The sequence below is a fragment of the Micromonospora sp. NPDC005220 genome (assembly GCF_040607895.1).
GTDB lineage: Bacteria > Actinomycetota > Actinomycetes > Mycobacteriales > Micromonosporaceae > Micromonospora.
In genome coordinates this window covers 1-53,219 of sequence record NZ_JBEXHP010000035.1, presented here as the reverse complement: position 1 = coordinate 53,219, position 53,219 = coordinate 1, and the positions used below count along the sequence as shown (strand labels likewise).

The 53,219-nt window shown below is 71.0% G+C and carries 49 protein-coding genes, 1 pseudogene and 2 riboswitches; of the genes and pseudogenes, 29 read left to right on the top strand and 21 right to left on the bottom strand.

Going from position 1 to position 53,219, the window contains the following annotated elements; translation table 11 throughout:
- Window positions 1-1,213 (bottom strand): type VII secretion protein EccB (gene eccB, locus ABZU52_RS15970; protein ID WP_354971795.1); only part of this gene is annotated, 1,213 nt, incomplete at its 3' end.
- Between the two features lie 129 nt (window positions 1,214-1,342).
- Between eccB and ABZU52_RS15965 the strand changes: the two genes are divergently transcribed.
- Both ABZU52_RS15965 and ABZU52_RS15960 read left to right on the top strand, forming a co-directional pair.
- The gene (locus ABZU52_RS15965) at window positions 1,343-2,062 is read left to right on the top strand and encodes a spermidine synthase (protein WP_354971794.1); all 720 of its coding nucleotides are present in this window, start codon (window positions 1,343-1,345) and stop codon (window positions 2,060-2,062) included.
- Window positions 2,063-2,159: 97 nt separating this feature from the next.
- Complete coding sequence (locus ABZU52_RS15960) at window positions 2,160-2,336, top strand: hypothetical protein (RefSeq protein WP_354971793.1); 177 nt, start codon at window positions 2,160-2,162, stop codon at window positions 2,334-2,336.
- 16 nt (window positions 2,337-2,352) lie between these two features.
- On the opposite strand, the gene ABZU52_RS15955 is transcribed toward ABZU52_RS15960, so the two are convergent.
- On the bottom strand, window positions 2,353-4,155 hold the full coding sequence (locus ABZU52_RS15955) for an acyl-CoA dehydrogenase (RefSeq protein WP_354971792.1): 1,803 nt from the start codon (window positions 4,153-4,155) through the stop codon (window positions 2,353-2,355).
- 150 nt (window positions 4,156-4,305) lie between these two features.
- Here ABZU52_RS15955 and ABZU52_RS15950 point away from each other — a divergent pair, with 150 nt between their 5' ends.
- From ABZU52_RS15950 to ABZU52_RS15935, 4 genes are all read left to right on the top strand, one after another.
- On the top strand, window positions 4,306-4,728 hold the full coding sequence (locus ABZU52_RS15950) for an MmcQ/YjbR family DNA-binding protein (RefSeq protein ID WP_354971791.1): 423 nt from the start codon (window positions 4,306-4,308) through the stop codon (window positions 4,726-4,728).
- A 37-nt stretch (window positions 4,729-4,765) separates the two neighbouring features.
- Window positions 4,766-5,161 carry an L-dopachrome tautomerase-related protein gene (locus ABZU52_RS15945; RefSeq protein WP_354971790.1) on the top strand — a complete coding sequence of 132 codons (396 nt, stop codon included), beginning with the start codon at window positions 4,766-4,768 and terminating at the stop codon, window positions 5,159-5,161.
- Window positions 5,162-5,732: 571 nt separating this feature from the next.
- On the top strand, window positions 5,733-6,473 hold the full coding sequence (locus ABZU52_RS15940; RefSeq protein WP_354971789.1) for an MIP family channel protein: 741 nt from the start codon (window positions 5,733-5,735) through the stop codon (window positions 6,471-6,473).
- 104 nt (window positions 6,474-6,577) lie between these two features.
- Window positions 6,578-7,273: an alpha/beta hydrolase gene (locus tag ABZU52_RS15935; protein ID WP_354971788.1), complete on the top strand. Its 696-nt coding sequence runs from the start codon at window positions 6,578-6,580 to the stop codon at window positions 7,271-7,273.
- 76 nt (window positions 7,274-7,349) lie between these two features.
- Here the strand turns inward: ABZU52_RS15935 and ABZU52_RS15930 are convergent, their stop codons facing one another.
- From ABZU52_RS15930 to ABZU52_RS15920, 3 genes are all read right to left on the bottom strand, one after another.
- Window positions 7,350-8,606, bottom strand: a complete 1,257-nt coding sequence (locus ABZU52_RS15930; protein WP_354971787.1) for an MFS transporter — start codon at window positions 8,604-8,606, stop codon at window positions 7,350-7,352.
- A complete protein-coding gene (locus ABZU52_RS15925) occupies window positions 8,603-9,199 on the bottom strand; it encodes a helix-turn-helix domain-containing protein (RefSeq protein ID WP_354971786.1) in 597 nt (198 codons plus the stop codon). The genes ABZU52_RS15930 and ABZU52_RS15925 overlap by 4 nt, the downstream gene beginning before the upstream one ends.
- A gap of 63 nt (window positions 9,200-9,262) precedes the next feature.
- A complete protein-coding gene (locus tag ABZU52_RS15920) occupies window positions 9,263-10,855 on the bottom strand; it encodes an LLM class flavin-dependent oxidoreductase (protein WP_354971785.1) in 1,593 nt (530 codons plus the stop codon).
- Window positions 10,856-10,969: 114 nt separating this feature from the next.
- On the opposite strand from ABZU52_RS15920, the gene ABZU52_RS15915 reads away from it, so the two are divergent.
- On the top strand, window positions 10,970-11,572 hold the full coding sequence (locus tag ABZU52_RS15915; protein ID WP_354971784.1) for a MarR family winged helix-turn-helix transcriptional regulator: 603 nt from the start codon (window positions 10,970-10,972) through the stop codon (window positions 11,570-11,572).
- Between the two features lie 94 nt (window positions 11,573-11,666).
- Here ABZU52_RS15915 and ABZU52_RS15910 read toward each other — a convergent pair whose 3' ends face one another.
- Entirely contained in the window at window positions 11,667-13,178 is a 1,512-nt protein-coding gene (locus ABZU52_RS15910) for a phosphoesterase (RefSeq protein WP_354971783.1), read from the bottom strand.
- Between the two features lie 213 nt (window positions 13,179-13,391).
- Between ABZU52_RS15910 and ABZU52_RS15905 the strand changes: the two genes are divergently transcribed.
- Entirely contained in the window at window positions 13,392-13,682 is a 291-nt protein-coding gene (locus ABZU52_RS15905; RefSeq protein ID WP_354971782.1) for a helix-turn-helix transcriptional regulator, read from the top strand.
- A 42-nt stretch (window positions 13,683-13,724) separates the two neighbouring features.
- Here the strand turns inward: ABZU52_RS15905 and ABZU52_RS15900 are convergent, their stop codons facing one another.
- Window positions 13,725-14,129, bottom strand: coding sequence for a helix-turn-helix domain-containing protein (locus ABZU52_RS15900; RefSeq protein ID WP_354971781.1), 405 nt, complete (start codon window positions 14,127-14,129; stop codon window positions 13,725-13,727).
- An 86-nt stretch (window positions 14,130-14,215) separates the two neighbouring features.
- On the opposite strand from ABZU52_RS15900, the gene ABZU52_RS15895 reads away from it, so the two are divergent.
- Window positions 14,216-15,073 (top strand): SDR family oxidoreductase, encoded by an 858-nt coding sequence (locus ABZU52_RS15895; RefSeq protein ID WP_354971780.1) that lies wholly within the window; start codon window positions 14,216-14,218, stop codon window positions 15,071-15,073.
- A 278-nt stretch (window positions 15,074-15,351) separates the two neighbouring features.
- Here ABZU52_RS15895 and ABZU52_RS15890 read toward each other — a convergent pair whose 3' ends face one another.
- Both ABZU52_RS15890 and ABZU52_RS15885 read right to left on the bottom strand, forming a co-directional pair.
- On the bottom strand, window positions 15,352-15,711 hold the full coding sequence (locus ABZU52_RS15890) for a hypothetical protein (RefSeq protein WP_354971779.1): 360 nt from the start codon (window positions 15,709-15,711) through the stop codon (window positions 15,352-15,354).
- Window positions 15,712-15,843: 132 nt separating this feature from the next.
- Window positions 15,844-16,224, bottom strand: coding sequence for a hypothetical protein (locus ABZU52_RS15885; RefSeq protein WP_354971778.1), 381 nt, complete (start codon window positions 16,222-16,224; stop codon window positions 15,844-15,846).
- A 26-nt stretch (window positions 16,225-16,250) separates the two neighbouring features.
- Between ABZU52_RS15885 and ABZU52_RS15880 the strand changes: the two genes are divergently transcribed.
- The 6 genes from ABZU52_RS15880 to ABZU52_RS15855 all read left to right on the top strand — a co-directional run bounded on the left by ABZU52_RS15880 (window position 16,251) and on the right by ABZU52_RS15855 (window position 21,255).
- Window positions 16,251-16,457, top strand: coding sequence for a hypothetical protein (locus ABZU52_RS15880; RefSeq protein ID WP_354971777.1), 207 nt, complete (start codon window positions 16,251-16,253; stop codon window positions 16,455-16,457).
- Window positions 16,458-16,597: 140 nt separating this feature from the next.
- Window positions 16,598-17,545 carry an ion transporter gene (locus tag ABZU52_RS15875; RefSeq protein ID WP_354971776.1) on the top strand — a complete coding sequence of 316 codons (948 nt, stop codon included), beginning with the start codon at window positions 16,598-16,600 and terminating at the stop codon, window positions 17,543-17,545.
- 76 nt (window positions 17,546-17,621) lie between these two features.
- Window positions 17,622-18,791, top strand: coding sequence for an acyl-CoA dehydrogenase family protein (locus ABZU52_RS15870; protein WP_354971775.1), 1,170 nt, complete (start codon window positions 17,622-17,624; stop codon window positions 18,789-18,791).
- A complete protein-coding gene (locus ABZU52_RS15865; RefSeq protein WP_354971774.1) occupies window positions 18,791-19,636 on the top strand; it encodes a PhnD/SsuA/transferrin family substrate-binding protein in 846 nt (281 codons plus the stop codon). The genes ABZU52_RS15870 and ABZU52_RS15865 overlap by 1 nt, the downstream gene beginning before the upstream one ends.
- Window positions 19,633-20,844 carry a ferritin-like domain-containing protein gene (locus ABZU52_RS15860; protein WP_354971773.1) on the top strand — a complete coding sequence of 404 codons (1,212 nt, stop codon included), beginning with the start codon at window positions 19,633-19,635 and terminating at the stop codon, window positions 20,842-20,844. Before ABZU52_RS15865 ends, ABZU52_RS15860 begins: the two co-directional genes overlap by 4 nt.
- 57 nt (window positions 20,845-20,901) lie before the next feature.
- Window positions 20,902-21,255, top strand: coding sequence for a TraR/DksA C4-type zinc finger protein (locus tag ABZU52_RS15855; RefSeq protein ID WP_354971772.1), 354 nt, complete (start codon window positions 20,902-20,904; stop codon window positions 21,253-21,255).
- Here the strand turns inward: ABZU52_RS15855 and ABZU52_RS15850 are convergent.
- Together ABZU52_RS15850 and ABZU52_RS15845 are read right to left on the bottom strand one after the other, a co-directional pair.
- Window positions 21,217-22,563: an FAD-dependent oxidoreductase gene (locus ABZU52_RS15850; protein ID WP_354971771.1), complete on the bottom strand. Its 1,347-nt coding sequence runs from the start codon at window positions 22,561-22,563 to the stop codon at window positions 21,217-21,219. The two genes, ABZU52_RS15855 and ABZU52_RS15850, sit on opposite strands and share 39 nt — an antisense overlap.
- Before the next feature lie 46 nt (window positions 22,564-22,609).
- Window positions 22,610-23,107, bottom strand: a complete 498-nt coding sequence (locus ABZU52_RS15845) for an N-acetyltransferase family protein (protein WP_354971770.1) — start codon at window positions 23,105-23,107, stop codon at window positions 22,610-22,612.
- A 94-nt stretch (window positions 23,108-23,201) separates the two neighbouring features.
- Here ABZU52_RS15845 and ABZU52_RS15840 point away from each other — a divergent pair, with 94 nt between their 5' ends.
- From ABZU52_RS15840 to ABZU52_RS15830, 3 genes are read left to right on the top strand one after another with little or no spacing between them, the layout of a single operon-like run.
- Complete coding sequence (locus ABZU52_RS15840) at window positions 23,202-23,549, top strand: metalloregulator ArsR/SmtB family transcription factor (RefSeq protein WP_354971769.1); 348 nt, start codon at window positions 23,202-23,204, stop codon at window positions 23,547-23,549.
- Window positions 23,546-24,637, top strand: a complete 1,092-nt coding sequence (gene arsB / locus ABZU52_RS15835; RefSeq protein ID WP_354971768.1) for an ACR3 family arsenite efflux transporter — start codon at window positions 23,546-23,548, stop codon at window positions 24,635-24,637. The genes ABZU52_RS15840 and arsB overlap by 4 nt, the downstream gene beginning before the upstream one ends.
- 17 nt (window positions 24,638-24,654) lie before the next feature.
- On the top strand, window positions 24,655-25,059 hold the full coding sequence (locus ABZU52_RS15830) for an arsenate reductase ArsC (protein ID WP_354971767.1): 405 nt from the start codon (window positions 24,655-24,657) through the stop codon (window positions 25,057-25,059).
- Between the two features lie 95 nt (window positions 25,060-25,154).
- Here ABZU52_RS15830 and ABZU52_RS15825 read toward each other — a convergent pair whose 3' ends face one another.
- Entirely contained in the window at window positions 25,155-25,355 is a 201-nt protein-coding gene (locus ABZU52_RS15825) for a hypothetical protein (protein WP_354971766.1), read from the bottom strand.
- A gap of 242 nt (window positions 25,356-25,597) precedes the next feature.
- On the opposite strand from ABZU52_RS15825, the gene ABZU52_RS15820 reads away from it, so the two are divergent.
- A complete protein-coding gene (locus ABZU52_RS15820) occupies window positions 25,598-25,825 on the top strand; it encodes a winged helix-turn-helix domain-containing protein (RefSeq protein ID WP_354971765.1) in 228 nt (75 codons plus the stop codon).
- 100 nt (window positions 25,826-25,925) lie between these two features.
- On the opposite strand, the gene ABZU52_RS15815 is transcribed toward ABZU52_RS15820, so the two are convergent.
- The gene (locus ABZU52_RS15815; RefSeq protein WP_354971797.1) at window positions 25,926-26,921 is read right to left on the bottom strand and encodes a ribonucleotide-diphosphate reductase subunit beta; all 996 of its coding nucleotides are present in this window, start codon (window positions 26,919-26,921) and stop codon (window positions 25,926-25,928) included.
- Between the two features lie 56 nt (window positions 26,922-26,977).
- Complete coding sequence (locus tag ABZU52_RS15810) at window positions 26,978-29,296, bottom strand: ribonucleoside-diphosphate reductase subunit alpha (protein ID WP_354971796.1); 2,319 nt, start codon at window positions 29,294-29,296, stop codon at window positions 26,978-26,980.
- 191 nt (window positions 29,297-29,487) lie between these two features.
- Window positions 29,488-29,705, bottom strand: a riboswitch (cobalamin riboswitch).
- Between the two features lie 290 nt (window positions 29,706-29,995).
- Between ABZU52_RS15810 and ABZU52_RS15805 the strand changes: the two genes are divergently transcribed.
- The gene (locus ABZU52_RS15805) at window positions 29,996-31,390 is read left to right on the top strand and encodes an enolase C-terminal domain-like protein (protein WP_354971764.1); all 1,395 of its coding nucleotides are present in this window, start codon (window positions 29,996-29,998) and stop codon (window positions 31,388-31,390) included.
- Between the two features lie 7 nt (window positions 31,391-31,397).
- On the top strand, window positions 31,398-32,120 hold the full coding sequence (locus ABZU52_RS15800; RefSeq protein ID WP_354971763.1) for a FadR/GntR family transcriptional regulator: 723 nt from the start codon (window positions 31,398-31,400) through the stop codon (window positions 32,118-32,120).
- A gap of 10 nt (window positions 32,121-32,130) precedes the next feature.
- Here the strand turns inward: ABZU52_RS15800 and ABZU52_RS15795 are convergent, their stop codons facing one another.
- The 5 genes from ABZU52_RS15795 to ABZU52_RS15775 form a co-directional block, all read right to left on the bottom strand.
- Window positions 32,131-33,111, bottom strand: coding sequence for an aldo/keto reductase (locus tag ABZU52_RS15795; protein WP_354971762.1), 981 nt, complete (start codon window positions 33,109-33,111; stop codon window positions 32,131-32,133).
- A 5-nt stretch (window positions 33,112-33,116) separates the two neighbouring features.
- Complete coding sequence (locus tag ABZU52_RS15790) at window positions 33,117-33,935, bottom strand: ATP-binding cassette domain-containing protein (protein ID WP_354971761.1); 819 nt, start codon at window positions 33,933-33,935, stop codon at window positions 33,117-33,119.
- A complete protein-coding gene (locus ABZU52_RS15785; protein ID WP_354971760.1) occupies window positions 33,935-34,987 on the bottom strand; it encodes an ABC transporter substrate-binding protein in 1,053 nt (350 codons plus the stop codon). Before ABZU52_RS15785 ends, ABZU52_RS15790 begins: the two co-directional genes overlap by 1 nt.
- Before the next feature lie 40 nt (window positions 34,988-35,027).
- Complete coding sequence (locus ABZU52_RS15780) at window positions 35,028-36,035, bottom strand: ABC transporter permease (protein ID WP_354971759.1); 1,008 nt, start codon at window positions 36,033-36,035, stop codon at window positions 35,028-35,030.
- A gap of 323 nt (window positions 36,036-36,358) precedes the next feature.
- Window positions 36,359-37,237 (bottom strand): amidohydrolase family protein, encoded by an 879-nt coding sequence (locus ABZU52_RS15775; protein WP_354971758.1) that lies wholly within the window; start codon window positions 37,235-37,237, stop codon window positions 36,359-36,361.
- Between the two features lie 318 nt (window positions 37,238-37,555).
- Window positions 37,556-37,635, top strand: a riboswitch (cobalamin riboswitch).
- A gap of 58 nt (window positions 37,636-37,693) precedes the next feature.
- On the opposite strand from ABZU52_RS15775, the gene ABZU52_RS15770 reads away from it, so the two are divergent.
- The 3 genes from ABZU52_RS15770 to ABZU52_RS15760 are packed head-to-tail and all read left to right on the top strand — an operon-like array spanning window position 37,694 to window position 39,251.
- Window positions 37,694-37,897 (top strand): CbtB domain-containing protein, encoded by a 204-nt coding sequence (locus ABZU52_RS15770; RefSeq protein ID WP_354971757.1) that lies wholly within the window; start codon window positions 37,694-37,696, stop codon window positions 37,895-37,897.
- On the top strand, window positions 37,888-38,658 hold the full coding sequence (locus tag ABZU52_RS15765) for a CbtA family protein (RefSeq protein ID WP_354971756.1): 771 nt from the start codon (window positions 37,888-37,890) through the stop codon (window positions 38,656-38,658). Before ABZU52_RS15770 ends, ABZU52_RS15765 begins: the two co-directional genes overlap by 10 nt.
- The gene (locus ABZU52_RS15760) at window positions 38,655-39,251 is read left to right on the top strand and encodes a histidine phosphatase family protein (protein ID WP_354971755.1); all 597 of its coding nucleotides are present in this window, start codon (window positions 38,655-38,657) and stop codon (window positions 39,249-39,251) included. Before ABZU52_RS15765 ends, ABZU52_RS15760 begins: the two co-directional genes overlap by 4 nt.
- A 117-nt stretch (window positions 39,252-39,368) precedes the next feature.
- Here ABZU52_RS15760 and ABZU52_RS15755 read toward each other — a convergent pair whose 3' ends face one another.
- Both ABZU52_RS15755 and ABZU52_RS15750 read right to left on the bottom strand, forming a co-directional pair.
- Window positions 39,369-44,984 carry a GH92 family glycosyl hydrolase gene (locus tag ABZU52_RS15755; RefSeq protein WP_354971754.1) on the bottom strand — a complete coding sequence of 1,872 codons (5,616 nt, stop codon included), beginning with the start codon at window positions 44,982-44,984 and terminating at the stop codon, window positions 39,369-39,371.
- 266 nt (window positions 44,985-45,250) lie between these two features.
- Window positions 45,251-46,330 (bottom strand): glycoside hydrolase family 19 protein, encoded by a 1,080-nt coding sequence (locus ABZU52_RS15750; RefSeq protein WP_354971753.1) that lies wholly within the window; start codon window positions 46,328-46,330, stop codon window positions 45,251-45,253.
- Window positions 46,331-46,753: 423 nt separating this feature from the next.
- Between ABZU52_RS15750 and ABZU52_RS15745 the strand changes: the two genes are divergently transcribed.
- From ABZU52_RS15745 to ABZU52_RS15725, 5 genes and pseudogenes are all read left to right on the top strand, one after another.
- Window positions 46,754-47,776, top strand: a complete 1,023-nt coding sequence (locus ABZU52_RS15745) for a polysaccharide deacetylase family protein (protein ID WP_354971752.1) — start codon at window positions 46,754-46,756, stop codon at window positions 47,774-47,776.
- 197 nt (window positions 47,777-47,973) lie between these two features.
- On the top strand, window positions 47,974-49,392 hold the full coding sequence (locus tag ABZU52_RS15740; protein WP_354971751.1) for a PQQ-binding-like beta-propeller repeat protein: 1,419 nt from the start codon (window positions 47,974-47,976) through the stop codon (window positions 49,390-49,392).
- A gap of 66 nt (window positions 49,393-49,458) precedes the next feature.
- A complete protein-coding gene (locus ABZU52_RS15735; RefSeq protein WP_354971750.1) occupies window positions 49,459-50,562 on the top strand; it encodes a DUF559 domain-containing protein in 1,104 nt (367 codons plus the stop codon).
- Window positions 50,559-51,296, top strand: coding sequence for a hypothetical protein (locus ABZU52_RS15730; RefSeq protein ID WP_354971749.1), 738 nt, complete (start codon window positions 50,559-50,561; stop codon window positions 51,294-51,296). Before ABZU52_RS15735 ends, ABZU52_RS15730 begins: the two co-directional genes overlap by 4 nt.
- Window positions 51,293-53,219, top strand: a pseudogene (locus tag ABZU52_RS15725) (AAA family ATPase); the annotation flags it as partial. The gene ABZU52_RS15730 and the pseudogene ABZU52_RS15725, both read left to right, overlap by 4 nt.

Below are 53,219 nucleotides of genomic sequence, written 5' to 3'. Positions count from 1 at the left end.
CCCGCCCCGGGCCCCGGACCGGAGCCGCTGCGGCGCCCCCCCCCCCCGCGCCGCGCCCCGGCACCCCCCCCCCGTGGTCGGCCAGCACCGCGCCGCCGGTCGGCGCGGTGCGGGGCACGGCCGCCAGGTCCCGCAGCGGTACGCCCCACCGCACCTCGCCCACCCCACCGTCGTCGGCGACGCGGGTGCAGAGCGCGCCGCCGGCGACGGCCGCGAGCCTCGGTGGGGTCGGTGGCGGGGCGTCCGGGCCGGTCGGGGCGAGGTCGGGCACCGTGGGCAGCGCGGCGAACCGGCCCAACGTCATCGGCATCGGCGCGACCTGCCCGGTGCGGGCCAGCAACAGCCCCGCCTGCAACTCGGTGATGCCGGCCAGGCCGGCGTCGAGCGCCACCGCGTACTGTCGGCCGCCGCCGGAGTTGCTCACCAGGTAGACAGTGCCGATCGCGGCACCCGGCACCCGGGTCGCGGGCCGACCCAGTGCGGGCAGGTTGAGCGGGGCGAGATCGGTGCCGGCGGACAGCGAGTTGAGGAGCGCCGGCGCCACCGGAACAGCCTGGGCCCGGGTGGTGGCGAGCGCCGCCAGCACCCGGCTGGGATCACGGACGAGGTAGCGCCGCTGGTGCCAGACCAGGTGCAGCCCACCGTCGGGGTGACGCAGCAACAGCGCGTCATCGCCCAGCGGCCGGCCGCCGTCGGGTTCGGTGCCGATCAACAGCGCGGAGCGGGGCGCCTCGACGCCCGCGCCGGCCGGGACCGTCGAGCAGACCGTCCACGCCGTGGTGGCCAGCCGGCCGGGGGCGGGCAGCGAGTCGGGGGCGTCGGCGATGCCCAACGGCAGCCCACGCGGCACTCCGTCGATCGTGCGACGGGACACCAGCACGGTCTTCGACCGGTCCGCGCCGACGATGAGCAACGCCGAGGCGTAGTTGAGCACCGGGTGCAACTTCTGCTCGCGATAGACGAACCGGGCGCCGGACTCCTTCTCCACGATCACCGCGCCCGGGTCGCGCCACCCCTTGCCGCCGCCGGCGAACAGGCCGTACAGGGCGAAACCACCGAGCCCGATCGCCGCGACCAGGACGCTGGCCAGGCCGGCGCCGGCCAGCCGCCGAAACGGCGACTGCGCGGGATCGGTCTCCCGCATGACCAGGGCGGCGACTGCCCGCTGGACGCTGAACTGGTAGGAGTGCAGCTGGTCCTGCCGCGACGGCATGAGTCCCCTCCGGTGGATCGGCCGGGCACAGGATATGCGCTGCGTCGATGTCCCGTGGACCCTGCGTGGCCGACCGTCGCGGGGCAACCGGTACCATCCATGGACGAATCCGGCGGCGAGAGGGCACCCGTGGGCGCGCGTTTCGAAGAGCTGGCCTGGCGGGAGACCCCGATCGGCGCGATCAGTCTGCGCCGACGCCGGGACCCGGCACTCCAGGTCGAGGTGTACGAGGTCAAGCTCGACGACGAGTACCTGATGTCCAGCCTCTTTCCGGTCGCGGAGATCGAGCTGGCCCGGCTCGGTCTCGCCGAGGTGACCGGTGACTCGCTCGACGTGGTGGTCGGCGGTCTCGGGTTGGGCTACACCGCCTGCGCGGCGCTGGGCGACCCCAGGGTGCGCTCGCTGCTCGTGGTGGAGGCGATCGAGGACGTGATCGACTGGCACCGGCGGGGGCTGCTGCCGTTCGTGGCGGGGCTCGCCGAGGACCCCCGGACCCGCTTCGTGCAGGCCGACTTCTTCGCGGCGGTGGCCGGTGACACCGGTTTCGACACCGAGGTGCCCGGCCGGCGGTTCGACGCGGTGCTGCTCGACGTCGACCACTCCCCGCGCAACGTCCTGCACCCGAGCCACGCGGCGTTCTATCCGCCGGCCGGGTTGCGCCGCCTGGCCGCCCTACTGCGCCCCGAGGGCGTCTTCGCGCTCTGGTCGGACGACCCGCCGGACGCCGAGTTCACCGACGCGCTCACCGAGGTGTTCGCGAGCGTACGCGCGCACGTCGTGCCGTTCGCCAACCCGCTGACCGGCGGGCAGTCGGCCAACACCGTCTACGTGGCGCGTACCGGCGCCTGATCGACTCCGGTATCCCGCTCGCGCATGGTGTCGGCCGGACGGGGAACGAGAAGCCGGGGCCGGCCGCACCAGGCGCGGCCGGTTACGGGAGGTCGACATGCGCGCACTGCTCTGGGTTGTCGGCGTCGTCGCCGGCGTGCTGATCCTGCTCGGGTTGATCCTCGAAGCCGTTCGCTGGCTGATCATCATCGGTCTGATCGCGCTGGTGATCGTGATCATCCTGGGCGTCGTCAAGGGACGGCAGGCCATGAGCCACCACTCCCGCCGACGGTGACCGACGGCGGGGCCGGTCAGAACCAGTCCGGGCGCATGTCGAGGGTCGTCCGATCGCGGCTGTCCAGCAGGTCGAACTGCGGGCCGGTGCGGGGCAACTCGACGGTGAAGAAGTAGCGGGCGGCCTGCCGCTTGCCGGCGTGGAACGCGTCGCCGGCCCCCTCCGGCGGCAGCGCCAGCACCTGCTCCAACCACATCCACGCGATCACCACGTGCCCGACGGCCTCCAGGTAGGTGCTGGCGTTGGCCAGCGCCAGCACCGGGTCGCCGTCGGCCCACAGTCGGCGGGTGACAGCGGTGACCCGGTCCACCGCTGCGGCCAGCCGGCCCGCCAGCTCGGCCGCCTCGTCGCCGGCCTTGCGGGCCCGCTCGACCGTGTCGCCGATCGTCGAGGTCAGCAGGGCAAGACCAGCGCCGCCCCGCATGGTCACCTTGCGCCCCAGCAGATCCAGCGCCTGGATGCCGTGGGTGCCCTCGTGGATCGGGTTGAGCCGGTTGTCCCGGTAGTGCTGCTCCACGTCGTGGTCGCGGGTGTAGCCGGCGCCGCCGAGCACCTGGATCGCCAGGTCGTTGGCGGTGAGGCACCATTGCGACGGCCAACTCTTGGTGATCGGGGTCAGCACGTCCAGCAGCAGGTGCGCGCGCTCGCGGTCGGCCTCGGCCGGGGCGGTCTTCTGCTCGTCGAGCAGCCGCGCGCAGTAGAGCACCAGCGCCAGCGCCCCCTCCACGTAGCTCTTCTGGGCCAGCAGCATCCGTCGTACGTCGGGGTGGTCGATGATCGGGACCTGCGCGGTGGCCGGGTCCTTGGCGCCGACCGGGCGGCCCTGCGGCCTCTCCCTCGCGTACGCCAGGCTCTTGAGGTAGCCGGTGTACCCCAGCGCGGTGGCGCCGGCCCCGACCCCGATCCGGGCCTCGTTCATCATGTGGAACATCTGTGCCAGACCCTGATGCGGCGCGCCGACCAGGTGGCCCACGGCACCGGCGCGACCTCCCGGGGTGTGCCCGCCGTCGCCGAAGCTGAGCAGGGTGTTGGTGGTGCCCCGGAACCCCATCTTGTGGTTGAGCCCGACCAGCACCACGTCGTTGCGCTCACCGAGCGACCCGTCCGGGCCGACCAGCACCTTGGGCACGATGAACAGCGAGATGCCCTTGACCCCGGGCGGCGCGTTGGGGATCCGCGCCAGCACCAGGTGGACGATGTTCTCGGCCAGCTCGTGGTCGCCACCGGAGATCCACATCTTGGTGCCGAACAGCCGGTACGTGCCGTCCGGCAGCGGCTCGGCGCGGGTGGTGATGTCGGCCAGTGAACTGCCGGCGTGCGGCTCGGACAGGCACATGGTGCCGAAGAACCGGCCGTCCAGCATGGGTCGGACGTAGGTGTCCACCTGCTCGGGGCTGCCGTGCGCCAGCAGCAGGTTGGCGTTGCCCAGGGTGAGGAACGGGTACGCCGAGGTGGCCACGTTGGCGGCCTGGAACCAGGTGAAGCAGGCCGCCGCGACCGCGTGTGGCAGTTGCAGGCCACCGACCGTGGCGTCCAGCCCGGCGGTGAGCAGACCTGTCTCGGCGAAGCTGTCCAACGCCGCGCGGACCTGCGGGATCAGCCGCACCCGCTGCCCGTCGACTGTGGGTTCGGCCAGGTCGGCGGCGCGGTTGTGCGGGGCGAACTGCTCGGTGGCCACCCGCTCGGCGAGGTCCAGGGCGTCGTCGAAGATCTCCCGGGAGTGCTCGGCGTAGCGGGGACGCTCGACGAGGTCGGACACCCGCAGCCACTCGTGCAGCAGGAAATCGAGGTCACGGCGGGAGAGCAGGGTGGACGGCACGGCGCTCCTCAGCGGGCACGGGGGCGGGGCGGGGCGACGGCCCACGGTCGCCCCCGGCCCATCCTGGCCGATGGACCGGGCGCGCACCACCGGCCAGGATGGGGTTCGACGGGCGGAACGTGTCACACCGCCCGGCTAGCCTCGTTTGCCGTGACCGCACCCGGAGATGTCCCGCCCGAGGTCCTCGACCGGCTCCGCCCGATCTGTCGCGGGCTGCCGGAGAGCTACGAGGAGCCCGCCTGGGTGGGCATCCGCTGGCGGATCCGCAAGCGGACCTTCGCCCACGTGCTCACCGTCGACCCCGATCGCCAGCCGGTGCACGCCCGGGCCGCCGCACTCGACCAGCCCGCCTGCCTGCTGATCTTCCGGTCGCCACTCGACGAGATCGCCGGGTTCCTCGGCATGGGCCACCCGTTCTACAAACCGGACTGGGCTCCGAACGTGCTGGGCATGGTCGTGGACGGGGATACCGACTGGGAGGAGGTGGGCGAGTTGCTCACCGAGAGCTACCGGGTGATGGCCCCGAAGCGGCTCGCCGCCCGGGTCGGCCCGCCGGCACCGCCGACGGGCTGACCGCCGACGGCACCCTGCGACCGGCTGACCGCCGGCGGTGCCCTGCGACAGGCGGTTTCGGCCAGCAGACCCGTACCCGGATGCCGGGTGGAACCGCGCCGACCAGCCGCCGGACGAGGCGTTCGTGCACGTCAACGGGTTACGTGCCGGCCCGGACGGCCGGTTGTGGATCGTCGACTCGGGCACGCCGCAGGTTGGCGGCGAACAGGTGCCGGGCGGCGCTCGGCTGATCGCGGTCAACCTGGACGGCGACCACGTGGAACGGGTCCACCACCTCGACGAGGCGGTTCGCCCGGACAGCTACGTCGACGACGTCCGGTTCAACGGTCGGATGGCGTACCTCAGCGATGCCGGAGCGGCCGGCCTCATCGTGCACGACCTCGACTCGGGTCGGTCCCGACGCGTAGTCAGCGTTGGTAGAAGCCAACCGTGACCCAGCGGTTCGATGCCGACGCCTGGCACCGGCTACTCAGCCTTGCCGACCCGCACGGTCGCGCGCACGCCCCAGCGTCCATACCCCGGCCGGAGACCCTGACGATCGCTCACACCTAACGAAGGGGCGCCTCGAGTCGCGGTGGTTTCGCCGCCTGAACAGCCCGGCGTACGGGTCGCAGCAGGGTGAGAGCGCGGAGGGCGTCGGCTCGGGAGATGGCTGGTCGTCGTCGGAACCACAAGGTCGAGGACCGGGTGGTGGGGTCGGCAGGTCCGTGAGTTTTGCCGGCTTAGCGTTCGATTGCCTGGGACAATGTCTGTACGCAGGGTTTCGAGCGTGCGGACCGCAATCAGCGAGCAAGCCCACCGTGGCGGATGAGCTGCGCGGCCCCAGGGCACGATCTCGGCCGCCGATGACGGTCATGACCACCGGGAGAGACGATCACCTATCTGCTGGCGAAGATCAGCGACGCGACCATCGGCTTGTGGATCAGTGAATGTGAGCAGCAAACCAGCATCGCCACTTTGGTCCGATCCAGCTTCGGCCAAGGGACGGCCTGAGGAGGAAGAGCATGCCACCACGAGGAGGGGTCACCCCCACACGCCCCCAGGCAGTGGCGGGAGCCGCCGTCGCCGAGGTGGTGGGGACATTCATGCTCACCTTCTCCGGTACCGCCACCCTGCTTGCCACCCACAAGCTCCACCCCCTCGCGGGTATGAACGAGGTGGCCATCAGCCTGGCCTTCGCCCTGGGCACTGTGGCGGCCATCTACGTGTTCGCCACGGTCTCGGGCGCCCACATCAACCCGGCCGTCACCGTGGCCCTCGCCACGGTGAGGGAGTTCCCCTGGCGGATGGCACCGGTCTATATCGTCGCTCAGTTGATCGGCGCGACCTTGGCCGGGCTGATGAACTGGTTCATGTTCGGGAGCCAGCTCCGGACGGCCCTGGCCCTTGGAGCCACCAAGCCCGGCCCGGGCGTCGGGTGGGGCACGGCACTGTTCACCGAGATCGTGATCACTGCCGTGCTGTTGGTGGTCGTCATGGCCACCGCGGTTTATCAGCGCTCTCCCGGAGGGGCGCTGCCCGCCGGGCTGGCCATCGCGTTCTGGATCGGGGCAGCGATCTTCCTGGCCCTTCCGGTCTCGGGAGGTTCGTTGAACCCGGCCCGGACCCTGGGCCCCGACATCGCCGCGGCCTCCTTCCCCTACTGGTGGGTGTACCTGGTCGGCCCGGTAGTGGGCGCGGTGGCCGGAGCAGCCTTGTGGAAGTTCGTCCTATCCAAGGGGCAGCTCGAACAGGTCACTCGCTGAGCCACGGTCCGATCCGGCGGAGCCGCACTTCGTCGGTCTGCATGAGGCCCCGCGCCTGGTCGTGACCCGCCGAGTTGTCGTAGGTCGGCGTTAGCCTCCCGGCCATGGCTGATTTCGTGTTGGTGGCGGGGGCGTGGCTGGGGTCGTGGGCGTGGGACGAGGTGGTGCCACCTTTGCGGGCGGCCGGTCACGGCACGCACCCGCTGACCCTCTCCGGTCTCGCCGACAAGCGGGGCCTGCCCGCTGGGCAGCAGACCCACGTGCGGGACATCGTCGACGAGATCGAGCGCCGCGACCTGCGCGACGTGGTGCTGGTCGGGCACAGCTACGCGGGTATTCCGGTGGGTCAGGCCGCCGAGCGGATCGGCGACCGGTTGACCAGGGTGGTCTTCGTCGACTCGGAGGTGCCGGTCGACGGCGGGTCCTTCGCGTCCGGCTGGTGGCAGGGTCAGGCCGCCTTCGAGGCGCAACTCGCCGACAGCGACGGCGACTGGGCTCCGCTCACGGTGACCGACTTCGACGGTCAGGGCCTCACCGACGAGCAGATCGCGCGCCTGGTCGGCGGCGCCACCGCGCACCCGGGGGCCACACTGACCGAGCCGGCCGTGCTGAGCCGACCGCTGGATGAGCTGCCGGCGACGTACGTCAAGTGCCTGCTCGACGGGCCCGAGCCCAACGACACGGTGGCCAAGCTGCTGGCCAGTGACCACTGGCGACTGGTCACGATGGCCACCGGCCACTGGCCGATGTTCTCCCAGCCCGCCGAGCTGGCCCGGGTTCTGCTGGCGGAGGTCGCCTGACCGGCGTTGACCTGGGCCGCAGCGCAGCACCAGCCCGTTGCCGGGGGCGACCGCACGACCAAGCCCGCCCCAGCGGTCAGGCCGTCGGTTCGTCGAGGGTTCCGATGTGGCGCACCGGTGAGGCGAGCAACCACAGCACGGCCAGCACGCCACCCAGGCCGGCGACGACCAGGGTGGGTCGCAGCCCGATGGTGGTGCCCAACGCGCCGCCGACCAGCGCCCCGAGCGGTCGGATGCCGTAGTTGACGGCGCTGTAGGCGCCGGCCCGGCGGCCTCGCGCGTCATCGGGGGTCACGGCGGTGAGGAGGGCGTTGAGGTTCACGTCCATCAGCATCACCCCGACGCTGGAGACCAGCTCGATGGCCGCCAGCATGGCCACCTTCGTCCAGGTGGGTCCGGAGACCAGCGCGGTCAGTGCCAGCGGCGCGGGGAAGAGCACCGTGCCGATCATCGCGGTACGGCCCAGGCCGATGGCACGGGAGATCCGTGGCGCGAGCGCCGCACCCGCAAGCCCGCCGAGCGCGCCGAACCCGAAGGCGATGCCGATCGCGCCGGCCGACAGGTCGAGTTCGCGGCTGGCGTACAGCACCAGCAGGGCGCTGGCGATGAAGGTGAAGAAGTTGACGGTGCTGGTGCAGCCGAGGGCGGCCCGCAGCACCGGGTGCCGCAGCACCAGCACGAGCCCTTCGCGCACCAGGCCGAGAGTGGACGTCCGACGCGGCGGGGGTGGCGGCTCGGTCACCGGGATGCGGCTGAGCAGCAGCGCGGAGCCGACGAAGGACACCGCGTCGACGACGATCGCGACCGGTGCGCTGAGCGCCTGGACCAGCCCGCCGCCGACGGCCGGGCCGGCGATGAAGGACAGCGACCGGCTCATGCTCAGCTTGCTGGTCGCGTCCACGTACGCCGTGCGCGGCACCAGGGCGACGAAGAACGCCTGATGCGCCATGGCGAAGAGCACCGCGCCGAAGCCGGTGAGCAGCGCCACCAGGTAGAGCTGGGTGAGGGTGATCGCGTCGAACAGGTAGGCCACCGGCAGGCTGAGCAGCACCGCCGCGCGGATCAGGTCCGCGATGATCAGCAGTCGCCGCTTGTGGGTCCGTTGGTCCACCCAGGCGCCCAGGAACAGGCCCAGCAGGTTGGGCAGCCAGATCAACGCGGTGAGGACGCTGACCTGGACGGGTGTGGCGGTGAGCAGGGTGACGGCGATCAGTGGTAGGGCCAGTTCGCTGATCCGATCGCCGAACGCGGAGATCGTCTCGCCGATCCAGAAGGTGCGGAACCGCCGGTCTCGGTGCAGGGCGGGCGGGGGCGCGGTGGCGGTGGCGGTCATGACGCGGCCGGGTCGTCGCCGGGCTCGGGCAGCAGGTAGCGCAGCATCCGCACGATCCGCGCGTCGGCCGGGGCCGCGTCGTCGTCCTTGCGCCGCACGTACGGGGCGATCAGCTCCTCGATCGCGGCCTCCAGCTGTCGCAGCTCCTCGGGGGTGGCCACGAACCGGGTGTCGGACACCCCGGCCACCCCGCGCCACTGCGCGTCCAGCCGGGGTTCGTCGTGCAGCAGCCACTGCTGCGGGGCCTCGGCGGCGCGGGCGAACATCTCGCCGCGCAGTTGACGGCCGGCGGCCTGCCCCTCGGCATCGTCGGGCAACTCGAATCGGAAGCCCCGGGCGGCCGCCTGCCACCAGCGCTCACGCTTGCTGGCGGTGCCCTCCGCGTCGACGACCAGGCCGAACGTCGCGAGGTGCCGCAGGTGCCAGCTGACCACCGACGGGGTGGCGCCGACGTTTGGCGACAGCCCGGTGGCGGTGGCCGGGCCGTGCCGCTGGAGGCGGTCGAGGATGGCCAGCCGGACCGGGTGGGCCAACGCCCGCAGCGCCTGCGGCTCGGTGATCTCGAAATCCCCGTACGGATTCTTGAGAGACATGTTTCGAGAGTAGTCTCTCAGATTGGATCGGGGCAACCCCGAGCCGCGGCGCTGCCGCGTCGATCAGGCGATGCCCAGCCGCGCCAACGGCTCCACCAGTTCCCGCTCCTCGTAGCTGAGGTGCGACAGGAGGGCGTCGGTCAGCAGGTCCACCGCCGCCCGCAGCCCGGCGAGGCCGTCCGGAGACCCGACGTACGCGACCAGGGCCCGATCGACCCCCTCCAGCACGTCGTGGATGACGTGATGCTCCTGCTCCAGCCGGTCGACCACCGGGCCGAGCCGGGGGTCACGCGCCCGCAACCGGGGGAAGAACGACTGGTCCTCGATCGTGTGGTGGGTGGTGACGATGCGGCAGTACGACTCGCAGTAGACGCCCAGCGTCCACCGGTTCTGCCGCATGGTCATCGTGTTGATGTGGGACCGGGCCGCGCCGGCGTCGATCTCGCCGGCCGCCACCTGCTCGATCAGGTCGTGGATCTGGGCCAGCTCGGCGCGCAGACCGTCGTGGATCTGCACCAGGTGCGCGCCGGTGGCCTGCTCCTGCGGGGTGTAGGTGCGCTCCGGGTCGGGCGCCGGCCCGGTCGGTCGGGTCGACTCGTCCCACACCTGCTGCTCGCTTCGCCGTACGCCGTCGTCCGGGGTCGGCACCACGGCGAACGCCCCGCCGGTCGCGGTGGCGCGGCTCGCCCGGACCGGCGACGCAACGACCGGTTCCGGATCGCGCTCCGCAGCCGGCTGTTCCGGCGTACGCTCCGGAGCCGCGCCCCGGTCGCGTTCGGCCGCGACCAGCTCGCGGACGGCGGGGGCCACCTCACCGGCGAACCGGCGCAGGTCGTCGGGGTCGTCGCTGCCGAGGATGAAGGTGCCGACGCCCTCCTCCAGTGCCAGCTCGGCCAACTCCTCGGCCCACTGCTCGGCCGGCCCGTTCAGGGTGCCGCGCCCCACCGCCGAGAACTCTCCGGCGATGTTGAGCAGCCGGCGCACGTCCTGCGGGGACCGGCCGGCCTGCTGCGCGGCGTCGTCGATGATCGCGTTGCCCCGGGCCAGGTCCCCGGGCTGGAGGTAGCCCAGCGTGGGCAGCCAGCCGTCGGCCCGACGGCCGGTGAGCTGGAGCATCCGGGGCTTGTACGCACCCAGCCAGATCGGCGCCGGGTGGGCCGGGGCGGGCCCCCGCTTGGCGCCGACCACCCGGTAGAACTCGCCGTCGACCCGCACTCCGCCACGCGTCTCGACGTCCCAGAGCTGACGGATGATCTCGATGGCCTCCTCCAGCGCTCGCACGCCCTGGCCGGGGGTCAGCCGCCGGCCACCCATCGCCTCGATGGCATCCCAGAACGCTCCCGCCCCGAGGCCGAGGCTGACCCGGCCACCGCTGAGCAGGTCCAGACTGGCCACACTGCGGGCGAGCACGGCCGGCGGGCGCAGTGGCAGGTTCGTCACGTTCGCCGCCAGGTGCACCCGGCTGGTGCGGGCCGCCACGAAGCTCAGCAGCGTCCAGGTGTCGAGGAATGCCGGCTGGTACGGGTGGTCCTGGAAGGTGACCAGGTCCAGCCCGACCTGTTCGGCCAGGACGGCGACGCCGACCGTACGGTCCGGATTGCCGGCACTGGGCGTGACGAAGGATCCGAAGACCAGGTCGTGGCCGTAGTCGCTCATCTGCGAGCCTCCCGATTCCGCCGACGCCTCGGGCGATGCGTCGCGACCTTGACCTTATGCCACGCAGAACATCTGCTGCCAACAAGGTTTGCCTCACTGCGGTATCGTCGGGGGATGACGGGTGCCACCCACCGGCCGGACCGGCCCGATCCGCTCGATGACGACCTCGGCTGGATGCTCGGGATCGTCTTCCGCGGCTACCTGCGGGCGGCCGAGCACGCGTTCACCGATTTCCCCGGTGGTCCACGCGGCTATCAGCTGCTCACCGCGGCGATCAACGGGCCGGCCCGGAACCAGGGCACGATCGCCGAGGAGATCGGCATCGACCGCACCGTCCTCACGTACCTGATCGATGACCTGGAACGGCCCGGGTTCGTCGCCCGTCGCGCGGACCCGGCCGACCGACGCAGCCGACTGATCGAGGTCACCGACGCCGGCCGTACCGCCTGGGAGCAGCGACGGTCGACACTGCGGCAGGTCGAGTCGCATCTGCTGGGGGCGCTCACAGCGGCCGAGTCGGCGACGCTGCGGTCACTGCTCCAGAAGGTCGCCTGCTCAACCCAGGCGGTGGACCCGCTGCGTGACCTCTGCGAGGTGGTGACGCAGGTGCAGGCCGACCCGGCGGCGCCGACACCCACTTCGCGCCGGACCGACACCGCGGCGGTGCGCAGCGGGCGAACCGCCGCCCCCCGAACCCGCCGCCGCAGGCCCGACTGACCTGCGGATACGGCGGGACGGGCCCGCCCCGCACCACCCGACGTCGTGCGTCGAGCGGTGCCGGACAGGCCCGCGACGTCGCTACCGTGCCCGGTCAGCGCACGTGCACGAACACCGGGTTCGAGTAGAACCACAGGTCGTCCCACGGGCTCTCCAGCCCGTCGGCGAGCGGCTCGGCCTCGTCGGTGCTGGTGCCCCGCACCCGCGCGTAGGTGTCCGCCTCGACATTGCGCAGGGTGTGCCGGATGACGTAGCTGTCGCCCTGCCGACGCCAGTCCCGTGGGCCGAACCGAGCCACCACAGTGGTGGTGGGATTGGTGTCGGCGTCCGGGCTGGCACTCGGGCCGGTGATCTGGCCGACGATCAGATCGACCCGGCGAACCTCGGGCCGGTCGCCGTTGGCGTTCACCCCGCCCAGCGGGCGGAAGGTGATCTCGATCTCGACGTCGGTACGGCTGCGACGGCTCACCGTGATCGTCTCGCCCACCTGGGCGGTCCTGCCCTGGGACGTGGCGGTGACGTCGAGGCTGCGGATCAGGTCACCGGTGGTGACCCAGATCCGGCCGTTGCGCAGGCCGTCCATGATGTCGCCGTAGTCCTGACGGGCGTGCACGTACGTCTTGCTGTACTCGCCCGGCCAGAAGTCGGAGCCACCGCGGGTCCAGTGCACGTGCGAGTCGGAGGTCGCGGTGATCCACCAGCGCCGGCCCTCGCCGAGCAGCGAGTCCCACAGGCCGCCGACCCGGGCGGTCATCTGGTCGAAGCCGCCGTAGGTGGGGTGGTTGCCGTACCCGCCCCGCTTGCCACCGTTGAGCGGGCCGGCCTGGTGCCCGGGCGCGCCCTCGAAACCGATGTAGACGTCCGGTGCGGCGTTGTTGCCGTTGCGGAACTCGCGCGGGGTGTCCTGACCGTAGACGCCGAGACCGGGTGCCGAGCGGGACGCGTGGTGGGCGATCACCAGTGGCTTGTGCGGCATGCCCCGGGCGACCTTGAGGAACTCCACCATCCTGGCCTCGGTGTCGCGGGCCGGGTCGGTGGGGAACGCGTCGTACTTGGCGAACCGGCTCTCCAGCTCGAAGAGCTGCTTCGCCTCGTCGTCGTGGCGCGGGATCATCAGCGTGTGGTGGTCCAGCGAGGGCGCGTCGAACTCCATGCCCCAGAACTGGAGCACCTCGGGGACGAGCTTGCGGGACCGCAGCAGGTCTGGGTACGCCTGCTCGATGTTCACCTTCGAGTGGGTCGGTCCACCATGGTCGGTGCACATCGCCCAGGTCAGGCCGAAGTTCTTCGCCATGATGGCGTTGGTGACGATCGGGTAGACCGCGTCCGCGCCCTTGTGAAAGACGATCGGGGATTTCGTGGTGTCGAACTCGCCGCTGTACTCGGAGTGGATGTGGTGGTCACCCGCGCGCCACGCCCGGTTCTTGGAGTTGCCCCGGTCGGTCTTGTCGTCGTCACCCGGCCGGCGGTCCTCCTCGGCCCACGCCGCGCCGGCACCGACCAGTGGGCTGGCCGCGGCCAGCGTCGCGCCGACGCCCGCGTACTTGACCAGCTTGCGCCGGGACAGCTGCGTCTGCTCGGTCTCTTCGGGATGCTTGTCTCTCACCTGAGAGCCTCTCCTCGATCACGCGAATGCTCTTACGATCAAGGAGCCTGGGAGAGGGTGGTGAACACCCGCCGTACGCGATGGGTGCGCACGATGAACACCCTGCCCGGACCTGCGCGGCGCGCCGGCCGGGCAGCATCGGGTGACCCCGCGACCACGCGGAGTGTCCGATCGGGACCGGCCTCGGCCGAGCCAGGTCAGGGCACCCCGCCGGTGGAGGAGCACGCCGAGCGGGACATCAGCGCCGCCGACATCGCCGGCGCGGCCGGCGTCTCCCTGCGGGCGGTGCAACTCGCCTTCCGCCGTCATCTCGCCACCACTCCCATGGCCTACCTGCGTCGGATCCGGCTCGTTCGGGCACATCACGACCTGGTACGTGCCGACCCGCACCAGGAGACGGTCTCGGCGATCGCCAGTCGGTGGGGGTTCGCCAGCCACAGCAGGTTCACCGCGCGGTACCACGACAGCTACGGTGTGCCGCCGCGCGAGACGCTGAACACCTGAGATCCGGCATTTCCACAGGAGGCAGCCGGGGCGGGCTGCGAGCTAGCCCCGGTCCCGCTCGTTCCTGTCGCGGGCGGTCTGCAACTCGGGCACCGAGGCCTCCAGCAGGTCGGCGAGGCCACGAAGTTGCTCGGCGACTCGGGCACCGAGGGGGGTCAGCGAGTATTCGACCCGCGGTGGGATCGCGGTGAGCACCTCCCGGGTGAGCATCCCGTCACGTTCGAGGGTCTGCAGGGTCTGGGAGAGCATCCGCTCGCTGACGCCGTCGATGCGGCGACGCAGCGCGTTGAACCGGTAGCGGCCCTCGCCGAGCGCCAACAGGGCCAGCGAGGCCCACTTCGAGGTGACGTCCTCGAAGGCCGCGCGGGAGGTGCAGCCCCGCGCGAAGACATCGCTGACGAATTCCTGGGTAGGCCCCGCCAGGTCCTGGGCCGGCGTGTCGCTCACCTCACCAGCCTAACCCACGCTTACTCTAGTTCAGTGCTGTAGATTAGTAAGTGCTTGCAGATATGCCACTAGCCTCGGAGGTTCGCATGCCCACCTACGCCGTCACCGGTGCCACCGGCCGACTGGGCCGCCTGGTGATCGAGCAGCTGCTCGACAGCGGCGTACCCGCCGCCGAGATCGCCGCCATCGTCCGCAACCCGGAGAAGGCCGCCGCCCTGGCCGCGCGGGGCGTCGAGATCCGCAAGGCCAACTACGACGACCCGTCGACGCTGCCCGGCGCCGTGGCCGGCGTACGCCGCCTGCTGCTCATCTCCGGCGACACTCCCGGTCAGCGCGTCGCGCAGCACACCGCGGTCATCGACGCCGCCAAGCTCGCCGGGGTCGAGCGTCTCGTCTACACCAGCATCCTGAAGGCCGACACCACCGCGAACCCGCTCGCCCCGGAGCACAGGGCCACCGAGGAGGTCCTCGCCGCGTCCGGTCTGGCCTACACCGTGCTGCGCAACAGCTGGTACACCGAGAACTACACCGAACAGCTGCCGCAGTACCTGGAGTCCGGCACCATCCTCGGCGCCACCGGCGGCAGCAAGGTCTCCGCCGCGACCCGGGCCGACTACGCGGGGGCCGCCGTGGCGGCGCTGACCCGCGAGCAGGACGGCAACACCGTCTACGAACTGGGCGGCCCCGCGTTCACCTTCGACGAGCTGGCCGAGGCCGTCACCGAGGTGACCGGCACCACCGTCGTGCACCAGGACATGTCCGCTGCCGAGCTGGCCTCGACCCTGGAGAACGTCGGCCTGGACGCCGGCACCGCCGGGTTCGTCGCCGCGCTCGACCAGTCGATCGCCGACGGCGAACTGGCGACCGACAGCGACGACCTGAGCCGGCTGCTCGGCCGGCCGAGCACTCCGCTGCGCGACGCCATCCGGGCCGCGCGGGCCTGAGCGGGGTCATCGCCGACGCGGGCGGCGGGGCCGAGGTCGCCGTCGCCCGCCAACCGGCACCGCCGGACACGTTTCTCGGCGGCATGGTGAGGCACGTCGACGACCGGTTCTCCCGGCACAGCGGGCAGCCACGTCGGCACCCCGCGCGGTCCGACCTGGAGACCGCGGCGTCCGCCCGGTGAGCGGCGCCGACTTCGTCGTCCGCGCCGCCGTGCCGCAGGACGACCCGGAGCTAACGTGGTGGTCGCACCCGTTTGGCACTCCCGCGTCCCGGCCGACTACTCCGCCTCGTCCTGCTCCTCGGTCAGCTCGGCCAGGACGTCGGCCGCGTCCCGGTTCCCGCCGTCGGCGAGCCGGCGAAGTTCACCGACGTCCGCCCGCTCCGCGGCCAATTCGACGAGCTGGTCAGCGGCGTCCTGGTCACCCCGGTCGGCGAGCCGCCGCAGCTCTTTCATGTCGCCGAGTTCGGTGGCGAGTTCGACGAGTTGGGCCGCCGCGTCGGCGTTGCCGTCCTCGGCCAGCTGACGCAGCTCGGTGAGGTCACCCCGCTCCCCCGCGAGCTCGACGAGCTGGTCGACCGCATCCCGGTCACCGTTCGTGGCCCGTTGGCGCAGGTCGGCAAGATCAGGGTCGGACATCGCGTACCTCTCCGCAGTTGGCGCGGGCCGCGTCGGCGCGCGTCGGCCTGGTCCCGCTCACCATCGAGAACCTAGACCAGCGGGCGTCGTGGTGGCGGAAGAACGATGGACACCGCCGGTACGCCGAGGCGGTCAGCCCGCCTCGGTCGGCTCCGCGAGCAGCAGGCCGGTCAGCAGACTGCGCAGGGTCCGCTCGACGAGGTCCGCCCGGGGCGTCGGCCCGGACGGCTGACTGAACGCCGCGACCAGGTGTGGGTACGCGGCCAGGTCCACCCCGGCGAAGCTGAACGCCCCGGCGGCGGACTCACGACGGGCGAAGAGGCTCACCACGCCGGTCATCATCGCGATGGCCTCGAACTTGGCGGCGACGGGGCAGCATACGGGTTCCAGGATCCGGATGCAGTTGTCGAACCAGGCCAGGCTCTCCGGGCCGATGCCGGACGGCCGGTGGATCACGTCGAGCAGCCACGGGTGGGCGCCGAACAGCGCCAACTGCCGGCGTCCCAACAGCACCAGGTCCGGCCACCCAGTGGGCCGGGGTGAGCGCCAAGGTGCTGCTGGCCTGCGGCGCCGACGGGCCGCCGTACTACGTCGAGCAGAACGCGGCGCTGGCCCGCGCCCTACCGCGCGCCCGGACGCTGACGATTCCGCGCAGTGGCCACGACGCCGTCGCCCGCGCGCACCCGAGAATCGTCGAGCCGCTCGTCGACTTCTTCGCCGCGGCGGAGCGGACGAGTCGCCCCTGAACGGTCGCGTGCGGTCGCCCGCTGTCGTTGATCTTGGCTAGGCTGGTGCGCATGCCCGCACACCAGCCGCACCGCCACGACGACGGCCGGAGGTGGGCCCCCGCTGCGGCCCCGGCACGCCCGATCGAGCCGGCCGACTGGTGAGCGACGCACCAGTGCCCACCCAGCGGGGTGAGCCGTCCACACCATCGCGGCGCCGCTCGGGCTGGACCGACCGTTGTGACCAGCTCGCCCGGTCGCGCCCCTTCGAGATCGCCATCGTCGTGGTCATCCTCGCCAACGGCATCGTTCTCGGCCTGGAGACGTACGACGACCTGAGCCCGGCGGGCACCGCGCTGCACGGGCTGGAGCTGTTCTTCCGGGCCGTCTTCGTCGTCGAGATCGGTGTCCGACTGGCGGCGTACGGCAGGCGTCCACAGGACTTCTTCCGGCACGGCTGGAACGTCTTCGACTTCGTGGTGATCGCGGCGATCTTCATCCCGGGCCTGCACGGCGACCCGGCGCTGCTGCGGGTCGTGCGGGTCGCCCGGATGGTCCGCCTGGTGCGGTTCTCGCCGGGTCTGCGGACCATCGTCTCCGCGCTGTGGCGCAGCCTGCCGGGCGTCACCGGGTTCCTCGCTTTGGCCGTGGTGACGCTCTACGTGTACGGCATGGCCGGCTGGCTGATCTTCGGCAACCGGTATCCGGAGGAGTACGGCGACATCGGCCGATCGCTGCTGACGTTGTTCGTGCTGTTGTCGCTGGAGACGCTGCCGGACCTCATCGAGCAGGGCATGGCGATCTCACCATGGACGCTGCTCTACTACGTCAGCTACGTGGTCATCACCGTCAACCTGCTGCTCAACATCCTCATCGCGGTCATCGTGAACTCCATGGAGGAGGCCCGCCGGTTGGAGATGACCGAGCGACTGGCGCCCGGGTACGACGAGGACGGCGACGGCGTACCGGACGAGGTGGACCGGATCGCGCTCACCCAACGGCTCGACGACCTGCGGGCGGTCATCAGCGAGTTGGAACGGGAACTGCGCATCGACCGGGAGGACGGGCACGGCCGACCCCATCGGGAGAATGCCCGCACCAGACGGTAATCCGACGCTCGCGCTGCGTCTTCAGGCTCGATAGTGTCGACGGCGGTCCCATCGGCCCTCCGGAAGGGGCACCGGCATGACGACCAGTGTCGACAATGCTCAGACCGCCACCGATCCCATCGAAACGCTCGGCCCGGTGATCGACGACGTGATCCGCCCGCAGGCACCGATCGTCGACCGGGATGGGACCTTCCCCCGGCCGGGGGTCGACGCTCTCGCCGCGGCCGGCCTGCTCGGCCTGGCCTCCTCGACCGAGGTCGGTGGCGGCGGCCACGGCATGCGGGCGGTCGCCACTGTCATCGAGCGGCTGGCCGCCGAGTGCGGGTCCACCGCGATGGTGGTGCTCATGCACTACGCGGCGACCGCCGTCATCGAGGCGCACGGCCCGCGCGACGTCCGCGCGGCCATCGCCACCGGCGATCACCTCACCACGTTGGCATTTTCCGAGTACGGCTCGCGCAGCCACTTCTGGTCACCGACCGGCAGCGCGACACCCGCCGACGACGACACGGTCCGCCTCGACGCCCGCAAGAGCTGGGTCACCTCGGCCGGCGAGGCGAACAGCTACGTCTGGTCGAGCCTCCCGCTGCACCGCGATGCCGGCCCGATGACACTGTGGCTGGTGCCGGCGGACAGCGCCGGCCTGCGCGTGACCGGCGACTTCGACGGCCTGGGCCTGCGCGGCAACGGCTCTCGCCCGATGACCGCCGACGGGCTCCGGGTTCCGTCGGCGGCGAGAATGGCGGCCGACGGCGCCGGGCTCGACACCGCGCTCGGCGCGGTGCTGCCCTGGTTCCTGGTGCTCAACGCAGCCTTCTGCCTCGGCCTCGCCGACAGCGCGGTGGCCGAGGCCGGCCGACACCTCACCAGGACCACGCTCACGCACACCGGCGCCGCCCTGCGCGACGCGCCCGTCACCCGACGCGACCTGGCCCGACTGATGATCCGCACCGACGCGCTGCGCGCCTTCCTGGGCGACACGCTCACCGCGCTGGAGACCGGCCGCGACGACGCGATGCTGCGGGTGCTCCAGGTCAAGGCGCTCGCTGGCGAGACCGTCGCGGACGTGACCGACGGCGCGATGCAGCTCTGCGGCGGCAGCGCCTTCCGCAGGGAACTGGGCCTCGAGCGCCGTTTCCGGGACGCCCGCGCGGCCCGCGTGATGGCACCCACCACCGACGCGCTGCACGATTTCGTCGGTCGGCTCGCCACCGGGCTGCCGCTGCTCGACGAGGCCAACCGCTGATGCCCGCGCCAACCGTCCTGATGGGCGCGGTCGCGTACGACCCCAAGGTAGTGACCATCTGGGAGGGCTTCCGTGGCTGGCTGCGCGGGCGGGGCCTGGATTTCGACTTCGTCCTCTACTCGCACTACGAGCGACAGGTCGAGGATCTGATCGCCGGGCGGATCGACGCGGCCTGGAACTCTCCCCTGGCCTGGCTGCGGGCCGAGCGACTGGCGGCCGCCAACGGCACCGCCGTACGCGCGCTCACCATGCGCGACACCGACCAGGACCTCACCTCGATCGTGGTGGTTCGCGCCGACTCACCGGTGCGCCAGATCGCGGACCTGACCGGACGGGTGGTTGCCGTCGGGGCGGTCGACAGTCCACAGGCGACGCTGATTCCGCTGGGCCACCTCGCGGCGGCCGGGGTCACCGTCGACGTACGCCGCTTCGACGTGGGTGTCGGCCTGCACGGCGACCACATCGGCGGCGAACGTGACGCGGCCCGCGCGCTGGTGGCCGGGGAGGTCGACGCGGCCTGCATGATCGACGCGAACCATCTGGCGTTCAGCCAGGAGGGCACGTTACCGCCCGAGGGCACCCGCATCGTGGCGCAGACCGCCCGCTACGACCACTGCAACATGACGGTCCGCGCGCCGGAGTCGGACGGGGTCCGGCTATTCGGCACGCTGCTGCTCGGCATGTCTTACGCCGATGCGCAGGTGCGTCCGCTGCTCGACCTGGAGGGGCTGACGGCCTGGCGGGAGGGCCGCACCACGGGGTACGCCGCCCTCGCCGCCACGGTAGAGGCCAGCGGCTTCTACTCCCCCGACGGGCGGGTGACGGCCACGGACTACCGGCCGTGAGCGCGGCGCCTGTCGCCGAGGTCGACCTCGGTGACCTGGGTTTCGGCCGGGGCGCGCACCTGCTCGTGCAACGCGCGCTGGCCGGGCTGCCGCCCGGCGGCCGGTTGGCGGTCTCCGGCCGCGACCCGGCGCTGCGCGTACACCTGCCCGCCTGGTGTCGGGGCCGGGGTCACCGGGTCGAATGGCCGGATCGGGGTGACCGGAGCGACCTGGTGGCGGTGGTGGTCCGGGGGTCGGCGGACGACGACCGCTGGTACGGCGCGGAGCGGGCCGGGCCAGCTCTCCCGTCGGCGCTCAGCAGCCGTCCGCCGGCGCGGTGGGGGCTCGGCGCCCGGGGCGCGCTCCTCGAAGCCGGTGGTCCCGAGGCCCGGTTCGACCTGGACGACCGCGACCTGGTGTGGGCCGACATCGCTCCGCACCTGTACGCGCAGGCCGCCGCACGACAGTGGGACCCGCAGACCGCGGTGCCCTGGGACGACCCGTTCGCGCTGCCGGCCGACGTTGAGGCCGCGGTGGTTCAGGTGATGACCTACCTGGTCGAGAACGAGCAGGCAGCCCTCGTCGTGCCGGCCCGGTTCGTCGGGCGCATCCACCCGCACTTTCGGGAGGTGGTGCAGCTTCTCGCCGTGCAGATGGCCGACGAGGCCCGGCACATGGAGGTCTTCAGCCGGCGGGCACTGCTGCGCGGCGCCGAGTTGGGCACCTCATCCGCCGGCGGTCGGCAATCGCTGTTCACGCTCGTCGCGGAGTCCGACTTCGCGTTGGCGTCATTCCTGCTCTCCGTGCTCGGCGAGGGCAGCTTCGTCGACCTGCTCTCGTTCCTGCACGAGTTCGCCCCGGACCCGGTGACTCGCCGGATCTGTTGGCTCGCGATGCAGGACGAGCGCCGGCACGTGGTGTTCGGGATGGCACACCTGGAGCATCAGGCGCAGCTGGATCCGCTGCTGCGGGACCGGCTGCGGGCGGCCATCCACCGCCGCCATGACCTGCTGGTCGACACCGCCGGGCTCAACGCGGACGTCTTCGACGCGCTGGTGGTGCTCGCGGCGGGTGGTTGGCATCCGGACGAGGTGTCCGCCGGCTTCGACCGGGTGCAGGCTCTGCAACGCGCGATGGATCAGGGCCGTCAGCGCCGACTCGTCCGGCTGGGTTTCCGGCCGGACGAGGCGGCGGCGCTCTCCGCCCTGCACACCCGCAACTTCATGTAGGTGACCCCCGCGCACGGCACGGTGTGCGCGGGGATTCCGCAGTACGGTGGAGCGGTCATGAACAGGGATTCCAGCGCGGTCCGCGAGGAGTTGCTGCGGCTGCGCGACCAGACCGAGGCTCAGGCCAGCGCCCTGGACGCTGACCTCCGGAGCCTCTTCGAGGCGTCCCGGTCGTCCAACGCCGACGACGAGCACGACCCCGAGGGCAGCACGATCGCGTTCGAACGCGCGCAGCTCACCGCCGTCCTCGACGCCACCCGCCGCCGCCTCGCCGAGCTGGACGTGGCGCTGCAACGGGTGGACGACGGCAGCTACGGCGTGTGCGAACGCTGTGGCCGCCCAATCCCCGCCGAGCGGCTCGCCGCCCGCCCGTCAGCACGTACGTGCGTGGCCTGCGCCAGCCGGCGGTAGAGGCAGCAGCCGCAGGGCCGGTGCCGGCCCGCAACAGGTGTCGCCGCCGGCCGAGTCGGCGGGGTTGCTGCTGCACACGCCGGTTTCGGGCAGGTCGAGCTGGACGGCACGGGCGGCGGTCCAGTCGCCGGCCAGGGCGGCGACCACCGAGCGGACCTGCTCGTAGCCGGTGGCCATGAGGAACGTCGGCGCCCGGCCGTAGGACTTCGCGCCGACGGCGTAGTAGCCCTTCTCCGGGTGGGCGAGTTCGTCCACGCCGTGCGGGGGCACGGTGCCGCAGGAGTGCTCGTTGGGGTCGATCAGTGGGGCCAGGGCGCGGGTGGCGCCCAGCACCGGGTCGAGATCCAGCCGCAGCTCGGCGGCGATGGTGTGGTCCGGGCGGAAGCCGGTGGCGGCGACCACCCGGTCGACGGTGATCGACTCGGCGTTGCCGTCGGCGTGCCGCACGACCACGCCCACCCGACCGCCGGCCGGGGTGAGCGCGTGCACGGAGAAGCCGGTGAGCAGCCTGACCCGTCCCGCGTCGACGTGCGCGCGCAGTCGTGCGCCGAGCGCGCCCCGCGCCGGCAGGGCGTCGGCGTCCCCGCCGCCGTAGGTACGCGTCGGCGAGGCGGTCCGGATCGCCCAGGTCACCTCGGTGCCGGGCTCGACGGCGGCCAGCTCCGCCAGGGACAGCAGGGTGTTCGCGGCCGAATGGCCGGCGCCGACCACGAGGGTGTGCCGGCCGACGAACCGACCCCGGTCGGCACCGAGCACGTCCGGCAACGCGTGCTCCAGGTACGCCGCCGCGTCGGCCTCTCCTCGCGCGGGCAGGCCGGACGCGCCGAGGACGTTCGGCGTACGCCAGGTGCCGGAGGCGTCGATGACGGCGCGGGCGTACACCTCGTCGCCGTCGGCGAGGCGGACCAGGAACGGCGCCGTGTCGCGCCCGGCGGTACGCAGCCGGTCCAGGCCGAGCCGGCTGATCGCCTTGACGCGTGCCCCGTACCGCAGGTGCGGCTTGAGCTGCGGCAACTGGGCGAGGGGGCGGAGGTAGTCGTCGACCAGCTCCGCGCCGGTGGGCAGCGCTTCCGGGTCGGGGGCGACCCAGCCGGCCTCGTCGAGGAGCCGGCGGGCGGCCGGGTCGATGTTGTACCGCCACGGCGAGAAGACGCGTACGTGCCCCCACTGCCGGACGGCGGCACCCGGGGTGTCGCCGGCTTCGAGGACGGTGAAGGGCAGCCCGCGTTCGTGCAGGTGCGCGGCGGCGGCGAGACCGGTCGGGCCGGCGCCGATGACGACGGTGGGCAGGTCGTCCAGAGCGTTCATCCGTGACTCCCTTGGTGTGGTGGCCGGTCTGCCGGGCCACGGCTGGTCAACTGACGGTGGGGCTGCGACGTTCCAGCAGGACGACGTCGCGCCAACGGTCGTGGTGGCGACCGACCCGCTCGCGGACGCCGATCACCCGGAAGCCGGCCCGCTGGTGGAGGGTGAGGCTGGCCGTGTTCTCCGGGAAGACTCCGGACTGGATGGTCCAGATGCCGGCGGCTTCGGTGGAGGCGATGAGCGCATCCAGCAGCAGTCGGGCGACGCCACGGCCCTGGACGGCCGGGTCGACGTAGACGGAGTGTTCGACCACACCGGCGTAGACCGCGCGGGTCGAGGTCGGCGAGACGGCGATCCAGCCCAGGACCTCCCCGTCGTGGCCGACGGCCACGAAGCGGTGCGCGCTCAGGCGGGTGGTGTCGAACGCCGCCCAGGTCGGCGCGGTGATCTCGAAGCTGGCGTTGCCGTCGTCCAACCCGGCCTGGTAGATCGCCAAAACCCGCTCGGCGTCTGCGGCGGCCATGGGGCGCACGGTGATGTCGGCCATCAGCGGGTTCCTCCCGGAAGAGATCAGGCGACTGTCTCGACGTCCGTCGAATCAGACACTTGCACACTGTTTAGATAGATGTCAACCTAGAGGAATGTCGAATCAAGCAGCACAGGACGAGGTCTGCTGCCCCCCACTCGCCGAACGGCGCGTGCCGGCCGAGGCAGCCGCGGTGCTCGCGCCCGCGTTCAAGGCCCTCGGCGACCCGGTGCGGCTGCAACTGATGTCGATGATCGCCTCCGCTGAGAGCGGAGAGATCTGCGTCTGCGACCTGACCCCCGCGTTCGACCTGACCGGACCGACCATCTCGCACCACCTCAGGACGCTGCGCGGGGCGGGGCTGGTCGACGCCGAACGCCGGGGCACCTGGGTCTACTATCGCGCACGACCGGCCATCCTGCGCCAACTCGCCACACTGCTCACCGTGGCACCGGCGACATGAGCACCACGATCCGGAACGACCCGGCCGAGAGCGCCGTCGTCGGCCGCCTCTCCCGACTCGACCAGTTCCTACCCGTCTGGATCGGGCTGGCGATGGTCGCCGGCCTGCTCCTCGGTCGGCTGATCCCCGGCCTGAACAGCGTCTTGGAGGCGGTGCAGGTCGGCGGGATCTCGCTCCCGATCGCGGTCGGCCTGCTGATCATGATGTATCCGGTGTTGGCGAAGGTCCGCTACGACCGGCTCGACACCGTCACCGGCGACCGCCGGCTGCTGATCTCCTCGCTGGTCCTCAACTGGCTCGTCGGCCCCGCCGTGATGTTCGCCCTGGCCTGGCTCTGCCTCGCCGACCAGCCCGCGTACCGCACCGGTCTGATCATCGTCGGCCTGGCCCGTTGCATCGCCATGGTCATCATCTGGAACGACCTCGCCCGCGGCGACCGGGAGGCCGCCGCCGTCCTGGTCGCGCTCAACTCGGTCTTCCAGGTCGTCGCCTTCGGCCTGCTCGGCTGGTTCTACCTCTCCGTGCTCCCCCAGTGGCTGGGGCTGTCCGGCGCCGAGTTGAACATCTCGGCGTGGGACATCGCCGGTAACGTGCTCATCTTCCTCGGCATCCCGCTGCTCGCCGGTTACCTCACCCGCCGTCTCGGCGAGCGTGCCAACGGCCGCGCCTGGTACGAGGCGCGCTTCCTGCCCAGGATCGGCCCGGTTGCCCTCTACGGACTGCTGTTCACGATCGTGATCCTGTTCGCCCTACAGGGAGACGCGATCACCAGCCGCCCCCTGGACGTCGTGCGCATCGCTCTGCCCCTGCTGGTGTACTTCGCGCTCATGTGGGCCGGCTCCTACGCCCTCGGCCGGGCTATCGGGCTCGGCTACGAACGCACCACCACCCTGGCGTTCACCGCCGCCGGCAACAACTTCGAGCTCGCCATCGCCGTTGCGATCGGCACCTTCGGCGTCACTTCCGGTCAGGCCCTCGCCGGGGTCGTCGGCCCGTTGATCGAGGTGCCCGTCCTGGTCGGGCTGGTCTACGTCTCCCTGTGGGCGCGCCGCCGCTTCTTCACCCCCACGCACTCCGCAACCACGTAACCGAAAGGCACCCCGTCATGAGCGACACACCCAGCGTCCTGTTCGTCTGCGTGCACAACGCCGGCCGTTCCCAGATGGCCGCCGGTTGGCTGCGCCACCTCGCCGGGGACACCGTCGAGGTGCGCTCAGCCGGCTCCGCCCCGGCCGAGACGATCAACCCCGCCGCCGTGCAGGCCATGCGGGAGGTCGGCATCGACATCACCGACCAGACCCCCACCCTCCTGGAGTACGCGACCGCGCAGTCCTCCGACGTCATCGTGACGATGGGCTGCGGCGACACCTGCCCGGTCTTCCCCGGCAAGCGCTACGAGGACTGGCAGCTCGACGACCCGGCCGGCAAGGGCGTCGACGCCGTCCGCCCGATCCGTGACGAGATCCGGGGCCGGGTGGAGAAGCTCCTCACCGAGCTGAACCTCGCCTAAGGGCGCTACTGGGGATCCCCGATGCCCTGGGCTATCGGCGGCGGCGGGGCCCAGAAGTCGTCGCCAGGCAGCCCTTTCTCGGGGAGCCAACGTCTTCACTTCTGCAACATGATCGATGCGGCCTCCGCCACGACTCCCAACGACCAATCGAGTTGACGGCATGTGCCCTGATTCGTGCACTCAAGGCAGCCGCCTGAACGCCACGGCCGGTCCAGTGCCCGAGTCCAGTGCGCATCAAGGGTCCTCATCGCGGCGAACAGCTCGCCTGCCCGGCTCACCGGTTCATCGATCGGCACGGCGGCACCTCCCGCGATCACGACTGTTGGCCCCACCTGGGGGCAGAGACCATTAGTCGTGCTCCCCAGGTGGGTATGCGGCCGAGGACCCAGGAGTTTGCCGAAACCAGGGAAACCGGCCAAGCTGCAACTTATTCCAACTTGTAGGAGTAGGTCAAGGTGCCTCCTGGAACTTGTTGGAACAGGTCTGCTCGTGATCAGATTGGGCTGCCGAGACCAGGGAACCCTACGGAGATCGACCCATGCCGACCGAGCGAGTGGACTACCGGCGGATCGCCAACGAGATCGCGGGGAAAATCAAGTCGGGTGAGCTTGCTCCGGGCGAGAAGCTGCCGTCCACCCGTGAGCTGGCCGAGCAGTATGGCGTACACATCTCCACCATCAACCGGGTCATGACGATCCTGAAGGATCGCGAGTTGGTCGAGGGCCATCCAGGCAAAGGTGTCTACGTCGCAGAAGTCCAGAGCTGAACGCGCCACTTCCTCGATCAGGTGATGAAAAGTAGCTGTCGGGGTCGTCTCCGGGCTACTTCTCATCACCTGATCATGGGAAGCGCGTGGGGCGCGGTCGTTAGAAGTCGTCGTCGAAGGCGACGGTGCCGGTCACCCCGACCTGGTACGCCGACACCCGCCGCTCGAAGAAGTTGGACAGCTCCTGCACGTCCTGCAACTCCATGAAGCCGAACGGGTTGCTCGACCCGTAGTGCGGCGCGATGCCGAGCTGGGCGAGCCGACGGTCGGCGACGTGCTGGAGGTACTCCCGCATGTCGGCCAACGTCAGGCCGGGCACGCCGTGGCCCAACAGGTCCTCGGCGAACTGCACCTCACACTCGACCGCCTCGATGAGCATCCGACGGACCTGGTCGGCGAGATCGTCGTCGAACAGGTCCGGCTCCTCGGCGCGAACGGTGTCGACGACGTCGAACGCGAACGCCATGTGCATCGACTCGTCGCGGAACACCCAGTTGGTGCCGGAGGCCAGGCCGTGCAGCAGGCCGCGGGAGCGCAGGAAGTAGACGTACGCGAACGCGCCGTAGAAGAACAACCCCTCGATGCAGGCGGCGAAGCAGATCAGGTTCAGCAGGAACGTCCGCCGGTCCTCCCGGGACCGCAGTTCCCGGAGGTCGTTGAGGGAGTCGATCCAGCGGAAGCAGAACTCGGCCTTACCGCGGATCGAGGCAATGTTCTCGATGGCCGCGAAGGCTTCGAAACGCTCGGTCTCGTCGGGCACGTACGTGTCGAGCAGGTTGAGGTAGAACTGGACGTGCACGGCTTCCTCGAACAGCTGCCGGGACAGGTAGAGGCGACCCTCGGGGCTGTTGACGTGCTGGTAGAGGTTCAGCACCAGGTTGTTGGCGACGATCGTGTCACCGGTGGCGAAGAACGCCACCAGCCGGCTGACCAGATGCCGTTCGGCCGGCGACAGCTTGTCCAGGTCGGCGAGGTCGGCGTGCAGGTCGACCTCCTCGACCGTCCAGGTGTTGCGGATCGCGTCGCGGAACCGGTCGAAGAAGTGCGGGTAGCGCATCGGGCGGAGGGTGAGGTCCATCCCGGGATCGAGCAGCATGTGCGTGGTCCTCGTGTCGGTGGTGCTGGTGTCGGCGGCGGGGGTGGCGGCGGGGGTCACTGGCAGGCCTCGCACGACTCGGGGTTCTCCAGCGAGCAGGCCAGCGCCTCCGCGTCGACGGCGACGGGTGCGACAGCGCTGACGGTGGCCTGCTGGATCCGCGTCGCGGGGCGCGAGCGCAGGTAGTAGGTGGTCTTCAGCCCGGCCTTCCAGGCGTACAGGTACATCGAGGAGAGCTTGCCGATGGTGGGCGCGGCCAGGAACAGGTTCAGCGACTGCGACTGGTCGATGAACGGTGCGCGGGCGGCAGCCAGGTCGATCAGCGCCCGCTGGGGCAGCTCCCACGCGGTGCGGAACAACTCCCGCACGCCGGCCGGCAACTCCGCGATGTCCTGCACCGACCCCTCGGCCCGCTTGATCGCCGAACGGATCCGCTCGGTCCACAGCCCGCGGGCCTTCAACTCGCGTACCAGAGCGGTGTTGACTTGGAGAAACTCCCCCGACAGGGTTTCGCGCTTGAACAGGTTGGACACCTGCGGCTCGATGCACTCGTAGCACCCGGCGATCGAGGCGATGGTCGCTGTCGGCGCGACCGCCACCAGCAGCGAGTTGCGCAGCCCGTACGCCTCGACCCGCTCCCGCAGGGCGGCCCAGCGTGCGGTCTGCGTACCCTCGACACCCCACAGGTCGGGCTGGAGCTGGCCCCGCGCGGCCCGGGTCTGCGGGTACGCCGGGTGCGCGCCGAAGTCGCGCGCCAGGTCGGCGGAGGTCTCCAGCGCGGTCAGGTACAGCTCCTCGCTGATCCGGGTGGACAGCTCCCGCGCGGCCGGCGAGTCGAACGGCAGCCGCAGCGCGAAGAAGACGTCCTGGAGCCCCATCAGTCCGAGCCCGACCGGCCGCCAGCGGGGGTTGCTCGCCGCCGCCTGCGCGGTCGGGTAGTAGTTGATGCCGATCACCCGGTCGAGGAAGGTCACCGCGGTCCGCACCGTGACGCGCAGCCGCTCCCAGTCGATGCCGCCGTCGCCGAGGTGGGCCGCGAGGTTCACCGAGCCGAGGTTGCACACGGCGGTCTCGGTGTCGCTGGACACCTCGACGATCTCGGTGCAGAGGTTGGACAGGTGCACCACGTTGCCCGGCTCGGCGGTCTGGTTGCAGAGTCGGTTGGCGGCGTCCTTGAAGGTCATCCACCCGTTGCCGGTCTGGGCGAGGGTCCGCATCATCTTCCCGTACAGCTCCCGCGCCGGGACCTGCCGCACGTGGCGACCCTGCGCCTCGGCCTCCCGGTACGCGGCGTCGAACCGCTCCCCCCACAGGTCGGGCAGCTCGGGCACCTCGTGCGGGTCGAACAGCGACCACATCTCGTCGGCCTCGACCCGGCGCATGAACTCGTCCGGGATCCAGTTGGCCAGGTTGAGGTTGTGGGTGCGCCGGGCGTCCTCACCGGTGTTGTCCCGCAGTTGCAGGAACTCCTCGATGTCCGGGTGCCACGGCTCCAGGTAGACGCAGGCCGCGCCCTTGCGCCGGCCGCCCTGGTTGACCGCGGCGACGCTCGCGTCCAGGGTGCGCAGCCACGGCACGATCCCGTTGGACTGCCCGTTGGTGCCCCGGATCAGCGCGCCCCGGGAGCGGACCCGGGAGTACGCGATGCCGATGCCGCCGGCGAACTTGGACAGGTTGGCGACTTGGGCGTAGCGCTGGTAGATCGAGTCCAGCTCGTCGCGCGGGGAGTCGACCAGGTAGCAGGACGACATCTGGGTGTGCCGGGTTCCGGAGTTGAACAAGGTCGGTGAGCTGGGCAGGTAGGCCAGGCTGGACATCAGCCGGTAGAAGTCGGCCGCCTCGTCCGCCGTCCGGGACAGTCCACAGGCCACCCGCAGCAGCCAGTACTGCGGTGTCTCCAGCACCAGTCGGCTGGTGGGGTGGCGCAGCAGGTAGCGGTCGTACACCGTGCGCAGGCCGAAGTACTCGAACCGACGGTCGCCGTCCGGGTCGACGGCGGCGTCGAGGGTGGTGGCGTGTGCGGCGACGAACGCGGCGGTGTCGTCGCCGATCAGGCCCTCGGCGTGGCCGACCCGGATCGCCGCGCTGAACGAGGTGATGCCCTGTCGACGCACCTCCTTGTCGACGTAGCCGGCCAGCAGCCGCGCGGCGAGGCGCGAGTACTGCGGCTCCTCGCCGATCATCTCGGCCGAGGTCTGGATGGAGAGCCGGTCCAGTTCGGCCGTCGTCGCGCCGTCGTAGAGGCCGCTGATGGTGCGGGTGGCCACCCGCATCGGGTCGACGTCGGTCAGGTCGTCGGCCCACCGCTCGACCGCCCGGACGATCTTGTTCACGTCCACGGGTTCGGTACCGCCGTCGCGCTTGCGGACCTGCATCGGCGTGCGCCGCACTGTCGCGTCGCCGCTGGCCGGGACTACCTCGGTGACTGTCACCACTCGCTCCTCGGAGTTCGAGACCTGGTGGTCCGGACGCGAGGAGACAGACACCGACGGACGCCACGCCAGCCCGGCGTGGGTCAGGGGGCGTCAGCCGTCCCACGCGGCCTCGGACCGCCGCCCACCCGGGTGCGGGTACGCGGCGCGCTGGCAGGTCTTCGGACTCGTGGGCACGACCGGGTTGGCCGGTCTCCTACTGGCCGTCGCTTCCCAGGCCGATCGGTGGCCCAGTGCTGATGACGGCTGTCGTTCCCACTCACCGCTGCGGGACAGTCCCGGATTTCCACCGGGTTCCCTGTTGCCTCGACCGCGCCGGATGAGCGGCCGAACCAGCTGCGCTCGACACCATATATAGGGACACAGTCGTTGTCACACCCCACATGTCGGTCTCGGGCGTGTCGGCGGGCGGCTCGGTGATCACGATCACCAACCCCACCGACTACGCTCGACCCGATCGCCGCGAGACAACCGGGGCGGGCTCTCGCGCGGGCGTGCACGGCCGGTGAGGTGGATCTCGGCAGTGCCGCAAACATCATATGTCTGCGGCTTGGTGGTGATCGACAACGTTGACTGTCCGAAGCAGCCGTCCGTATACTCCCTTTGATCATCTGATCTTTGGTCGAGTCGGGCGAGGAGCGCATGCCGCAGATCACTGCCGTCACCGTCGAAGACGTCCGCTTCCCCACCTCCCTGACCGCTGACGGATCAGACGCCATGAACAAGGACGGCGACTATTCGGCGGCCTACGTCGTCCTGCACACCGACGGCGTCGACGGCACCGGTGCGCCGCTAGCGGGGCACGGCCTGACCTTCACCATCGGTCGCGGCAACGACATCGTCGCGGCGGCGGCGGTCCACCAGGCACAGCTCCTCGTCGGCCTGGACGTGGCCACGATGGCAGCGGACATGGGCGCGGTCTACCGCCTCCTCACCTCCGACTCGCAGCTGCGCTGGCTCGGCCCGGAGAAGGGTGTCGTCCACCTGTCCCTCGCCGCCGTGTTGAACGCGTCGTGGGACCTGGTCGCCCGGCTCGCCGACAAGCCGCTGTGGCGGCTGCTCGTCGAGATGACCCCCGAGCAACTCGTCGACATCGCGGACCTGCGCTACCTGTCCGACGCGCTGACCCGGGACGAGGCACTGGCCATCCTGCGGGCCAAGGAAGGCACGAAGGCGGCCCGCCTCGCCGAGCTCGACCGCACCGGCTACCCCGCCTACACCACCTCGGCGGGTTGGCTCGGCTACGGCGACGACAAGCTGCGCCGACTGTGCCAGGAGGCGGTCGACACCGGCTACGGCTACGTCAAGCTCAAGGTGGGCGCCAACCTTGAGGACGACATCCGCCGCTGCGCGATCGCGCGGGAGATCCTCGGGCCGGATCGCAACCTCATGATCGACGCCAACCAGGTGTGGGACGTCGGTCAGGCCATCGAGTGGGTCACCGCCCTCGCCCGGTTCACACCACTGTGGATCGAGGAGCCGACCAGCCCCGACGACATCCTGGGCCACGCGGCCGTGCGCCGTGCCGTCGCTCCGATCGGCGTCGCCACCGGCGAGCACTGCCACAACCGGGTGATGTTCAAGCAGCTGTTCCAAGCCCAGGCCATCGACTTCTGCCAGCTGGACACCGGCAGGTTGGCCAGCATCAACGAGATCGTCGCGGTGCTGCTGCTCGCCGCGAAGTTCGACGTCCCGGTGTGCCCACACGCCGGCGGCGTCGGGCTGTGCGAGATGGTCCAACACGTGTCGGTGCTCGACTACGTCGCGATCTCGGGGGATCTCACCAACCGGGTCACCGAGTTCGTCGACCACCTGCACGAGCACTTCACCGATCCGTGCATCATCCGGGACACCGGCTCGGGCAGCGGTTACGTCCTGCCCAGCCAGCCCGGCTACTCCACCCGGATGCGTCAGGAGTCGGTCGCGCTCTACCGGTTTCCCGACGGCCACTACTGGGCGGCGGCAGACCCGACTACGGTGGCATCTCCGGAGGCGTACGTGATCGCGGGTGGGAAGGCCACCCCCGCCGGCCGCTAGGGGAGTCATGTCTCGCACTGACGAAGTGGTCAACGGCATCAAGCGGATGATCCTCGAAGGGCAGTTCAGGCCGGGAGACCGGCTGCCCATCGAGAAGGACCTCGCCGAGTCGCTCGGCGTCTCGCGGGGCTCGCTGCGCGAGGGCATGTCGGCCCTGTCGATCCTCGGCATCGTCAACATCCGCCAGGGCGACGGCACCTACGTCACCAACCTCGACGCGCCACAGCTGCTGGCCCCGATGGGTTTCGTGGTGGACTTCCAGGGTCAGGGCGACCCACGGCACATCCACACCGTCCGGCGGCTGCTGGAGTGCGAGGCGGCCCGGCTGGCGGCGACCAGGATCACCGACGAGGCCCTGGCCCAGGCGGGTGACCTGCTCGACGAGGCGGCCCGGATGGTCGGCCAGTCACCGCAGGACCACGAGCGGATCATGGAGATCGACATCGCCTTTCACCGGATCATCGCGGTGCACGCCGAGAATCCGGTGCTGGTCGGTCTGATCGAAGCCTTCGCCGGGCGCACCATCCGGGGCCGGCTCTGGCGGAGTCTGCACGAGGAGGGCGCGGACCTGCGTACCCATGACGAACACGTGGCGATCCTGAAGGCCCTCGTGGCGCGCGACCCGGAGCGGGCCCGCACCCGGATGGCCAACCACCTGATCGGCGTGGAGGAGTCGTTGCAGGGGTTGCCCGACGACGGTGACACCAGCACCGAGGCGGCCGGGTCGTGACCGTCGGCCCCTACGACTGCACGTCGAGCAGCCCCTCGTCGTACAACGCCGTCCAGAGCTGATCCGGGACGTCGACGTCAGCTCGGCTCAGGGTCTCGGTGACCTGGGCCTCGTCGCGCATGCCGACCACCGTCGAGACCACGGCCGGGTGACGACGGACGAACGCCAACGCCGCCTGCGGCAGCGTGACGCCGTACGTCTGACACACCCACGCTATCCGGCGGGCCTGGTCGATCACCTCGGCCGGCGCCTGCCGGTAGTCGTAGACGGCGTCGGTCGGCGGCACGTCCCGGGCCAGCAGCCCGGAGTTGTAGACCCCGGCGACCACCACACCGACGTGGCGGGCCTGCGCGACGGGCAGCAGGTCGGTCAACGCGCCCTGCTCCAGCAGGGTGTACCGGCCGGCGCACATCACCACGTCCACGTCGGTCTCCGCCACGAAGCGGGCCAGCATCGCGGACTGGTTCATCCCGGCCCCGACGGCACCGATCACACCCTGCTCCCGCAGCTGCACCAACGCCGGGACCGCCTCGCGGGCGGCCTGCTCCCAATGCTCGTCCGGGTCATGCAGATACACCACGTCGATCCGGTCCAGGCCGGTGCGCCGAAGGCTGGCCTCCAACGAACGGCGTACGCCGTCGCGGCTGAAGTCCCAGACCCGGCGATGATCGGCGGGCACGTCGAACCCCTCCGGATCCCGCCGGTGTGCCGTCTCCGGCGACGGCACCAGCAGCCGGCCGACTTTCGACGACACCACGTACTCGCCGCGCGGGCGGGAGCGCAGGGCCGCGCCCAGCCGCCGTTCGGACAGGCCCAGCCCGTAATGCGGTGCCGTGTCGAAGTATCGGATGCCGCCTGCCCACGCGGTGTCCACCGCGGCGGCGAACTGCTCATCCGACGTCGCCCGGTAGAGATTGCCGCCCTGCGAGGCGCCGAAGCCCAGTGGGCCCAGCCGCAGCCGCGGCTGGGCGGCGTTCAGGGTCACCGGCACCGCCGTCACCGCTCGTCCCGTTCCACGCTGGTGCTGCCGGTCATCGCCGCGACCAGGTCGTCGGTGCTGACCTCGTCGGCGCGAAGTTGGGCCGCCCGTCGGCCGAGGCGCAGCACCTCGACCCGGTCGGCGATCTCGAGCACCTGCGGCATGTTGTGGCTCACCAGCACCACCGACATGCCCGCGTCGCGGGCCCGCCGGACGACGTCGAGCACCCGCCCGGTCTGGACCACGCCCAGCGCTGCGGTGGGCTCGTCGAGGATGACCACGTTGGTCGCCCAGATGATGGCGCGGGCCACCGCCACGCACTGCCGCTGCCCGCCGGACAGCATCGCGATCGGGGTGGTGACCCGGGGGATCCGTACGCCCAGTTCGTCGAGGGCGGCGGCGGCGCCCTGGCGCATGGCGCGCTTGTCCAACAGCCCGAGCCGACCGAGTGGTCCGGAGCGCAGGATCTCCCGGCCGAGATACAGGTTGGCGGCCACGCTGAGGTCGTCGGCGACGGCGAGATCCTGGTAGACGGTCTCCACCCCGGCTCGGCGGGCATCGACCGGAGTGGAGAACTGGACCGGACGCCCGCCGACCCGGATCTCGCCCTCGTCCGGCGGATGCACACCGGACAGCGTCTTGATCAGGGTGCTCTTGCCGGCGCCGTTGTCACCGATCAACGCGACGACCTCACCCCGGCGGACCGTGAAGTCGGCACCGCGCAACGCTTCGACGTGCCCGAACCGCTTGACGATGCCGCGGGCTTCGAGGACCGGCGGCTCCGCGTCGGTGGGTTGCTGATCGCTGTCGGCGGTGGCCGTGGGGATGACGCCCATCACTGCACCGGCGGGTTGGCGCAGCTGGGTTCGAGCACCGCCTTGATCTCCGCCGAGTCGATGTTCTCCTTGGTGACGAACGTGACGCCGGTGTCGGCCGATGCGAGCGGCGCCTTGTCCCGCAGGTGCTTGACCATCTTGTCGACGCCGAAGTAGCCCATCTTGAACGGGTTCTGGACGACCAGGGCCGAGATCTGACCGCTGCGCACCCCGGCGATCTCGTCCGGGGCCGCGTCCCAGCCGATGATGACCACCTTGCCGGACTTGCCGGCCGCCTGGATGGCCTGCGCGGCACCGAGCACGCTCGGCTCGTTGGCCGCGAAGACACCGGCGAGGTTGGGGTTGGCGGTGAGGATGTTCTCGGTGACCCGGCGGGCCTCGTTGACGTCACTGCGGCTCGGCTGCTGGCCGACCAGCTTCAGGTTGGGGTACTGGGCCAGGCCGGCCTTGAAGCCGTCCACCCGCTCGGTGTTGGTCTGCGATCCGGGCTGGAACTCGACCAGCGCCACCTCGTGGTTGCCGGGGCCGAGTTCGGTGGCGAGCAGCTTCGCCGCCTCGGTTGCCGACGCCTTGTTGTCGGTGGCGTAGAGGGGCACACCCGACGGCTGTGGGCTGGTACCAGAGTCGATCATGGCGACCGGGATGTTGGCGCCGAGCGCCTGGTCGGTCGCCGGCGCCAGCGCGCTGGAGTCGGTCGCCGCGTAGACGATGCCGTCGACCTTCTTGGTGACGAAGTTCTGGATCAGGTTGACCTGGCCCTCGACGTCGGTTTCGGTGGTCACCCCGTCCCACTGGACGGTGACGTTCCCGGCGCGCTGCGCGGCGCACTCCGCGCCCGCCTTGACCGTGTTCCAGTAGTCGGCCCCGACCGCCTTGGGTACCACGGCGAGCTTCAGCGGCCCGCTGGCGTCCTTCGTCGCGCCGTCGCCGCCGTCGCGAACCTCGACCCCGCCGCAGGCGCTGAGCAGAGCGGTGGCCGCGGCGGCGGCCAGGATCGCCTGCGCGCGCAGGAGTGGTCCTCGCGTCCGCCGGCTGGTGGTGGTGTACGCCATGGTGTGTGTCCCTCCTCGTTCGGACTCTCGGAATGGCATGTCAACCCCGTGATTCCAGCCGCCGGCGGCGGTACTGGTCGAAGTAGACGGCGGCCCAGATGATCAGGCCGACAATCACCTGCTGGTAGTGGATGCTGATGTCGAGCAGGACGGCGCCGTTGCGTACCAGGGCGATGAGGAACGCGCCGATGATGGTCCCGACGATCCGGCCCTGCCCGCCGAACAGGCTGGCCCCGCCGATGACCGCGGCGGCGATGACGTCGAGCTCCAGCGAGATGCCGTAGTTGGGTTGGCCGGAGTTGACCCGGGACGCGGCGATCATGCCGCCCAGCCCGACCAGCACTCCGGCCAGCACGTACACCCCGGTCAGGTGCCGCCCCACCCGGATGCCGGAGCGGCGGGCCGCCTCCAGATTGGAGCCCATCGCGTAGGTGTACTGACCAAAGCGGGTCTGGGAGAGCAGGAAGGCGACCCCGACGGCGACCAGGACGGTGATCACCACGGCGAACGGAATGCCGATGATCTCTCCGTTGCCGAGCAGTTGGAAGGATCGGGGCAGGCCGTAGACGCCGACCGCGCCGGTGATGATGAAGACGAGGCCGCGGCCCACGGACATCGTCCCCAACGTCGCGATGAACGGCGGAATCCGGGCCACCGTCACCAGCAGCCCGTTCAACAGACCGGCCAGCGCGCCGACGCCGATCGCGACCGCCGTGGCCGCCCACAGTGGAAAGCCGAGGTCCCGCACGACCATCGCGCCCAACACGCCGGCGAGTGCGGCGACCGACCCCACGGACAGGTCGATGCCCTTCGTGATGATCACCATCGTCTGGGCGGTGGCGATGATGGCGATCACCGCCGTCTGGGCCCCGATGTTGAAGAGGTTGTCCGCTGTCAGGAAGTAGGGACTCGCGAAGGTCAGGGCGATGAACAGGACGACCAACGCGGTCGCGGCGGTGAACTCGGAGACGGCGTGGGAGATCCGTTCCCGGAACCAGTCGCTGAGTTCGCCGCGCTGCGTGCCGGCGGTTGCCTCGGCGCTACTCATCGTCGGACCTGACCTCCCCATGCGGGGCGCCGGCTCCCGACGGGGACCCCGCCGACGACCCGGAACGCCTGTGAGCGACCGACCTCGCTCGGCTGGCGGTGCGGTCAGGTACCCGCACCATCCTCGGAGATAGGTCGGATGTTTCCCACGATCAGGCGTTACCTTGCCACGCATTCACGTATGTTGCCAAGGTCTTGCGGCCATGTTTTGTCATCGTTACCTGCCCCGCCGCCGGCATACATCGGACCAAACCCGGATCGACTGCTGCCGTTAGCATGTTATCGATAACACGCTATGTGTTCAGTCAGGAAGCCACTGCCGCGTCAGGACGGGGTCAGCCGGTACACCCGACCGGCGGTCTGGCGCCAGACCGCCGCCCGCTCGTCCTCGGAGAGCGGGTCCAGCAGGTCGCCGAGGACCGTGACCCAGCGGGCGTACGAGGTGGCGAGCAGACACACCGGCCAGTCCGAGCCGAACATCAGCCGATCCGGCCCGAACACGTCCAGGGCGTGCTCGACGGCGGGCCGCAGGTCGGCCGTCGTCCACGGCCCACCGTCCACCTCGGTCACCAGGCCGGAGAGCTTCGCCGTCGTGTTGGGCTCGGCCGCCAGCGCCCGTACGTCGCGGCGCCAGTCACCGAACTCGGGTCGACCGAGCGGAGGCTTGCCGAGGTGGTCGAGGACGAACCGCACCTGCGGCAGGTCGCGGACGAGCCTGGTGGCCGCCGGCAACTGACGATGGCGCACCAGGAGGTCGAAGGCGAGTCCGGCGGCGCCGACCGCGGCGATGCCCCGCCGCACTTCGGGGCGGTCGAGATAGGCCGGGTCGGGCTCGGACTGGACGAGGTGACGGATCCCGACCAGTCGCTCGCCGCCCCGCCCGCTGCGTAGTCGGTCGAGGCGACGGCCGACATCGGCGGCGGTGAGGTCGACCCAGCCGACGACCCCGGCGATGAGCGGGTCGTCGGCGGCGATGCCGAGCAATTCGGGCGTCTCCGACCGGACGGCGACGGACTGCACGACCACGGTCTGGGTGACCCCGGCGGCTCGGGCCGCCGGGGCGAGTTCGACAGGCGTGAAGTCGTCGTCGATCGCGGCCGTGGTGTCTGGGTCGATCCAGGGCTGCGGGTGTCGTGCGCGGACCCAGAGGTGGTGATGCGCGTCGACGATGCCCGGTCGTCGGGCAGCCTCGCCGGTCGTCACCGGACCCGTCCTGGCGCGTTCACGTCCACCCCACACCCCGCCCAGCCACTGGTCGAATCTCTCCGGGTCGGCCCGAAGTCATGGAGCCGATCCGGCAGATTGACCATGTTAGCGGTAACAGGCTGTTCCCGAGTCGCGGAACGTGCGTCATACCCGGCTTCCGCCAGAGTCAGCCTTTGGTCTGACGAATCCACCAGCCCCCACCGCCGGACCGTCGCACTGACCCACCGGCGGCAAGGCGCATTCGGGGCGCGGGCTCCGGGTTGACCGCCTGAGGTGGCACCGATACGGTCGACCCACTATCTGCGGCGACGCGAGGGAAGCCGGTGTGAATCCGGCGCGGTCGCGCCACTGTGAGCGGTTTCCCCACCTCAGGTGGGGGCCGCGAGCCAGGACGCTCGGTCGTCCGCAGCCTTGCGATGGGGACGCGTCATCCCTGGGGAGGTTCGTGTATTCATGTCCAGCTCCGCTTCCAGCCAGCCGGTGGTGCACCCCGTTGGCAGCGTACGTCTGCTGTGGACTGCCCTGGCCACCGTTGTCGCGCTCGCCCTGCTGACGTACCTCGTCGCTTTCGACCAGGGGGCGGTGTCGCGCAGCGGAATGTACCTGCACGAGCTGATGCACGACGGCAGGCACCTGCTGGGCGTCCCGTGCCACTGAACAGCGGCACCGCTCCCCCGTTCGTCGCCGTCCTCGTTCGCGGGCTGCTCGCCGGGCTGCTCGCCGGCCTGCTCGCCGGGGCGTTCGCGTACGTCGCTGGCGAGCCGCAGGTCGAAGCGGCCATCGCGATCGAGGAGGCGGCGACGCACGCCGAGACCGCCGCTGGTGCGCACGATCACGAGGACGCCCTGGTCTCCCGGACGGGTCAGCGCGGCGGCCTGTTCCTGGCCACCGGCCTGTTCGGGGCCGCGATGGGTGGCCTGCTGGCCACCGCGTACGTCCTGCTGGCCCGTCGGCGGCGCGGTGACGACGACGGGCGCTCGGGCCTGCTGCTGGCCGGCGCGGCGCTGCTCGGCGCGGTGATCGTGCCGTTCCTCAAGTACCCGGCGAACCCGCCGGCGGTCGGCGACCCGGCCACCATCAATCAACGGACCGTCACCTACCTGTTGATGGTGGTGCTCGGGCTGGTGGCCGTGTGGGCCGGCTCGCTGGGCTACCGGTCGGTCGGCGCCCAGGCCCCGCCGTGGCTGCGCGCCACCGCGGCCTTGGGCGGATTCCTGCTGGTCACGGCAGTGTCGTACGTGGTGATGCCGTCCTTCCAGGAGGTTCCGGCGGACTTCCCCGCTACCCTGCTGTGGAATTTCCGACTGGCCTCGCTCGGCACCCAGGTCGTGCTCTGGACCGGCATCGGTCTGCTGTTCGCGGCACTGATGCACCAGGAGCGGCGTCGCCGGGCCGGCACCGCACTGCCGAGCACGTGACCGGCGCCAGCCTCCGGCTGGTCGCCCACGGTCACACCGCCGCGCTGCGCCGGGCCCACTTCGGCGGGACGGACGACGGCTTGGACGAGGGTGGCCTACGCGCCGCCCTCGCCCAGGCCGACGCGGGTCCCGACCGGCGTGGGCCCTTTGGCGGGAACGACACCTGCCTGTCCAGCCCGGCGGCAGCGGCCCGACAGACCGCCGACGCCTTCGGCCTGCTGCCGACGATCGAGGCGGCGTTGGCCGACTGCGACTACGGCGACTGGTCCGGACGGTCGCTTGACGAGATCGCCGGCACGCAGCCGCAGGCGCTGCACGACTGGCTGTCCGCACCGGACTGCGCGCCGCACGGCGGTGAATCCGTCACGGCGGTGCGGGATCGGGTCGGACGCTGGCTGGACGCGCAGCACCGAGCCGGTGGACGCGTCATCGCTGTCACCCACCCACTGGTGATCCGGGTAGCCGTGGTGCACGCTCTCGGTCTGCCGCTGGCGACGTACCGGCAGGTGGACGTGGAGCCGTTGGCGATCGTCCGGCTCACCAGCCAGGGCACGCGCTGGCAGCTTCGACTCGGTGCGCCGCGAGCAGGCTGAGGTCGCGTCGACGGTAGGCCATGGCGGACGACGCGAACGGTGGTTCGCGCGACAAGCGCGTGGGGCGGGTCGTGATCACGACCCGCCCCACCCGGCAGCGCTGTTCCCGGCTCGGTGCTAGCCGGTGACGGTGAACGGTCGGGACACCGTCGTCGCCGACGTGGCGCCGTTCAGCGTGACGCTGGTCGCGCCCGCCTTCGCGGCACCCGGGACGCTGACCGTCGCGCCGGAGATGACGCCGTCACCGTTCGCGCGCACGGTGCTGACCGCGAAACCGGTCCCGAAGGCGATGGTGACCGCCTCGTTCGGTGCGAACCCGGAACCGTCGATCATGATCGACGTACCGCGCGGCCCCGCTGTGGTCAGCAGCGCCACCCGTGGCTGGTAGGTCCGCGCCTGCGGTTCCCCGGTCACCTCGACGGTGGCCGTGGCCGGCGTACGCGAGGACGCGCCCGTCGCGGTGACGGCGTACCGGCCGGGTTGCGCGTCGCCGGAGGTCGGCACCGAGGCGCGAACCGTTCCCGTCGCGGAGGCCGCGACCTTCATGGTCCGGCCCGGGTCGGTGCCGACGCTGACGGTCACCTGCTCGCCGGCGGCGAAGCCGCTGCCGTCGACGGTGATCGCGCCACCGGAGCTGACGGTGCCGGACGCGGACAGCGCGATCGCCGGCTGCGATCCGCCCCGGGCCACGGTCACCGTGAAGGACTCCGTGCTGCTCGACAGGGTGTCCCACGCGGTGACGCGCACCGTGTAGGTGCCCTCCCGCGGGTAGGTGTGCTGGCCGCTCATCGCGCCGGACGCGCCGATCGTCACGTCGTCCGGCACCGTGCCGTCACCCCACTGGACCCGGGCCCGGTAGCCCGTCGTACCGGGAACGCCGCCGGTCACGGTGCCGAGGTTCGCCGCGAGGGCCTGCCCGGCGGTGGCCGTCTGATCCTTCGGGGCGACGGTCGCCAGCGCCGGGGCGGGCGTGCCGTCGTTGGCCACGGCGAACACGTGGATCCGGCCCGCCGAGCGGGGGTCGCCGGTCTGCGTGGGCAGGGTCACCGACACCAGCGTCTTACCCGCCGGGATCTGGTACGGGGCGGTGGCGAACAGGAACGGCTGGGCGCCGTCCCGGCTGGTGCCCTGCAACCGGTACGCCGTCCTGGCGACGATGACGTTGCCGTAGGACGGGGTGCCGTTGGCGTTGCCGCCCAGCGTCCAGTCGCTGAACTGGATCGGGATGCTGGCCGTGCTGCCGTCACTGAACGTCGCCGTGCCGGTGGTGCTCTGGTTGCCCTGCGTTCCGGCGCCGATGAACGAGATGCTCTTCGCGTCCTCCGGGAGGTCGAGAACGACAGTCGCCCCGTTGCCGGTGGCGTTGTCCGGCTGCCCGGCCGGGATCACCGGCAGGGTGAACCGCAGCCCGGTCCCGGGAACCTGCTGCGACTGGCCCTGGGTGACACCGCCCGCCGCCAGGGCGGCCCGCGAGTACGCCCACGACTTGGCGTCACAGTCTGCCGCGAGGGCCCCTTCGTCACCGACGCAGACGCTGTCGAACGCGGCGGTGAGACCGGAGGTCGGGGCGTACGCCACATCGACGCCGACCGTCGCGGAGCTCTGGCTTTCGCCGTCGGTCACCGTGACGTTCGCCTGGTGGTAGCCCGGTGTGGCGTAGGTGTGCGACCCATCGATGCGGTAGACGGCCCGCGAGCTCACCGTCACGGTGCCCGCGGTGACCGGCGTGCCGTCACCCCAGTCGATCGTGGCCTGGTAGCCGCCGGCGTCGCCGCCGGTGACGGTGGCCAGCGGCACCGAGACGGGGACGCCGGACGTCGCGTGCACGCCGTCGGCGGCGGTGACAGTGATGTCGCCGCCACCGAGGTCGAGGTCACCCCCGGCGAGCAGCTCGACCTCGGCGAGGTTGGTCTGCGCGGCGCCGACGGTCTTCGTCACGGCGAGGCGGAACTGCGCGAACCGCCCCGGCTTGTCGATCGAGTACGGGCGGGTCTGGTTGCGCCACGGGAAGACCTGGCCGGTGCGGGAGTCCACTGTGGTCCAGGTGAGGCCGTCGTTGGAGCCCTGGAGGCGCCAGTCCGCCGGATCGCCCGCGCCGGCGCCGGACGTCACCGTGTAGTAGGTCGGCTTCTGCTTGCCACCACGGAAGGCCCAGGTGATCTGCGGGGTCGCCGAGGCGAAGGTCAGCTGCGTGGTCGACGAGTCGTCGAACAGCTTCGCCGCGTCCTGACCACCGGTCGCTGTCGCGCTGCCCAGACCGGGGCCGGTGACGTCCTGCAACGGCTTCGGCGCCTGGTCACCCTTGGTCAGCGACGGCGGCGCGTCGTTCTTGCCGCTGCCCCACGACGACGGCTTGGCGCCCATCTGGAAGTCGATGGTGCCGCCCTTGGCCAGCGCCGCCACGTCCAACGACAGACTCCGCTGCTTCTTGCCGTTGACCGTCACGTCCTGCACGTAGACGTTCTCGTTGCTGTTGTTCGGCGCGTTGACGACGATGTCGCCGCTGCTGCGCCGCACGGTCATCCTGGTGAACTGCGGCGAGCCGATCGCCCACTCGGACGACCCGGCCTGCAACGGGTAGATGCCCAGCGAGCTGAGGATGTACCAGGACGACATCTCGCCGTTGTCCTCGTCGCCCAGGTAGCCCTGGCCGATCTCACTGCCGACGTAGAGGCGTCGCAGGATCTCCCGTACCGTCTCCTGGGTCTTGGCGGGTGCGCCGGCGACGTTGTACATGTACGGGATGTGGTGCGACGGCTGGTTGCTCATGCCGAGCTGACCCATCCGGACCGCGCGCGCTTCGAGCATCTCGTGGATGACACCGCCGTATCCACCGGGGCGGTCGGCGTTCTCCGGGGTGCTGAAGAAGGCGTCGAGCTTGTCCCGCAGCGCCTTCTGCCCGCCGTACAGGTTGGCCAGGCCCTGGCCGTCCTGCTGGGCGGTGAAGGCGAAGTTCCACCCGTTGGTCTCGGTGTAGACGCCACCCCAGTCCAGCGGGTCACCGGCGAGGAAGGTGCCGGCGGCGTCGCGGCCCTGGAAGAGCTTCGTCTTCGGGTCGAAGAGGTGGACGTAGTTGCGGGCCCGCTCCAGGAAGTACCGCGACTCTTCCTTGAGCCGGGCGCGCTCCGACTTCGGCGTGGCCGGGTCCTTGGCGAGCGCCGCGCCCATGTTGCCGATGCCGTAGTCGTTGATGTAGCCCTCCAGCGCCCAGGACACCGACTCCCCCGTGGACGTCGGCGTGTAGCCGAGGAACAGGGAGCTTTCGATGCCCTTGCGCCCGACCGCGCTGCGCCCGGACGCGACGGTCGCGTCCTTGACGGCCGCGTCGTACGCCGCGAGCGGGTCGGGCAGCTCGACCCCGGTGAGGTACGCCTGGGCCAGCGCCACGTTCGCGCTGGTGCCGGTCATCAGGTCGGCGTAGCCGGGGGACGACCAGCGGGCGATCCAGCCGCCGTCGCGGTAGTGCTGGACGAACCCGTCGGAGATCTTGGCGGCGACGTCCGGGTAGAGCAGCGCGTAGGCGGGCCAGACGGTGCGGTAGGTGTCCCAGAAGCCGTTGTTGACGTAGATCTGCCCGTCGACGATCTTCGCGCCGGTCTGGGTGGCTGTCGACGCGCCGGCCGGCGCCGAGACCGGGCTGGCGTACTGCCAGCGCGGCGCGGCGGCGGTGCCGGTGTTCTCCGACTGCGAGTTCGGGTAGAGGTTCAGCCGGTACAGGTTGGAGTACATGGTGACCAGCTGCGCCTCGGTGGCGCCGCGCACCTCGACCCGGCCGAGCCGGTCCTTCCACGCGGCCGTCGCGGCGGCGTGGATCTGGTCGAAGCTCTTACCGGTGACCTCCAGATCGAGGTTGCGGCGCGCCTGGTCGACGGAGAGGAACGACGTCGCGAGACGCATCGTCACCTCCCGCGACGCGGAGATGTCGAAGGTGGCCGAGGTCGCGGCGGACGCCGTCGGCGCCCGGTCGAACGCGCCGGCGACGAACATCCGGCTCCGACCGGCGGACAGCCCGCTTCCGTTGTCGACCCACCCGGTGAACGTGCCGTCCGTACCGATGGTGAACGTGCCGTTGTGGAAGACGAGGCTTCCGGTCGGCTGCCCGGTGGGGAAGGTGAACCGCATGATCCCGGCGTGGTCGGTGGGCGACACCTCCGCGACCAGGCCGTTCTGGAGCGTGACCCGGTAGCGGTCCGGCTGTGCCGTCTCGTCGTCGTGGCTGAAGGCGACCGCGCGGCTGGCGGGCTGGCCGGTGAGCGGCCCGCCACCGACGACCGGCATCACCGACATCTGGTTGCGGTCACCCATCCAGGGGCTCGGCTCATGGGAGATCGCGAGGCCCTGCAGCATCGGCAGGTTGGCAGCGTTGTTGACCCGGTGGTACTCGTACTCCCACGAGTTGGAGGTCGCGTCGGTCACCGGGGTGAAGAAGTTGAACCCGTTCGGCACGGCGGTGATCGGCAGGTTGTTGCCGCGCGAGAAGCCGCCCGTCGAGTTGGTGCCCCGTCGGGTGTCGACGTAGTTGGTCAGCTTCGAGCCGTCGATCGTCGCCGGCGTGGCCGTCAGCTCGATGTCGTCGAGCCAACCCTGGAACCGGGTCTCTCCGGTGGCCTGCGGATTGTCGTACGCGAGCAGGATGCGGTCGATCGTCTTGCCGCGCGCGACGGTGCCGAGGTCGGCCTGCACCAGGTTCCACTGGTCGGCGAAGAGCACCTTCGAGGCGCCCTGACCGGCGCCGGTGAGCGGGTAGCCGTGCTGGTCGGTGGGCGAGCGACCACTCAGGTAGCTGCCGTCGGTGAAGTGCAGGTCGACGGCGGCGTAGGTGGACGGGTACCGGCCGTCACCGTTGGTGAACTCGGGAAAGATCTTGTACGACAGTCGGGTCTTCGGCCCGACCGGGATGGTGACGTCGAACAGCTTGTTGGTCGCGTACGACCGGCCGTTGCCCTCGGCGCCGCCGGAGTAGCGCAGCGCGGCAAGTCCGGTGAACCCGACGTCCGGCTTCGTGGTGTAGCCGCCGTTCGGACCGGCGGTCGCCTCGCTGACCATCGGGGTGGCCGGTGGTCGGACGTTTGAGCCGTCGCTGATGTTCCAGTCGGCCAGCTGTACGAGCGAGTCACCGGAGTTCGCTGTGACGTTGAGCCGGTAGAAGCCGTAGGCGGTCGTGTTGGCGAAGTTGTAGATCTTGGTGGCGAAGCGCCCGCTGAACTTCTCGTCGGCGCGCTTGTCCAGGTCGGTCCAGGTGCTGCCGTCGTTCGATCCCTGCACGACGAAGTCCCGGGGGTCGCGGGTCGGTGCGTCGTTGGCAGCGGTCAGCGAGTAGCGCACCACGGTCGCCGGCTTGGCGAGCTGGTAGGTCACCCAGCCGGTGGACGCGAACACCAGCCACTTGGTCGACGGATCGTCGTCAGTGAGGTTCGCGGCGATCTCTCGCGGTGTGTTCTCGCCGCTCGCGGTCACGGCGTCGACCTGCCCGAGCAGGCTACCGGGCAGGGTGGCGACAGTGCCGCTCAGATTGGCCTGGACCGGCTTGCCGTTCGGGCCGACCTCCACCGTGCTGGTGGCCGGTTGCGGGTCGGCGGGCTCGAACGAGGAGGTGAAGTTGCCGGGCGTTGCCGGGGTGGGGGCGGCGCTCGCCACTGGCGCGGCGACGAGCAGGCCCAGCGGTAGCAGGGCGGCTGTCGTCGCCGCGATCAGGCGGGGAGTGAGGGGACGCGCGAGGGGGGTATGCGACATGGGGGACGGAGCCTTTCGCCTCGAACCGGTCGAGTACGTCGAACGTCTGGGCAGAGTGGAGCTGGGCCGGGCCCTGACATCGTTGTCATTGGAGTTCGTGAACAACGAGGATCGGGGCGGTGGACTGTCGCTGATAGTTCCGGGCGCGACACGGCCGTGTCAACGGGTTGATCGCGCGGAAACGGCCGCCGCCCCCTCCGGGAGCGGCGGCCGATGTGCCGGGCCTCGACTCCGTCCGGCGACGAACGCCGAGGCCCGGCCACGGATCAGCAGTACAGGTTGGCTCCGGCGGACACGCCGAGGATGCCGACGAACTGCTGGTACCTGGTGACCCGACTCTGCACCTGGGCGGGGTTTCCGCCGTTGCACTCGATCGAGCCGTTGATGCTGCGGATCGTCTGACCGAACCCGGCGCCGTTGACCATGGCATTGTGGGCGGTCATGGTGCCCGGCCCGTTCTGGGTCATCCAGTACCAGATACCGGTCTTCCAGGCCACCGCGGCGTCGGTCTGCACCAGCCACGGGTTGGTCAGCAGCGGCAGATTGAGGGCGTTACCAGCGGCGTTGTAGTTGAAGTTCCAACTGAGCTGGATCGGCCCCCGCCCGTAGTAGGCGGCCTGCCCGGCGGGGCAGCCGTACGGCTGACCGCTGTCGCAGTAGTGCGGGTAGTTGGCGGTGTTCTGCTCGACGATGTACACCAGCCCGCCGGTCTCGTGGTACACGTTCGCCAGGAAGGCGGCGGCCTCCTGGCGCTGGACCGTGTCGCTGCCGCTGCGCGCGAACGCCGGGTAGGCGCTGAGCGCGGCGACGAGTCCGGAGTACGTGTAGAACGAGTTGCGACCCGGGAACATCTGGTTGAACTGGGCTTCGGTGACCACGAAGCCGCCCGGGTTGGTGGGCGGCGGGGTGGTGGGTGGCTGGCCGCCGCAGGTGTAGGGCTCCCAGTACCAGGTGCTGACGATGGGGTCGTACCCGGGATTGTCGTGCTCGGCGATGTAGTAGAGACCGTTGGTGTACCGCACGATCGCCCCGGCGGCGTACCAGGTGCCGGCGGTCCAGTTCGGGTAGGAGCAGGTCCCGCCGGTGGGCGGCGTGGTGGCCCCTCCGCATGCGCCGAGGTCCTCCCAGACGCCGGTCGTGCCCGGTGGCGCCTCGTTCTGGGTCCACCACTTCGCCCGGTAGTTGCGGCCGTTGTGGGAGACCTGGGCGTCTCCCCAGTAGACGGCCGATGCCTGCCACGATGCTGAACAGGCCGCCGCCGACGCGGCGGTGGCCGGGATGACCGCTACCAGTCCACCGGCGACGATCAGTGCCGCCAGCGCGACCAGCGCGCGCAGTCTCGTCATGTGATCACTCCTTCCTGGAACCTCACTGGCCGAAACCCGAGCCGGAGATCGACCGGAGTGACTGTAACATCTTCTGTTCACAACCTTTACTAATCCGTCGACCTCGGCCGCCGGTGACCCGGTGACCGCCCGCGATACTTCCGATGAATTTCCGGATCATGTTGAACACCGAGGCCGCGAACGGCAGGGACAGATCCCGCCGCAGATCAACTCCGGCGAAGACCCGACTGGCCAGGACAGGTTTCCGCCCCGGACGCCACCCTGCGCTGTTCCGGAGCGGTTCCGGAACTTGTTGACGTGTTCGAATTCTCGCTGTAATACTCCGATCCACTGAGGTCTATGCGACGGCATGCCGCGACCTACCCACCACCACCTGTCCGGACTGCGCCGTCCGCCGTCCGGGTCTGCGAGAAGGGGCACCAGATGAGCAGACTCTTCCCCCGCACGGGCCTGTGGTCGAGGCGGCTGCGCGCGGCGCTCGCCGTCCTCGCCACCGCCGTCGCCATGTGCGGCGTCGTCCTCACGGCCACCTCGACCCCGTCGAGCGCCGCCACCTGCAACGGCTACGTCGGCCTCACCTTCGACGACGGCCCGACCGGCAGCACCAGTGCGCTGCTGAACGTGCTGCGCGCCAACGGCGTCCGGGCCACCATGTTCAACGTCGGGCAGAACGTCCAGAACAACAGGTCGGCCGCGCAGGCCCAGGTGGCTGCCGGCATGTGGGTCGGCAACCACAGTTGGAACCACGCCCACATGACCTCGATGTCCCAGGCCCAGATGCAGTCGGACCTCTCCCAGACCAGCTCGGCGATCCAGTCGGCGACCGGCAGCCGACCGACGCTGTTCCGGCCGCCCTACGGCGAGACCAACTCCACCCTCCAGTCCGTCGCGTCGTCACTCGGCATGCGCCAGATCATCTGGGACGTGGACTCCCAGGACTGGAACGGCGCCAGCGTCAGCCAGATCGTGGCCAACGCGAGCCGGCTCCAGGCCGGTCAGGTCATCCTGATGCACGACGGGATCCAGAACACCCGCGACGCCATCCCCCAGATCATGGCCAACCTGACCAGCCGCAACCTGTGTCCCGGCATGATCTCGTCGTCCACCGGCCGCGCGGTCGCGCCGGACGGCACGACCCCGCCGCCCACCACCACCCCGCCGCCCGCCGGGGGCACCTGCACCGCGACCGCCTCCACCACAAACGTCTGGGGCGACAGGTACAACACGTCGGTGACGGTCAGCGGCGCCAGCACGTGGACGGTGGTCGTGGCCATCACCTCGCCGCAGCGGGTCTCCACCATCTGGAACGGCACCGCCACCTGGGACAGCAGCGGCACCGTCATGACCGTGCGGTCCAACGGCAGCGGCAACACCTTCGGCTTCACCACGATGACCAACGGCAACAGCAGCGCACGCCCACAGATCCGCTCCTGCACCTCGGGCTGACATCGCCCAGGTTGAGACGTGCGCGGTGGGTGCGCCCGGCACCCACCGCGCACCTGCCTGCCCGCCGCACGCGGCCACCAGCCTGCACACGCGCTGGGTTGGCCGGACGCCGGTTCTGTCGGAGGTCGCCGTTAACGTGTGGTCACTGTCGCCGCGCCGGCCGGATCGCGCCGCTCGCTGACCCTCGGAGGCCCCCCATGTCCCAGGAGACGACCTACCTCGAACTGTCCGAAGTGGACGGTGCGCACAAGTTCTACGAGGTCATCGTCGACAACGCCACGCTGACGGTGCGCTACGGCCGGATCGGCGACCAGGGGCAGGTCAAGGCAAGCGCCTACCCGGACAACACCCGGGCCCGGGCCGCCGCGGCGAAGAAGATCGGGGAGAAGATCCGCAAGGGGTACGCGCCGGCGGTCCCCGGCGTCCGTCAGAAGCGCACCGTGTCACGGCGGCAGATCGTGAGCACCCGCTCCACCGCCCACACCGCCCCGGTGCTCTGGCGCTACGACTCCGGCGCCCCCGCCTTCGGCATCTTCGTCGACGGGCAGCACTGCATGGTCGGCAACGAGCACGGTGTCATCACCACCCTCGACCACGACGCCCAGGTGCGCAGCCAGGTCCGCCTCCCCGACGGGGTGAAGTGCATCGTCGCCGACGACGCCTGGATCTACGCAGGCTGCGACGACGGCAACGTCTACGACCTGTCCGGCAAGGTGCCCCGGGTGGCGTACGCGATCGCCCCGGAGATCGACATCTACTGGTTGGACATCCACGACGGCGTCCTCGGCGTCTCCGACGCCGACGGCGGGATCACCGCCGTCGACCACGAGGACGAGTTCCTGTGGCGTCGCCCCGGGCGAGGGCGTTCGGCCTGGATGGTGCGGTGCGACGACGACGCCATCTACCACGGCCACTCGCAGGGCGTGACCGGCTACGAGTGGCGTACCGGCGGCGAACTGTGGCACACCCGGACCGGTTCGGTGCTCTTCGGTTGGCAGGAGCACGGCAGCGTGTTCGCCGGAACGGGCAGCCGCGAGGTGGTGCAGCTGTCCAAGTCGGGTCGACACGAACGCACCTACCACTGCGACGCCCCGGTCTTCTCCTGCGCCACCGCCGAAGGCGGCCGGTACGTCTTCGCCGGCGACAGCCAGTCCTCGATCTACTGCTTCGACGCGGAGGGCACCCGACTGTGGAAGCTCGGCACCGGCTGCGGCTCGGCGTACTCCATGCAGTACCACGACGACCGGCTCTACGTCGTCACCACCGGCGGCCACCTGGCCTGCATCGACGCCAGCGAGCCGGCGATCCGCGCGGCGCAGGCCGGTGACGTGCCGCAGGTCCGTGACATCAAGGCCCCACGGCAGGCGCCCCAGCCGGTGCAACCGACGATCGTCGAGGTGACCAGCGACGCGGGCGCGGGCGTCGTCGTGCAGTGCCTGGACGATCGCGGGCGGTTGCGGGTTCAGGTGCTCTCCGACGGCTACCGGCGCGACTGGTCGGTGCAGTTCCCCAAGGGGATTCGCGAGCCGGGCGCCCGCTATCTGGTGACCGAGGTGCGGGAGTCCAGCCGCGGTGGTTACTACCGCGCGTACGGCGACATTCGCCGTCTGCGCTGACGGCGAGCACACCGCCTCGCCACCGACGGGGCCCGATCGTGTCCGCCGGTGTCGTAGGGTGCCGCCATGGCGCACCCCGTCCGGGCCAACGGCGACGCCAGCAGGGCCTGGTGGGCCACTCCGCCAACCCGGCGGGTGAGCCACCTGCCGGGCGTCGACCCGGAGCTGCTGCGGGTGGCGCTCGACCCGTTACCACCGGCCGCGCCCGCGATCGTGCACTACCGGCCCACGCTGGTGGGTCCGCTCGGTGACCTCGTGGACACCCTGCTCGACCAACTGGACACCGCCGCCCTCGCGATGTTCCCCCGCTGGCTGGCCGGGGCCGACCAGGTCGACAGCGAAGGCGCGCTCGGCGTGGCGGCGGTGCGCGCCCTCGCGGCCCGTGCCGCCGCCCGCTCCCGACACTTCGGCCCGTTCCTGGCCGACCTCGCCGAGCGCGGGCTGCGCGGTCCACGCCGCCTTGCCGGCCGGTCCCGCTTCGCCCCCGGGGTACGCGCCGCCGGGCTCGCCCGGGTGATCGCCGAGGCGTACGACCGGGACAGCTGCGTACTCGTCGTGGCCCTGCCCGACCTGGAGGCGGACGCCGAGCGGACGCTGGTCGCCGCCGCCGAGTGGCTGGTGCGGCACGGCGGCTTCACTGTGTGGTTGGCCGGCAGGCCGCTGCGCCACGCCGACCGGGTGCGGTCGGTGCCGATCGAGGTGCCGGCCCGATTCGCCGGGCTGGTCAGCACTGTCGAACGGGCTCCGGCCGGCGCCGCCGAACCCGGGTCGACGGTGCTGGCCTGGCCGCCGATCGCGGGCGTGCCACGCGGTGACAGCGCCGCCGAGCAGGCGTTGGAGCGCGCGCTCGCGCCGCACGACTGGGCGCGGGGCCGGCGGTGGAACCAGACCTACGAGTGGCACGTCCTGGGCGTGGCGTACCGACTGGATCTGTTTTGGCCCGCAGAGGGTCTTGCGGTCGAGGTGGACGGCCCGGAGCATCGTGGGCGAATCGCTTTCGCCAACGATCGGCGGAGAGACGTGCAGCTGCAACTCCTCGGGCTGGACGTGCTCCGCTTCACCAACGAGCAGGTGCTCACCGACGCGCCGGCGGTGGTCGACGGGATCCGTCGACTGCTGGCCCGGCGGCGCGCGGGTGGCACGTACCCCCACGGAGATGAGACACCATGACGAGCCCGGCGGACGTCCCCCACCTGACGCCGAACCAGATCAACGCCCTCGTGGTGCTGATGGTCGAGGCGCGCCGACTCACCAACGTCGAGCTGCGTGAGCTGGCCGGCTTCACGCTGACCGGCAAGGACAATCGCAAGCTCGTCGACCTCGGTCTGGTCGACACCGACAAGTCCCGCCGGACGTTCGCCCACGAGCTGACCGACGAGGGCTGGCAGGTGGCCCGTCAGCTGCACACCTCCGAGCCGCCCAAGCAGGGTGGCTCGACCACGCGGTCGCTCTTCGTCGTGCTGTCCAACCTGCACCGTTCGCTGGACCGGCTCCGGGTCAGCCACGGCGACTTCTTCAAGCAGACCGAGGAGACCGCCCCGGCGGTCAGCGAGCCATCGCATCAAGCGCCGGCACCGACTGCGGCGACCCCGGCGACGGCAGCCCCGACGGCGACCCCGGCGACGGCACCCGCATCGGCGGCAGCGGTGGAGGCGCTGGTGCGGTCGGCGTACCGCGATCTGGCCACCGCGCCGGGCGCCTGGGTCGGCCTCGCCGACGTCCGGGACCGGCTCGCCGACACCGACCGGGCTTCCCTGGACGCGGCGTTGCGGGCGATGGTCGGCCGGGAGGACGTCCGCATCATCCCGGTGGCGAACACCAAGTCCCTGACCGCACGGGACCGGGCCGCGGCCGTCCGCATCGGGAACGAGGACAACCACGCCCTGGCGATCGGCCCGGCATGATCTCGGACGACCAGCGGGCCGCCCTGGAAGCGGTGAGCCTCAACCCGGCGGTCACCCCGGACGATGTCTGGCGACCCAGCCCGCACAATGTGCCGGAGCTGCACGAGAAGGTGGCCGCGGAGATCCTGCGCGGGGTGGCGCGGGCCCGCACCGACGACACCAGCATGCCGCTCGGGGTGGCCATGCAGGGCCGCGCGGGGGCCGGCAAGACGCACCTGCTCGGGGCGGTCCGCGAACGGATCCAGCGCGACGGCGGCTACTTCTTCCTGGTCGACATGGTCAGCGGCAAGACGTTCTGGGAGAGCGTGGCGCTGGCCCTGGTGGAGGGGATGGGCCGCCCCCACGTCGGCTGGGGCACCCAGTTGAAGACCTTCCTGCGTCGACTCACCCCGCAGTTGGGCCTGCCGACGGAGGTCCGCGACGCGGTCGCCGGAGCCCGGCCGGTGACCCGCGCGCAGCTCGACACCTTCATCTGGGCGCTGCGCGAGCGCGACCGGGAGGTCGGGCGGGACGCCCAGGACACCGCCCGGGCGCTCGTCCTGCACGGCGCGATCGACTTTGAGGCACAGGACGTCGGTTACGCCCACCTGATCTCCGAACCGGGTGACCCGGCGGCGCGGGCGGCGTGGGGGTTGAGCGCCGCGATTCGCACCCCGCAGCAGGTCGTGCAGGACATCTCCCGGCTGATGGCCCTGACCCTGGACCCGACGGTCATCGCCGTGGACCAGCTCGACACGCTGTTCGCCCAGACCAGCACCTCGCTGCTCAACCATCATCAGGGGCTGGAGGACGCCCAGGCCAAGGTGCTCGGCCCGATCGCCGACGGCCTGCTCAAGCTCCGCGACATCACCCGCCGCACCCTGGTCGTCGTCTCGTGCCTGCCGGACACCTGGGTGCTGATGACCCGCACCGCGCCCACCCCGGTCGGCGACCGGTTCCGTACGGCGACCCTGCCGGACCGGATCCCCACCCCGGAGATCGGGCGGGCGATCGTGGCGAAGCGCCTCGCCGCCGCGTACGCGGGTATGTACTTCGGGCCACCGCACCCCACCTGGCCGATCGCCCCCGCCGCCTTCGCTGACGCCCCCACCCTGACGCCCCGCGCCCTGCTCCGCCGGGTGGACCGCCACATCGCCTGGTGCCGGGACCGCGACGAGGTGGTCGAGCTGGACCGGCTCATCGACGGCACCGAATCGACGTCGACGGTGAGCACCGTCCGTGCCGCTTCCGGCGACCCGACGACGGACGAGCGCCGCCTGCACGAGTTGGACGCACGGTTCGCCGAGCTGGTCGAGGCAGCGGACGTGTCGGCCGCCGTCGACCCGGCGGGCGAGGACGAGCACATGCCGCAACTGCTCGCCGCCGGCCTGGCCGCCTGGATCGCCGAACAGGCGCCGACCGGCGCCACCTACAAGTACGATCCGCCGCCCGGGCGCAAACCGGCGCTGCACGGGCGGCTGATCGAGGTGCTCGACGAGGCCACCGAGAACGAGGCGCACTGGTGCTTCCGAGCCATCGCGCACCCCAACGCCATCGCCGTCACCGCCCGGGTCAAGGCCGCGTGCACCCTCGCCGGGCTGGATCGGGACCTGCCCCAACGGCGGCTGATACTGCTGCGCAACGGTCCGTGGCCGACCGGGAAGCGTACGACCGAGGTGTTGACCGGCTTCGACGCGGCCGGCGGCCTGCGGTGCGCCGTGTCGGAGGCGGACCTGCGGGTCTTCGCGGCGCTGCGGGCGATGGCGACCGAGCCGTCGACGGCCCTGCAGGAGTGGCTGGTGGCCCGTCGACCGGCCAGCGGCACCGAGCTGTTCCGCGCGGTCCTGCCCGGGCCCGACGGGACGCGCGGCGGCACCCCGCCGACGACCCCCGACGGCGGCGACGCACCGACAGCGCCCGACGGCGGCGTCCCACCGGCAGCGC

Bases quoted from the DNA above. Each gene is read 5' to 3' on its own strand.
- ABZU52_RS15960 (WP_354971793.1), top strand. From the start codon at position 2,160: ATGCGCGCACTGCTCTGGGTTGTCGGCGTCGTCGCCGGCGTGCTGATC.
- ABZU52_RS15940 (WP_354971789.1), top strand. From the start codon at position 5,733: ATGCCACCACGAGGAGGGGTCACCCCCACACGCCCCCAGGCAGTGGCG.
- ABZU52_RS15935 (WP_354971788.1), top strand. From the start codon at position 6,578: ATGGCTGATTTCGTGTTGGTGGCGGGGGCGTGGCTGGGGTCGTGGGCG.
- ABZU52_RS15930 (WP_354971787.1), bottom strand. From the start codon at position 8,606: ATGACCGCCACCGCCACCGCGCCCCCGCCCGCCCTGCACCGAGACCGG.
- ABZU52_RS15925 (WP_354971786.1), bottom strand. From the start codon at position 9,199: ATGTCTCTCAAGAATCCGTACGGGGATTTCGAGATCACCGAGCCGCAG.
- ABZU52_RS15920 (WP_354971785.1), bottom strand. From the start codon at position 10,855: ATGAGCGACTACGGCCACGACCTGGTCTTCGGATCCTTCGTCACGCCC.
- ABZU52_RS15915 (WP_354971784.1), top strand. From the start codon at position 10,970: ATGACGGGTGCCACCCACCGGCCGGACCGGCCCGATCCGCTCGATGAC.
- ABZU52_RS15895 (WP_354971780.1), top strand. From the start codon at position 14,216: ATGCCCACCTACGCCGTCACCGGTGCCACCGGCCGACTGGGCCGCCTG.
- ABZU52_RS15890 (WP_354971779.1), bottom strand. From the start codon at position 15,711: ATGTCCGACCCTGATCTTGCCGACCTGCGCCAACGGGCCACGAACGGT.
- ABZU52_RS15870 (WP_354971775.1), top strand. From the start codon at position 17,622: ATGACGACCAGTGTCGACAATGCTCAGACCGCCACCGATCCCATCGAA.
- ABZU52_RS15865 (WP_354971774.1), top strand. From the start codon at position 18,791: ATGCCCGCGCCAACCGTCCTGATGGGCGCGGTCGCGTACGACCCCAAG.
- ABZU52_RS15855 (WP_354971772.1), top strand. From the start codon at position 20,902: ATGAACAGGGATTCCAGCGCGGTCCGCGAGGAGTTGCTGCGGCTGCGC.
- ABZU52_RS15850 (WP_354971771.1), bottom strand. From the start codon at position 22,563: ATGAACGCTCTGGACGACCTGCCCACCGTCGTCATCGGCGCCGGCCCG.
- ABZU52_RS15845 (WP_354971770.1), bottom strand. From the start codon at position 23,107: ATGGCCGACATCACCGTGCGCCCCATGGCCGCCGCAGACGCCGAGCGG.
- ABZU52_RS15840 (WP_354971769.1), top strand. From the start codon at position 23,202: ATGTCGAATCAAGCAGCACAGGACGAGGTCTGCTGCCCCCCACTCGCC.
- arsB (WP_354971768.1), top strand. From the start codon at position 23,546: ATGAGCACCACGATCCGGAACGACCCGGCCGAGAGCGCCGTCGTCGGC.
- ABZU52_RS15830 (WP_354971767.1), top strand. From the start codon at position 24,655: ATGAGCGACACACCCAGCGTCCTGTTCGTCTGCGTGCACAACGCCGGC.
- ABZU52_RS15820 (WP_354971765.1), top strand. From the start codon at position 25,598: ATGCCGACCGAGCGAGTGGACTACCGGCGGATCGCCAACGAGATCGCG.
- ABZU52_RS15815 (WP_354971797.1), bottom strand. From the start codon at position 26,921: ATGCTGCTCGATCCCGGGATGGACCTCACCCTCCGCCCGATGCGCTAC.
- ABZU52_RS15810 (WP_354971796.1), bottom strand. From the start codon at position 29,296: ATGCAGGTCCGCAAGCGCGACGGCGGTACCGAACCCGTGGACGTGAAC.
- ABZU52_RS15805 (WP_354971764.1), top strand. From the start codon at position 29,996: ATGCCGCAGATCACTGCCGTCACCGTCGAAGACGTCCGCTTCCCCACC.
- ABZU52_RS15800 (WP_354971763.1), top strand. From the start codon at position 31,398: ATGTCTCGCACTGACGAAGTGGTCAACGGCATCAAGCGGATGATCCTC.
- ABZU52_RS15790 (WP_354971761.1), bottom strand. From the start codon at position 33,935: ATGGGCGTCATCCCCACGGCCACCGCCGACAGCGATCAGCAACCCACC.
- ABZU52_RS15785 (WP_354971760.1), bottom strand. From the start codon at position 34,987: ATGGCGTACACCACCACCAGCCGGCGGACGCGAGGACCACTCCTGCGC.
- ABZU52_RS15780 (WP_354971759.1), bottom strand. From the start codon at position 36,035: ATGAGTAGCGCCGAGGCAACCGCCGGCACGCAGCGCGGCGAACTCAGC.
- ABZU52_RS15770 (WP_354971757.1), top strand. From the start codon at position 37,694: ATGTCCAGCTCCGCTTCCAGCCAGCCGGTGGTGCACCCCGTTGGCAGC.
- ABZU52_RS15755 (WP_354971754.1), bottom strand. From the start codon at position 44,984: ATGTCGCATACCCCCCTCGCGCGTCCCCTCACTCCCCGCCTGATCGCG.
- ABZU52_RS15750 (WP_354971753.1), bottom strand. From the start codon at position 46,330: ATGACGAGACTGCGCGCGCTGGTCGCGCTGGCGGCACTGATCGTCGCC.
- ABZU52_RS15745 (WP_354971752.1), top strand. From the start codon at position 46,754: ATGAGCAGACTCTTCCCCCGCACGGGCCTGTGGTCGAGGCGGCTGCGC.
- ABZU52_RS15740 (WP_354971751.1), top strand. From the start codon at position 47,974: ATGTCCCAGGAGACGACCTACCTCGAACTGTCCGAAGTGGACGGTGCG.
- ABZU52_RS15735 (WP_354971750.1), top strand. From the start codon at position 49,459: ATGGCGCACCCCGTCCGGGCCAACGGCGACGCCAGCAGGGCCTGGTGG.
- ABZU52_RS15730 (WP_354971749.1), top strand. From the start codon at position 50,559: ATGACGAGCCCGGCGGACGTCCCCCACCTGACGCCGAACCAGATCAAC.